This is a genomic window from Hafnia alvei, from assembly GCF_900095695.1.
In the GTDB taxonomy this organism is placed as follows: domain Bacteria; phylum Pseudomonadota; class Gammaproteobacteria; order Enterobacterales; family Enterobacteriaceae; genus Hafnia; species Hafnia alvei_B.
This window is the reverse complement of sequence record NZ_FMIQ01000037.1, coordinates 1-57,671: the sequence shown is the minus strand read 5'-3', so window position 1 is coordinate 57,671 and position 57,671 is coordinate 1. Positions and strand designations below refer to the sequence as shown.

The following is a 57,671-nucleotide window of genomic DNA, read 5'->3' as shown; positions in this document are numbered from 1 at the left end:
AACGACCAAATCCTGCTGTGCGCACGTAAAGAAGAAAAAATCTTACCATCGCCGGTCTTAAAGCAGGCGCTGCAGGCAAAGATTGAAAAGCTGGAAGGCGAGCAAGGCCGCAAGCTTAAGAAAACCGAAAAAGACTCGTTAAAAGACGAAGTGCTGCACACGTTACTGCCGCGCGCATTCAGCCGTTTCAGCCAGACTTGGCTGTGGATTGATATGGCGAATGGCCTGATCATGGTCGATGCCGCCAGTCCGAAAAAAGCAGAAGACACCTTAGCGCTGTTGCGTAAAAGCATTGGCTCGCTGCCGGTTGTGCCATTAACCATGGAAAGCCCTATTGAGCTGACGATGACCGAATGGGTGCGCTCCGGCGAAGTCCCTGCAGGCTTTGCCCTGCAAGACGAAGCCGAACTGAAAGCGATTCTGGAAGAAGGTGGCGTGATCCGCTGCAAAAAACAGGATCTGGTTTCTGACGAGATTGCCGTTCACATTGAAGCGGGCAAACTGGTCACCAAGCTGGCGTTGGACTGGCAGGAGCGCATTCAGTTAGTGCTGTCAGACGATGGTTCACTGAAGCGTTTGAAGTTCTCTGAAACGATTCGCGATCAGAACGAAGACATCGACCGCGACGATTATGCGCAGCGTTTCGATGCCGATTTCATTTTGATGACCAGCGAACTGGCTGCGTTAATCAAAAATATTATTGAAGCGCTCGGCGGCGAATCAGAGAAATAAGTAGAGCTAACAAAAACGGGCTGAAGTTAAACTCCAGCCCGTTTGTTTGAGACTAAGAAATCTTAGCTCAGGTATTTACACAGATACGAAGTCGGTTCCGCAACCTGCAAGTTAAACTCGCTATGCCCCGGAACAAAGAACGTCTCGCCTGATGAGAACACCTGCCAATCAGGCGCACCCGGAATTAACACACGCAATGCACCTGTAATCACCGTCATCTCTTCCGGCTTATCGGTTGAGAAGGTGTATTCCCCTGCGTCCATTACGCCAATGCTCTGACGCCCAATGCTGCCACTGTCAAAACCAATCGACTTCACTTTACCAGCAAAATACTCATTTACATTCAACATACTATGGCACCTGTATTGAGAAGGGGTTACTGCATCTTGTATGAAAAAAACAGTGCTGTCACTGACTTAGTTCACACTGTGAGAGAACCGCGCCGGTTATGGCTTCAAGCGCTCATTAACTGAACGTTTGCTTAGTAAGCGCTGGCATCGGTAATCACCCTAACCTGTTCCGCGCTCAAGCGAAGATTGGCCGCCACCGCTAACTCGTTTAGCTGTTTTAACGATGTGGCGCTCGCAATCGGCGAGGTTATTCCCGGCTGTGCGATTTGCCACGCTAACGCCACGGCCACCGGTGAGGCATTGACCTCATGGGCTACCTGCTCCAGCGCATCAAGGATCCCCAGCCCACGGCTATTGAGGTATTTCTCCACAATCCCGTTACCTCGTGCGCTTTTGTGGGCATCTTCAGCGCTACGGTATTTCCCCGAGAGGAACCCGCTGGCCAAGGCGTAGTAGTTAATCACGCCCAGACCTTCTTTTTGTACCAGCGGTGCCAGATCAACTTCGAAATCATGGCGGTCGTATAAATTGTATTCGGGTTGAATGGTTTCATAACGCGCCAAGCCTAATTGAGCGCTTACATCCAACGCTTTGGCCAAGCGCTCCGCGCTGTAGTTCGACGCCCCTATCGCGCGCACCTTGCCCTCTTTAATCAACGCATCAAAGGCATTCATCGTTTGCGCCAGCGGCGTGTTTTGGTCGTCATCATGCGCCTGATAAAGATCGATATAGTCGGTTTTCAAGCGGCGCAGAGAGGCTTCCACTGCCTCGCGGATATAACGTGCCGATAGCCCTTTCAGCTGTGGCCCCATCGGTTTACCCACCTTGGTAGCCAGAATAATTTGGTCACGCTTGCCGCTTTTTTGCAGCCAGTTGCCGATAATAGTTTCAGACTCACCGCCGAAATTTCCTGGCACCCACGCAGAGTAAACGTCGGCGGTATCAATGAAGTTCAGTTTGTGGTCTAGCAGTGCGTCAAGCAGGCTAAACGAGGTTGCCTGATCCACGGTCCAACCAAATACGTTCCCGCCAAAGGTAATGGTCGGAACTCGAATACCAGAACGTCCTAGCTCACGTAAATTCATTATTGGCTCCTGTGCTGAGATTTGAGAAAACAACGCTGATAACGAATACTATTAGCACTAATTATTCGCATAGGTGATAGACAATTTAGGCTAAATCCAGAAAGGTCTTACCCTATCTGACTTATCTTCCATATTTCCTTCATTTTTAGATAAAGCTAACGGCCTAGAATAGTAAACTGACACGAGTCACTAATTTGTTTGTGATTGGACCACTAAGTCCAATTTTTATATTCCCGCTGCGGCGGGGATATTTCTCTGGAGAATTCAGTCTGCAATGAGCGCTTTCAATAAACCGACCTCCCGTAAACGCCTTTGGTGGGCTATCGCCGTTCTTGTTGTGGCTGGCGTCATTGTTTGGCGTTATACCAGCAGCGGCACCGAAGCGCCCACTGTTGGCGCAGAACAGGCACAGAAAGGGAAAGCAGGTGGCAAAGCCGGCGGTCGTCGTGGCGGCAGCGGCATATTGGCTCCGGTTCAGGCGGCAGAAACACGCATATCTAACGTGCCTAACTATCTCACCGGTTTAGGGACAGTAACGGCTGCCAATACGGTCACCGTACGTAGCCGCGTCGATGGCCAACTGATGAAAATCCACTTCACCGAAGGCCAGCAGGTCAAGGCCGGTGATTTATTGGCAGAGATCGACCCACGCCCTTTCCAGGTTCAGCTGGCTCAAGCTCAAGGGCAACTGGCCAAAGATCAGGCTATTTTAGCCAATGCGCGCCGTGACCTAGCGCGTTATCAGCAGCTCAGCAAAACCAACATGGTTTCTCAGCAAGAGCTGGATACGCAGGCCTCTCTGGTGACTCAAACGCAGGGCAGCATCGTGGCCGATCAGGGTGCCGTTGACAGCGCCAAGCTTCAGTTGACCTATAGCCGTATCACCGCCCCCATTGATGGTCGCGTGGGGTTGAAGCTGGTTGATGAAGGCAACTATATCACTAGCGGTGATACCACCGGTTTAGTGGTGTTAACCCAAACGCATCCAATTGATGTGGTCTTCACGCTGCCAGAAGTGAATATCGCCAGCATTCAGCAGGCACAAAAAGAAAACGGCAAGTTAGAGGTGGAAGCGTGGGATCGCTCCAATCAGCACTTGCTGACCACGGGCACCTTGCTGAGCATGGATAACCAGATCGACACCAGCACCGGCACCATCAAAATTAAGGCGCGGTTTGATAACCAAGACGACACCTTATTCCCCAATCAGTTTGTTAACGTGCGTCTGAAAGTATCCACTCAAAGCGACGCCGTGGTGGCTCCTGCCGCTGCAGTTCAAATGGGGAACGAAGGCAACTTCGTATGGGTCGTGAATGATAAAAATCAGGTGAGTAAGCACGCCGTATCCGTGGGAACCCGTGATGCCTCTGACGTGGTTATTACCGGTGGACTCTCAGCGGGCGAGCGCGTGGTCACTGACGGTATCGATCAGTTAACCGAAGGTGCAACCGTCGAAGTGATTGCGCCTCATAGCGAAAATGCCGCACAAACTCAGGCACAAGCAGGCAAAGATGCTCCTGCTAAGCCAAACACGGATAAGCAGAACGCTGGTAAACAGGACAAGTCATAATGCAACACACGCCTGTCGGTTCTGAAGAGCCTAAAAACGAAACGCCCGCCGCCGGTGGGCCTTCTCGCCTGTTTATTCTGCGCCCGGTCGCCACCACGCTGCTAATGGTGGCTATTCTGCTGGCGGGGATCGTCGGTTATCGCTCACTGTCGGTTTCCGCGTTGCCAGAGGTGGATTACCCAACGATTCAGGTGGTAACGCTTTATCCGGGCGCCAGCCCAGACGTCACCACGTCTGCCATTACCGCACCGCTGGAACGTCAGTTCGGCCAAATGTCGGGCTTAAAACAGATGTCGTCGCAAAGCTCCGGCGGCGCGTCGGTGATTACCTTACAATTTCAGCTAACGCTGCCGCTCGATGTCGCGGAGCAAGAGGTTCAGGCCGCGATTAACGCCGCCACCAATCTGCTGCCGACCGACCTGCCCTATCCGCCGATTTACAGCAAAGTTAACCCTGCCGATCCGCCGATCATGACCATCGCCGTCACCTCCGATGCGGTGGCGATGACGCAGGTTGAAGATATGGTGGAAACCCGCATTTCGCAGAAAATCTCGCAGGTTAGCGGCGTGGGTCTGGTGACGATTTCAGGCGGTCAACGCCCTGCGGTGCGCGTGCGGTTAAACGCACCGGCGGTTGCAGCCTATGGTTTAGACAGCGAAACCATCCGTACCGCTATCGTTAACGCCAACGTTAACTCAGCGAAAGGGAGCTTTGACGGCCCAACGCGCTCGGTTACGCTGTCTGCCAACGACCAAATGAAGTCGGCTGAGGACTATCGCGATCTGATCGTGGCCTATTCCAACGGCGCTCCGGTTCGCTTAAGCGACGTGGCAACCATCGAACAGGCGGCAGAAAACACCAAGCTGGCCGCGTGGGCCAATACCAAACCGGCCATCATTTTAAACGTTCAGCGCCAGCCGGGTGCGAACGTGATTACCACTGCCGACAGCATCCAGTCATTGCTGCCACAGCTGACAGAAAGTCTGCCCAAATCAGTAAAAATGACGGTGCTGACTGACCGCACCGAAACCATTCGCGCCTCGGTCAGCGATGTGCAGACCGAGCTGCTATTAGCGATTGCCCTCGTGGTGATGGTGATTTACCTGTTCTTGCGCAATGTGCCAGCCACCATTATTCCCAGCGTGGCCGTGCCGCTGTCGCTGGTGGGTACGTTCGCCGTCATGTATTTCCTCGATTTTTCGATAAACAACCTCACCTTGATGGCCCTGACAATCGCCACCGGTTTCGTGGTCGATGACGCCATCGTGGTGATCGAAAACATCTCGCGCTATATCGAAAAAGGGGAAAAGCCGCTGGATGCCGCGTTGAAAGGCGCGGGCGAAATTGGTTTCACCATTATTTCTCTAACCTTCTCCCTGATTGCGGTGCTGATCCCACTGCTGTTTATGGGCGATATTATTGGCCGCCTGTTCCGCGAATTTGCGGTCACCTTGGCGGTGGCGATCCTGATTTCGGCGGTGGTGTCGTTAACCCTAACGCCAATGATGTGCGCGCGTATGCTCAGCCATGAATCGCTGCGCAAACAAAACCGCTTCTCGCGTGCCAGCGAGCGTTTCTTCGAACGCGTCATTGCCAAATATGGTGAATGGCTCAAAGTCGTATTGAATCACCCGATGCTCACGCTGAGCGTGGCGCTGAGCACGCTGGTGCTGACCGTTCTGCTGTATATTTTCATTCCTAAAGGTTTCTTCCCTATTCAGGATAACGGCCTGATCCAAGGCACCGTTCAGGCACCGCAGTCGGTTTCCTTTAGCGAAATGGCGCAGCGTCAGCAAACGCTGGCGGCTGAAATTCTTAAAGATCCTGACGTCGCGAGCCTGAGCTCGTTTATCGGCGTGGATGGCACCAACGCCACGCTGAACAGCGGACGATTGCAGATCAACCTGAAACCGCTGGATGAGCGTAAAGATCGCGTTCAGCAAATCATCCCGCGCCTGCAAAAAATGGCCGACAAGATCCCCGGTATTCAGCTTTATCTTCAGCCAGTTCAGGATCTGACCATTGATACGCAGGTCAGCCGTACGCAGTACCAGTTCACCTTACAGGCCATGTCGCTGGACGAGCTGAGCACGTGGGTACCGAAACTGGTAGGTGAACTGCAAAAATCACCGATGCTGAAAGACGTAAGCAGTGACTGGCAGGATCAGGGATTAGTGGCCTTTGTGAACGTTAACCGCGATACCGCCAGCCGCTTAGGCATTACCATGGCCGACGTGGATAACGCGCTGTATAACGCCTTCGGCCAACGGTTGATCTCCACGATTTATACCCAAGCCAACCAGTATCGCGTGGTGATGGAGCATAATCAGGATCACAGCAATGGTTTAGCCGCGTTTAACGATGTGTATCTCACCAGCAGCGACGGCAAAAATGTGCCGTTGAACTCTATTGCTACTATTGAGCAACGTTTTGGGCCGCTGTCGATCAACCATCTCGATCAGTTCCCATCCACCACGGTGTCGTTCAACGTTACCGACGGCTACTCGCTTGAGCAGGCGATGAAAACCATCACCAGCACCGAACAGCAGCTTAATATGCCCGTTGATATCACTACGAATTTCCAAGGTGCAACGCTCGCGTTTGAATCGGCGCTGGGCAGCACATTGTGGCTTATCGTGGCGGCGATTATCGCGATGTACATCGTTCTGGGCGTGCTGTATGAAAGCTTTATTCATCCGGTTACCATTCTGTCAACGCTGCCGACCGCCGGGGTGGGCGCATTATTGGCGCTGATTATGGCGGGCAGCGAGCTCGATGTGATTGCCATTATCGGCATCATTTTGCTGATTGGTATCGTGAAGAAAAACGCCATCATGATGATCGACTTCGCCCTTGCCGCCGAGCGTGAGCAAGGAATGGCGCCGTATGACGCCATTTATCAAGCCTGTTTGCTGCGTTTCCGCCCTATTCTGATGACCACGCTGGCGGCGTTGCTGGGTGCTCTGCCGCTGATGCTCAGCACCGGCGTTGGGGCCGAACTGCGCCAGCCGCTGGGAATTTGCATGGTCGGCGGTTTGGTCATGAGCCAAATTCTGACGCTGTTCACCACGCCGGTGATTTACCTGCTGTTTGATAAGGTTTCGCGCAACACGCATCCGGCTAAAGATCCGCAGGAGAACGTCCAGTGAAGTTCTCTCCGTCAAAAGGCTTCTTCGCCTTGTTCATCAACCGGCCAGTCGCCACCACGCTGCTGACGCTGGCTATTACGCTGTGCGGAATTTTGGGCTTTAGATTATTGCCCGTCGCACCGCTGCCGCAGGTAGATTATCCGGTCATTATGGTGAGCGCCTCTCTGCCGGGCGCCTCGCCTGAAACCATGGCGTCATCGGTGGCGACACCGTTGGAGCGCGCATTAGGGCGCATTGCCGGGATCAGCGAGATGACCTCATCCAGCTCGCTCGGCAGCACGCGTATCATTATTCAGTTTGATTTTAACCGCGATATCAACGGCGCCGCACGTGACGTGCAGGCCGCGATTAATGCGGCGCAAAGCCTGCTGCCGTCGGGTATGCCGAGCCGCCCAAGCTATCGCAAAGCTAACCCGTCTGATGCGCCGATCATGATCATGACGCTGACGTCAGACACCTATGATCAAGCGAAGCTTTATGACATCGCCTCCACTCAGCTGGCGCAAAAAATCGCGCAGGTAGACGGCGTGGGCGACGTTTCGGTTGGCGGGAGTTCCTTGCCTGCGGTGCGCGTCGAGCTCAATCCTGAAGCGCTGTTCAATCAGGGCGTTTCACTCGACAGCGTGCGAACCTCTATTGCCAACGCTAACGTACGTCGTCCTCAGGGAGCGGTTGACGCGCAAAACCAGCGTTGGCAGGTGCAAACCAACGATGAAATCAAAACCGCACAGGACTATCAGCCCTTAATCATTCATTACAACAACGGATCTGCGGTACGCCTCAGCGACGTTGCCAACGTTAAAGATTCGGTGGAAGACGTGCGCAATGCGGGTATGACCGACGCCAAACCCGCCATTTTGATCATGATCCGCCGCAGCGCCGATGCCAACATTATCGAAACCGTCGATCGTATTCGCGCAGAGATCCCAGAGTTCAAAGCGTTGATCCCGGCCTCAATCGATTTGCAGGTGGCTCAGGATCGCTCACCGACCATCCGTGCTTCGCTCGACGAAGTAGAGAGCTCGCTGTCTATCGCCGTCGGCTTGGTGATCATGGTGGTATTCCTGTTCTTGCGCTCTGGCCGAGCCACGCTGATCCCCGCCGTCGCCGTACCGGTTTCGCTCATCGGCACCTTCGCCGCCATGTACCTGTGCGATTTTAGCCTGAATAACCTTTCGCTGATGGCGCTGACGATCGCGACCGGATTTGTGGTCGATGACGCCATTGTGGTGCTGGAGAATATTTCACGCCACGTGGAAGCGGGCATGGAACCGAAAAAAGCCGCGCTGATTGGTGCGCGTGAAGTGGGTTTCACCGTGCTCTCCATGAGCCTATCGCTAGTGGCGGTGTTTATTCCGCTGCTGTTGATGAGCGGCTTGCCGGGGCGTTTGTTCCGAGAATTTTCGGTCACGCTCTCGGTGGCTATCGGCATATCGCTGGTGATTTCACTCACGCTCACGCCAATGATGTGCGCGCATCTGCTTAAAAAGCGCCCGTCACGCCATCAAGAACGGATCCGCGGTTTTGGTAAACTGCTGCTGAAAATGCAGCAAGGCTACGGCAAGAGTCTGGGCTGGGTATTAAATCATGCCCGCTGGGTGTTGCTGATCCTGATCGCCACCATCGGCCTGAATATCTGGCTGTATATCTCTATTCCGAAAACCTTCTTCCCTGAGCAGGACACGGGCCGTCTGATGGGCTTTATTCAAGCCGACCAAAGCATTTCGTTTCAGGCGATGCGGGGCAAGCTACAGGACTTCATGAAAATTGTGCGCAGCGATCCCGATGTGGATAACGTAACCGGATTCACCGGCGGCTCGAACGTTAACAGCGGCATGATGTTTATCTCGTTAAAACCGTTGGGTGAACGCAAAGACGATGCTCAGCACGTGATTGCGCGTCTGCGCGGCAAGCTGGCCAAAGAGCCGGGAGCGAATTTGTTCCTGATGGCCGTACAAGATATTCGCGTAGGCGGTCGTCAAGGCAACGCCAGCTACCAGTACACGTTGCTATCGGACGATCTTGCCGAACTGCGTAAGTGGGAGCCTAAAATTCGTGCAGCCTTTGCCAAGCTTCCTGAACTGGCCGATGTGAGCTCCGATCAGCAAGATAAAGGCTCGGAGCTGGCGCTGACCTATGACCGTGAAAGTATGGCGCGTTTGGGCATTAACGTGGCTGATGCTAACGCCTTGCTCAATAACGCCTTCGGTCAACGACAGATTTCAACCATCTATCAGCCGCTCAATCAATATCACGTGGTAATGGAAGTGGCGCCGGAGTATACGCAGGACGAAAGCTCACTAGACAAAATGTTTGTGATTAACAGCGACGGCAAAGCCATCCCACTTTCCTATTTTGCGAAATGGCAACCGGCCAATGCGCCGTTATCGGTCAATCATCAGGGCTTAACTGCGGCATCGACCATCTCCTTCAACTTACCGGAAGGAGGCGCGCTGTCAGATGCTTCTGCCGCCATTGAACGCACCATGACCGCGCTGGGCGTGCCGAATACGGTACGCGGCACCTTCGCGGGTACCGCGCAGGTTTTCCAAGACACCCAAAACTCGCAGATCATTTTGATTCTAGCCGCCATTGCCACGGTGTATATCGTGCTGGGTATATTGTATGAAAGCTACGTGCATCCGCTGACCATTCTGTCTACGCTGCCTTCGGCAGGTGTGGGCGCGCTGTTGGCGTTAGAAATGTTTGGCGCACCTTTTAGCCTGATTGCGCTGATCGGCATCATGCTACTGATAGGGATAGTGAAGAAGAACGCCATCATGATGGTCGATTTTGCCCTAGAGGCCGAGCGCAACGGCGGCATGAGCCCGCGCGATGCAATTTTCCAAGCCTGCCTGCTGCGTTTCCGCCCGATCATGATGACCACCATGGCGGCGCTGTTTGGCGCATTGCCTCTGGCGTTTAGCAGCGGCGACGGCGCAGAACTGCGTCAGCCTTTAGGTATCACGATTGCCGGTGGTTTGGTGATGAGCCAGTTGCTTACGCTCTACACCACGCCGGTGGTGTATCTCTATTTTGACCGACTACGTAGCCGCTTTAGCAAAGTAAAAACGCTAAAACCGCTGCCGAGATAGACCTTGTACAGCGGCACATTACCGGACAGCTGAGCGGAAAACGGCGGGCAAGCACGAGCGGCATGGACGCCGCGAGAATCGTAGGGAGTCGGGAACGACTCTACGATGGTGCGATTAAGCCCAGAGTTTGCAGCGAAGGAACCTGCGCAGCAGGCTGGTAGGTGGTGTGGTGCAGAGCCGGGTCACTAGGGGGCGGCGGCGAGCCCCCTAGTCCGGACGCTTGCTGGTTCACACAGTAAAACAACAATGTCTGTTAGCGTTCGGAATAACTCACTGAACCTAAATAATGACTTAACTTACCGGAGCTTTATCCATGCCTGAACAATCCGCCTCGGTCCGCTGGCAGCTATGGATTGTCGCTTTTGGCTTTTTCATGCAAACGCTGGATACCACCATCGTCAACACGGCGTTGCCCGCAATGGCCGCAAGCCTTGGGGAAAGCCCGCTGCGCATGCAGTCGGTGGTGGTGGCCTATGTACTCACCGTGGCGGTGATGTTACCCGCCAGCGGCTGGCTAGCCGACCGCGTGGGCGTGAAACGTGTTTTCTTCAGCGCAATTATTTTGTTTACGCTGGGCTCTCTGTTTTGTGCTCAGGCTGAAACCCTAAACCAACTGCTGATGGCTCGCGTGCTGCAAGGTATTGGCGGCGCCATGATGGTGCCGGTTGGGCGTTTAACCGTGATGAAAATTGTGCCACGTAGCCAATATATGGCGGCGATGACCTTCGTTACGCTCCCCGGCCAAATTGGCCCACTGGTTGGCCCTGCACTAGGCGGATTTCTAGTGCAATATGCCAGTTGGCACTGGATATTTTTAATCAACTTACCCGTGGGTATTATCGGCGCCATAGCAACGCTGTGGCTGATGCCCAATTACAGTATGCAAACGCGGCGTTTTGATATCAGGGGATTTGTCATGCTCGCCGTTGGGATGGCAACGCTGACGCTGGCGCTCGATGGTCATAAAGGGCTTGGGCTTGAGACCAACATGATTTACGGCCTGATATTGTCCGGCGGTATTGCTCTAGCCAGTTACTATTGGCACGCCAAACGCAGCGATGCCCCGCTGTTTAGCCTCGAACTGCTCAAAACCAAAACATTCTCTCTCGGGCTGAGCGGCAGTTTTCTCGGGCGGATCGGCAGCGGAATGCTGCCATTTATGACGCCGATTTTCCTGCAAATCGGTATGGGATTTTCGCCGTTTCACGCAGGGCTGATGATGATCCCGATGATTATCGGCAGTATGGGCATGAAGCGTATCGTGGTGCGGGTGGTGAATCAGTTTGGCTATCGTCGGGTATTGGTCGGAGCCACGTTGGCGTTAGCGGTGGTGAGTTTGGCGCTGCCGTTTACCGCAATGTATATCAGCCTCTGGGCTATTCCGCTGGTGCTGTTCTTTCAAGGCATGATTAACGCCATGCGTTTTTCATCAATGAATACGCTCACGCTGAAAGATTTACCCGATGAACTCGCCAGCAGCGGCAACAGTTTACTGTCGATGATCATGCAACTTTCTATGAGCTTGGGCGTAAGCGTAGCGGGTCTCCTGCTCGGCATGTTCTCACATCATCAAATCATCGCTAATAGCCTAGAGATCCATCAGGCATTTTTATTCACCTATGTCTGCATTGCCCTGATTATTGCCCTACCCGCGCTGGTATTTTTACGCGTCCCGGACGACACGTTGGAAAACAGCACTCTTGAGCGCACAGCGCGCCGCCGCAAGGAGGAACCATGAAGCTCGGTATCACAGGCAAGCTGTTTCTTGCCATTTTCTCCACCTGCATTCTGGTGTTGATCACCATGCACTGGGGCGTGCGTCTAAGCTTCGAGCGCGGCTTTATCGACTACATCAAACACGGCAATGAACAGCGAGTGCGGCTGCTGGCCTCTGAGTTAGAAGAGCGCTATGCGCAGGCCGGAAGCTGGCGCTTTCTTCGCCATAACGACCGTGTGATTTTTCAGATCATGCATAACATTGAGCAAAGCAACGAAGGCAACGATACGCTGCCTCCGCACGGCTGGCGTACGCCGTTTTGGGTGATTGATAGCAAAAATCGCAAAATGGTTGGGCCGCCTGGCGAGATACCCACCGAAGGCACACGCCAACCGGTGACGTATCAAGGAAGCACGGTGGGATGGGTGGTCACGACACCGCCGGAGCGGTTGACGCGGAATACCGATATCAACTTCGATTTACAGCAACGGCGCACCAGCTGGCTGATTGTGGCACTGGCGACGCTGCTGGCGGCGGGCGTTACCTGGGCGCTATCACGCAGTATGCTCGCCCCGGTTAAACGCTTAGTCGACGCCATGCATCGGCTCGCCGCCGGTAATTTTTCTACCCGCGTTGAAGTGGAATCACGTGACGAATTGGGCAAGCTGGCACAAGACTTCAACCAGCTTGCCATCACGCTGGAAAAAAATGAGCATATTCGCCGCGCGCTCATGGCCGACGTTTCCCATGAGCTACGCACGCCGCTGGCGGTGCTGCGGGGTGAATTAGAAGCGATGCAAGACGGCGTTCGTCAAATGACGCAGGATTCGTTGGCCTCGTTGCAGGCCGAAGTGAGCACGTTAACCAAACTGGTCAACGATCTGCATCAGCTCTCTATGTCTGACGCAGGCGCCCTCGCCTACCGCAAAGAGCACATTGACGTCATTCATCTAGTACAAATCGCCGCTAGCGCATTCCACGATCGCTTCGCAATGAAAAACATTGTGCTTTCGCTCGACCTGCCCGAAAAAGCCTGTGTGTTTGGCGATCCTGACCGCTTGTTACAGCTGTTCAATAATTTATTCGAAAATAGCCTGCGTTATACTGATGGCAACGGGCAACTCAAGGTACAAGGACAAATCCGCGATACCTATTTGCAGCTTTATTGGCACGACAGCGCCCCCGGCGTGACCGATGACCAACTCAAGAAAATATTTGAACGTTTTTATCGCGCAGAAGGCTCGCGCAACCGCGCCAGCGGCGGCTCCGGTTTAGGATTATCTATCTGCCAAAATATAGTAGAAGCACACGGCGGACAAATGACCGCAGAGCACTCACCGCTGGGAGGCTTAACCGTCAGCCTGCAGTTGCCGCTTGATACAGAGAGCTAAGAGGAAGGTAATGGGTATGAACAGTATTGCTGGAATCATGGACGTTGACCCCGCAGGACAACGCGTGTTGATCGTCGAAGATGAACCCAAGCTAGGACAACTGCTGATCGACTATCTAACCGCAGGCGGATATCAGCCCCACTTGCTAGCAGATGGAAATCAGGTATTGCCCTATGTCCATCAAACGCCACCGGATTTAATTCTGCTGGACTTAATGCTGCCCGGCACCGATGGTCTAACGCTGTGCCGCGAAATCCGTCGCTTCTCTGATGTGCCGATTGTGATGGTAACGGCGAAAATTGAAGAAATAGACCGCCTGCTGGGGCTGGAAATTGGCGCCGATGACTATATCTGCAAGCCCTACAGCCCGCGTGAAGTCGTGGCGCGCGTCAAAACCATTTTACGTCGCTGCGTACGCCAAAATGAAGCGAACGCCGAACCGGTTCTGATCATCGATGAAAACCGCTATCAGGCCAGTTTTAAAGATCAGCTGCTAGATTTAACGCCGGCTGAATTTCGGCTATTGAAAACGCTGGCGACACAGCCCGGCACCGTGCTTTCGCGCGAGCAACTGCTCAATCATCTATACGATGATTATCGCGTCGTCACCGACCGCACCGTCGATAGCCACATTAAAAACTTACGCCGTAAGTTGGAGCAGCTCGAAAACGGCGAGCCGTTTATTCGCTCGGTTTACGGCATCGGTTATCGCTGGGAAGGCGCACCGTGTAAAGTGCTGTAAAATCGCCATCACCGCTCCCGTGCCTGCCGCGGGAGCGCCCTTTCTTATCTTCCTCCAATCAGGTAAATGCCTGCAAATATCCAGCCATTGTCTATACTTATCCTGATTTATTCAGCGTAAACGGCATCCATCTCACTCTCATTGACGCAGTTAATCACTGCAAAACTTATCCGTCATTATTCACGTTGCGAGCGCGGCTAACGCTGACGCAGCTTAAAGTATGGCGGGGATAGATTTAGGAGATACCCATGGCAATCGGCTATTACGAAATCAAAAAAGCGAAGAACGGACAGTTCCACTTCAATCTAAAAGCCAGCAATGGAGAGATTATTCTTTCCAGCGAAATGTATGCCAGTAAGGCATCTGCTGACAACGGCATCGCATCGGTACAGTCAAACTCCCCCGATGAAGCGCAGTTTGAGATCAAAAACAGCAGCAGCGATCAGCCCTATTTCATTCTCAAAGCAAAGAATCATCAGGTGATCGGCACCAGTGAAATGTATAGCTCTGAGAGCGCCGCACGAAAAGGGATCCAGTCGGTGGTGAAAAACGGCGCAACGACGGATATCAGAGATTTGACGCACGGGTGATTATCTTGCGGGGGCAACCCAATGCCCCCACATTCATTGTGCTCCCTCGCCGAACCCTCTATAATGCCCGCCTTCACTGTACCTACAGGTACAGACTGACTTGTGATCAGACCTTTAAAGAGAAATACAAACCTATGTTTACTCCGGAATTACTCTCTCCGGCCGGTACGCTGAAAAACATGCGCTATGCGTTCGCCTATGGCGCTGATGCTGTTTATGCCGGTCAACCTCGTTACAGCCTGCGTGTTCGCAACAACGAATTCAACCATGAGAACCTCGCCCTCGGCATCAATGAAGCACATGCGCTGGGTAAAAAATTCTACGTGGTGGTGAATATCGCGCCGCACAATGCCAAATTGAAAACCTTCCTACGTGACCTCAAACCGGTTATCGAAATGGGGCCGGACGCGCTGATTATGTCCGATCCGGGATTGATTTCCATGGTGCGCGAAGCCTTCCCTGAGATGGCAATTCATCTTTCAGTACAGGCAAACGCGGTTAACTGGGCGACGGTAAAATTCTGGAAGCAAATGGGGCTGACCCGCGTGATCCTGTCGCGCGAGCTTTCTCTGGAAGAAATTGAAGAAATTCGCCAGCAGGTTCCTGATATGGAGCTTGAAATCTTTGTGCATGGCGCACTGTGCATGGCCTATTCTGGCCGCTGCCTGCTTTCCGGCTATATCAACAAGCGTGACCCTAATCAGGGCACCTGCACCAACGCCTGCCGTTGGGAATATAAAGTTCAGGAAGGCAAAGAAGATACCGTCGGCAATATCGTTCACGTTCATGAACCGATCCCTGTTACCGAAGTCCCCGCTGAGCCAACGCTGGGTATCGGCGCACCGACCGATAAAGTCTTTATGTTAGAAGAAGCGATGCGCCCGGGCGAATACATGAGCGCATTCGAAGACGAGCACGGCACCTACATCATGAACTCCAAGGACCTGCGTGCGATTCAGCACGTTGAGCGACTGACCCAAATGGGCGTTCATTCATTGAAAATTGAAGGTCGTACTAAGTCCTTCTACTACGTCGCTCGTACCGCTCAGGTATACCGCCGCGCGATTGATGACGCAGTGGCGGGTAAACCGCTCGACCCAACGTTGCTCACCACGCTGGAAGCATTAGCGCACCGTGGCTATACCGAAGGTTTCCTGCGTCGCCACGTGCACGAAGATCAACAGAACTACGACTATGGCTATTCTGTATCCGATCGCCAGCAGTTTGTTGGCGAACTGACAGGAGCACGCCGCGAGGGTTATGCCGAAGTCTTGGTGAAGAATAAGTTCTCATTAGGCGACAGCGTTGAAATGATGACGCCAAAAGGCAACGTGCAGTTCACGCTTGAAGCGATGCAAAACAAGAAAGGCGAGCCAACTCAAGTCGCGCCGGGAGACGGGCATATTGTCTATATCCCTGTTCCTGAAGATTTGGATCTTGAATTCGCGCTATTGATGCGTAATTTGGCAGGCACCGATACGCGCAATCCGCATACACCAGCGTAATTCGGCCCGCTAAACGCCTAGGCGTAGCTTATTTCTTATAAGCTGCGCTTTTTTTTATCTCTTTTTGTACTTAATATTCCGAATATAAGATTAAGATCACACTTAAACTTATCGTATATAGATATTATTGAGTGGCAAAAAGATATAACGAAAAAGCAATACTAGGAACCACCTCCTTGCCAGCCCAATCTCCCTTGGGCTGGTTTTCTTTTTTACTCAACGTTTTATAATCCCCTAAGTCAACTATTTAAATTCGTTAATCTTTCTATTCCTTATTTACTCACCACCGCACAGAAAAATACCTGCCCTTTTACAATCAATATGTTACATGATAGTTACTTTGGTAAATTAATTTATTTTTCAGATTATCGCATCCGATATCTAGATAATTTTAAATAACCTAGAAATCAGGAAATGGCTTATTAAGCTTTTAATTAATCATTTTACTTAATTAAAGTTAATTTTATATTTAATCAATTCATTTATTCCTTTCAACTGAAACCTTTCAGCGTCATTTATTACGTTATATTTCCCGATGAGAGCGGTTTCATTAATATTCATTGATGAATGCAATTCATACAGGTAAAACAGGATGAATATCTATGTTATAACAATGTAAGAATTAGTATTTTTACCCCTTCAGGAGAAAACACATGCATCAATTACACTCCGCGTTAGTTATCTTGAACGGCAAAGGCGCCGGCAATCAGGACGTACGTGAAGCGATTGACGGGTTGCGCACCGCGGGAAATACCCTGCATGTACGCGTGACGTGGGAACATGGTGACGCTAAACGCTATGTGGCGGAGGCCGTAGAGCTCGGCGTCGAAACGATTGTGGCCGGCGGCGGCGATGGCACCATTAACGAAGTGTCTGATGCGCTGAGCCAACACAGTGAATCCTCCCGCCCTGTCTTAGCCGTGTTACCGCTTGGCACAGCCAATGATTTTGCTACCGCCTGTTTAATTCCTGAAGAACCTCAGGCGGCGCTACAACTCGCTTTGCAAGGGCGCGCAGTAGCGATCGACTTTGCCCGCATCAACGATAAACGCGTTTTTATCAATATGGCGACCGGCGGATTCGGCACCAAAATCACTACCGAAACGCCTGAGAAATTAAAATCCATTCTCGGTGGGGCCTCTTATTTCCTACATGGGATTCTGCGAATGGATACGCTCAAGGCTGATTTTTGCCAGATTTCCGGCCCTGATTTCCATTGGGAAGGCAATGCGCTGGTGGTTGCCATCGGCAATGGCCGTCAAGCAGGTGGTGGGCAGCCGTTGTGCCCCGAGGCCTTAATCAATGATGGAAAACTGGATCTGCGCGTTTTAACCTCTGATGAGCTGCTGCCCGCGCTGCTAGAAAGCCTGCTCAAAGGCGAAAGCAATAAAAACGTCATTGAGGCCTCGTTGCCGTGGTTAGAAATTACCTCACCTCATGAAATGACGCTCAATCTGGACGGCGAGCCCTTGAGCGCCAAGCATTTTCGCATTGAAATCGAACCCGATGCCATCAGCCTGCGTCTGCCGCCAAACTGCCCACTGATTGGCTAATAAGGCCGTAAAAAGCCCTAATTTTCTCTAATTTTCACCCTGCCCTTCCCTATTTAGGAGGGGCACTCTCTACGCACCTTTCATTTTTCTTCCTCAGCTAAAACCGTGATCTCATCGGGCAAATTTCGATCATTATACTTGTATGGTAGTTATGTCAGGTTTATGTTTCCGTCATCATTAAGGTCACATTCCAAGCAGAGAAAAATCCGCGCTAAGGAAATTCAACGATGAAGATTGTTAAAGCTAAAGTATTTGTTACCTGTCCAGGACGTAATTTTGTCACGCTGAAAATCACCACCGACGACGGGCTAACCGGCATCGGAGACGCAACGCTTAACGGGCGTGAATTGCCGGTGGCTTCCTATTTACAAGATCACGTTTGCCCACAGCTGATCGGACGCGACGCGCATAGGATCGAAGATATTTGGCAGTTTTTCTATAAGGGCGCTTATTGGCGTCGCGGCCCCGTCACGATGTCAGCCATTTCTGCCGTTGATATGGCGTTATGGGATATCAAAGCCAAAGCCGCCAACATGCCGTTGTATCAACTGCTCGGCGGCGCATCCCGCGAAGGTGTGATGGTTTACTGCCACACCACCGGCCACTCGCTGGATGACGTGTTGGAAGATTACGCCAAACACAAAGAGCTGGGCTTTAAAGCTATTCGCGTGCAGTGCGGCGTACCAGGTATGAAAACCACCTATGGGATGTCCAAAGGCAAAGGTCTGGCCTATGAACCTGCCACCAAGGGCAATTGGCCAGAAGAGCAGCTATGGTCAACGGAAAAATATCTCGATTTTACCCCGAAGTTATTCGCCGCCGTCCGCGACCGTTTTGGCTTTGACGAACATCTGCTGCACGACATGCATCACCGCCTCACGCCGATCGAAGCCGCACGTTTTGGCAAGAGCATTGAAGACTACCGTCTGTTCTGGATGGAAGATCCAACGCCTGCGGAAAATCAGGAATGCTTCCGTTTGATCCGCCAGCACACGGTTACGCCCATCGCCGTGGGTGAAGTATTCAACAGCATCTGGGACTGTAAACAGCTGATTGAAGAACAGCTGATAGATTATATTCGCACCACCATTACCCATGCGGGCGGCATCACCGGTATGCGCCGTATTGCTGATTTTGCCGCGTTGTATCAGGTTCGCACCGGCTCTCACGGCCCTTCCGATCTCTCTCCAATTTGCATGGCTGCCGCGCTGCATTTTGATCTGTGGGTGCCTAATTTTGGCGTTCAGGAATACATGGGCTATTCCGAGCAAATGCTGGAAGTGTTCCCACACAGCTGGACCTTCGATAACGGCTACATGCATCCGGGTGACAAACCTGGGCTAGGTATCGAATTCGATGAAAAACTTGCGGCTAAATATCCGTATGAGCCTGCCTATTTGCCCGTTGCGCGCCTCGAAGATGGCACGTTGTGGAATTGGTAACTGAGAGGAATTTCCAATGAAAAGCATCGTTATTCAACAACCAGAAAAGCTGGTGATTGAGGATCGCCCGATCCCACAACCACCAACGGGTGAAGTCAGAGTTCGCGTGCGTCGCGCGGGGATCTGCGGCTCAGACGTGCATATTTTCCGTGGGCATAACCCTTTCGCCAAGTATCCACGCGTTATTGGTCATGAGTTCTTCGGCATCATCGATGCCGTGGGGGAAGGCGTAGACGCCAGCCGACGAGGAGAACGCGTGGTTATCGATCCCGTTGTCAGCTGCGGCCATTGCTACCCTTGCTCCATTGGCCGGCCAAATGTTTGCACCGAGTTGCAGGTTATCGGCGTACACCGCGACGGTGGGTTCAGTGAATATGCCTGTGCGCCTGCGCGCAATGCTTATGTCGTCCCCGATAGCATTCCTGAAGCAGAAGCGACCATGATTGAGCCCTTTACCATTGCCGCTAATATTTGTGCTCAGCTCAAACCACAGCCCAACGATGTGGCCTTGGTATACGGTGCGGGGCCAATGGGCCTAACCGTGATTCAAGCGTTACGCGGCGTGTATGGCGTATCTACCATTATTGTCGCCGACCGTATTTCTGAGCGTTTGCAAATGGCACAGACGAACGGTGCCGATCGCATCATCGACAATACCCATCTCGATTTAGCGGAAGTATTAAAGCAGGAGGGCATTCGCCCGACGCTTATCGTTGACGCAGCCTGCCACCCTTCAATATTGCCTCAGGCTATTGCGCTGGCCTCTCCCGCCGCACGCATTGGCATTATGGGATTCTCTTCCGATCCTTGCGTGCTCAACCAGCAAAGCATTACCAGTAAGGAAATCTCAATCTTCAGCTCGCGTCTCAACAGCGCGCGTTTTCCTCAGGTTATTGAATGGATGAAGGAAAAGAAAATCCATCCAGAAAAGCTGATCACCCATAGCTTTCCACTTGAGCGCGTTACCGATGCGCTCGTTCTGTTCGAACAAGATCAGAAAACCTGTTGCAAGGTGCTTTTAGATTTTAACGAATAGATTTTAGTGAATAGATTTTAGCGAATAATTTTTATCCAAAAGAATGGAATACACGTGTGTCTGCCACAAATGGGCAGACGCACACCCAACAACATAATGATAAAAGTACCGCGTGGGGTAGTTATGGCTAAGAATTTACGTTGGACTATCGTGTTTCTGCTGTTTTTAGTCTACATGATCAACTATTTAGATCGTGTTGCACTGTCAATTACGTTACCGATGATCGAGCAAGACTTATCGCTCAATGCTGAACAGTTCGGCATTATTTTTGGCAGTTTTTTCTTCGGTTACGCCATCTTCAATTTCATCGGCGGCCTCGCCGTCGACAAGTTTGGCCCGCTAGTCGTGCTCGGCGTTGCGGTGGGGCTTTGGTCAATTTTCTGCGGTTTTACCGCGCTGGCCTCCGGCTTTTATTCCATGCTGATCCTGCGCGTGTTGTTCGGTATGGCCGAAGGCCCTATTTGCTCCTCGGCCAACAAAATGATTAACGGCTGGTTTCCACGCAAGCAAGCGGCAACCGCTATGGGCTTACTGAGCGCCGGTTCTCCGCTCGGCGGCGCTGTTGCGGGGCCTATCGTGGGATATTTAGCCTTAGCTTTCGGTTGGCGTCCTGCGTTTATGATTATCTGCGCCATCGGCATTGTCTGGATGCTGATCTGGTTCTTTATCGCTTCAGATTCGCCGGAAAAAAACCGCCATGTCAGCCAGGAAGAACGTGCACTGATCGCTCAGCAAAAAAGTGAAGAGTTGAACACGGACAACAACCAGCAGCCGGGTCATTCGCTGATGTTTTACATGAAGCAGCCCATCATTCTGGCCACCGCGTTTGCTTTCTTTTGCTACAACTACATTCTGTTTTTCTTTCTCAGCTGGTTTCCGTCCTATCTGGTTCAGGCCCACGGTCTCAATATCAAAGAGATGAGCATCACCACGGTCATTCCTTGGATCGTTGGTTTTATTGGTCTAGCCTTGGGCGGCATTATCTCTGATTGGATATTCCGCCTCACCGGCAAGCTGCTGCTGTCGCGCAAAATTGTACTGGTGGTTTGTCTATTGGCCGCCGCAATCTGCGTCGCGCTGGCGGGCACGGTCAGCCAAGTGGTTCCTGCGGTGATCCTGATGTCGGTGTCTATTTTCTTCCTCTATGTCACCGGATCGATTTACTGGGCGATCATTCAAGACGTGGTGCATAAATCACGTATCGGTGGCGCCAGCGGTTTTATTCATCTGGTGGGTAGCGTGTCAGGAATTGTCGGGCCAATCGTGACCGGTTTTATTGTGCAAAACACCGGTAAATTCGACAGCGCCTTTATCTTGGCTGGCGGCGTGGCAGCGCTGGGCGCGCTGCTGGTGTTCTTCGTTATTCGTCCGGCAGCTTCTACGCCCGCGGTAATGAACCACGTTTAACCTTGCCGGAAAATGCGGCCAATTTATCTCTGTCAGACTTAATGGACATATTGATGAAAAACGACTTACTTCATGCGAACGCTATCGTTCCCAACTATTCTCGCGAACAGTTGAAAACCCGCATCGTTCATCTCGGGTTCGGGGCTTTTCAACGCGCTCATCAGGCCGTTTATGCCGACCAATTAGCCGCCGACCACCAGAGCGATTGGGGCTATGGCGAAGTTAACCTTATCGGCGGCGAGCAACAGATCCTCGATTTACGCCACCAGCAAAATCTCTTCAGCGTAGCGGAAATGTCGGCGCAAAACTGGCAGTGCCGCGTCGTGGGAATTGTGCGAGAGGCGTTGCATATTCAGCTTGATGGATTGGATCGGGTTATGGATATGCTTTGCCAGCCGGACGTAGCTATTGTCTCCCTAACGATTACGGAGAAAGGCTATTGTCACTATCCCGCCAGCGGCATGCTTAATCTTGAGCACCCGCTGATTGCGCACGATATTCAACATCCGCAGCAACCACAGTCGGCAGCGGGCGTTATCGTTGCGGCTCTGGCTCAACGGCGCGAGCTGGGCCTACCTGCATTCACGGTAATGTCATGCGATAACATGCCAGAGAATGGGCATGTTACCCACAACGTTATCTGCGGGTTGGCGGCGGCGCAGTCGCCGGAACTGGCTAAATGGATCGAGCAAAACGTCACCTTTCCTTCCACCATGGTCGATCGCATTGTTCCTGCCGTCACCGCTGAAACGCTCGATCAAATCGCACTGCAACTCGGCGTACGCGATCCCGCGGGCGTCGCCTGCGAACCCTTCAGGCAATGGGTTATTGAAGACAATTTTGTCGCCGGTCGCCCTGCTTGGGAACGCGTTGGTGCAGAACTGGTAAGCAACGTGTTGCCTTATGAAGAGATGAAGCTGCGCATGCTGAACGGCAGTCATTCGTTTTTAGCCTATTTAGGCTATCTAGCGGGCTATGCACACATTAATGACTGCATGCAGGATGAAAACTATCGCCATGCTGCACGGGCGCTGATGCTGAATGAACAAGCAGCCACGCTCAGCGTTCCCAACGTGGATTTGCAGGCATACGCCGATTCGCTTATCACTCGTTATTCAAACACGGCACTCAAACACCGCACGTGGCAAATTGCGATGGACGGCAGCCAAAAGCTTCCTCAGCGAATGCTCGACTCTGTACGCTGGCATCTCGCACGCGGCTCCCGCTTTGAACTTCTTGCGTTGGGCATCGCAGGCTGGATGCGCTATGTCGGCGGCATTGATGAACGCGGGCAGCATATCGAGATTAGCGATCCGCTGCGGGTTGATATTCAGCGCTGCGTACAAAACTCAGCGGAAGGATGTGAAAGAGTGTCAGCATTGCTTTCACTCGAGGCCATATTTGGCGCTGATTTACCTCAGGATCCCGCGTTTGTGCAGGCGATAAACGCCGCGTATGCCATGCTATTAGAACGGGGAGCAAAGAACAGCGTTGCCCACACGTTGAAATCAACGGCGTGTTAATTTCTTGGCCCGCTCTGGCGGGCCTTACTTAACGGTATTGCTCTCGGCCCATCGTCAGGATCACAAGATTTAGGCAAACTTATGCCTGAATGCTGTTAAAATGCGGATACTTTTATAAAAACTCAACGATCCCATACGTATGTCGATGTCTACACCTCAGCAGAATTACGACCTAAATGGCACTGTTCCAGTGAATCAGCAAATCTATCGCTATCTGCGTAAAGACATTGTTGAATGCACCATTCCTCCCGGTACGCTGCTTTCAGAGAAAGAGATCTCGACACGGTTTAACGTTTCACGCCAACCGGTACGCGAAGCATTTATTAAACTGGCGGAAAATGGATTAGTACAGATCCTGCCGCAGCGCGGAACCTTTGTGCAGAAAATATCGGTTAAGCGCGTGGCTGACGGGCGTTTTATTCGCTGCGCTATTGAATGCAGCATTGCACGGCGTGCCGCAGAACTGGCAACACCAAGCCAACTACTGCTGCTCGAACACAGTATTAGCCGTCAAAAACTGGCCGCTCAGCATCAACAAACCAGCGAGTTCTTAGCCTTGGACGATCGGTTCCACCAGTTACTGACCGATATTGCTGACTGCCCTCTAGCTTGGGAAACCATTGAGAACATCAAGGCAACGATGGACCGAGTGCGTTTTCTCACCTTAAGCAAAGTTTCACCGCCGGAAAGCCTGATCAGCCAGCACGAAAAAATCTATCAGGCGATCGCCAAAAGTGACGCCGACGCCGCAGAAGAGGCCGTACTTGCTCATCTACAGCAGATGATTCACACCATCACGCCGATTGAGCAGCAAAACAAAGACTGGTTCGAGTAACGTTTACACATTGCCGTCCTGTCAGGCTGACGGCGGCAAGTCTCACTTTTTCTCCCTTCATCTAGAGCGGGTGCAATAAAGCATGTATTGTACCGGCTGGCTGTAAGCAAACCGCTAATATCTTGTTAAGTAATTTCACTCATTGCTCTAGGTTATTTGCCTGAGCCAAGACGGGAGTTCACCATGACTGATATCGCTAAGTTGTTAGGTAAAGAAGCCGATTCACTGCTCCAACATCGCTGTACCACCCTACCCGCAGAACAGTTTTATCTCCCCGGAGCAGACTTTGTTGACCGCGTGATGATCGACAATAACCGCTCGCCGCGTGTGCTGACCGCCATGCAGAATCTGTACAATACCGGTCGTTTAGCCGGAACAGGCTATTTGTCGATTCTGCCAGTCGATCAGGGCGTTGAGCACTCAGCCGGTGCATCTTTCGCAGCAAACCCGCTCTACTTTGATCCTAAAAACATCGTTGAACTGGCGCTTGAAGCGGGCTGCAACTGCGTGGCTTCAACCTATGGCGTTCTGGCTTCCGTATCGCGCCGCTATGCGCATAAAATTCCGTTCCTCGTTAAGCTTAACCATAACGAAACCCTGAGCTACCCCACTCAATATGATCAAACGCTTTATGCCAGCGTCGAACAGGCCTTCAATATGGGCGCGCAGGCCGTGGGTGCCACGATTTACTTCGGTTCCATTGAGTCTCGCCGCCAGATAGAAGAGATTTCTGCCGCCTTTGAGCGTGCGCATGAGCTGGGGATGGTTACCGTGCTGTGGGCCTATCTGCGTAATCCAGCGTTCAAAAAAGATGGCGTCGACTATCATGCCAGCGTCGATTTAACCGGGCAGGCAAACCATCTGGCCGCCACTATTGGCGCTGATATCGTGAAGCAAAAAATGGCGGAGAATAATGGCGGCTATAAAGCGGTGAATTTCGGTTATACCGATGAACGCGTCTACAGCAAACTCACCACCGACAACCCGATTGATCTCGTTCGTTATCAACTCGCTAACTGTTATATGGGTCGTGCAGGGCTGATTAACTCCGGTGGTGCCGCCGGGGAAAACGATATGTCTGAGTCCGTGCGCACCGCGGTGATTAATAAAAGAGCCGGTGGTATGGGATTGATATTAGGCCGTAAAGCCTTTAAGAAATCGATGAAAGACGGCATTGCGTTAATCAACGCCGTACAGGATGTTTACTTAGATAAGAGCGTCACTATCGCCTAGCGGTAAAACGATGGGCTTTTACAAGCCCATCAACCTTCTTCTTTGACTTCACTTTTTAGAGATTCTGGTATCTCTTTCTTTAAACGCTCCAGCATCGCTGAAAATACCGGATTATGCGTGGAGGAGCGGTTATAAATCATATAAAACGTTACCCGCGGCATAGCAAAATCTGTTTTTAACACTTGTACATTAAAATTACCGGCGAAACGCTGCATTAAACCGATAGGGATCCCCCCAACAGTGTCGGTATTTTCCACTACGCTCATAATCGTTAGCATTGAGTTACTTGAGAAAACGGTATTTCGGCTACCCAGCGCGTCATTAATTGCGATCTTCCCTGCCACTATTTCAGGGTCATCAACGTTAAATGCGGTAAATTTTTCCTGCGCAGCCAATTCACGAGTCAGTACCCCGTTTAATCGCGGATGGTCCTTACGGCAAACAAATAAAAGCTCTGTTTCAGCACAGGGAACACACACCGTTGAAAAACTGGTGTAAGGGCTGGTGCTGAAAATAATATCCGCCTTGCGAAAACTCAGCAGCTCTTCGGTTTTAACCGATTCCGTGTAGCCACTATGATGGACAATTTCATAGTCAACGCCGTCATTGTGCAGGCCTTGCAGCACCGCAGGCAGCAATGCCATTCCCATAAACGGCGGTGAGTAAACGACAAACTTCTTCTTCAAGTCATTCTCGGATGAAACGCTAACCACGCGGCCAAGCTGCTCCATACTCTGCGTCAGCTGTTCATGCAAATTAGTCGCCACTGTGGTAGCCGAAATGCCCTTTCCTTCACGAATAAACAGCGGGTCGTTAAAATGACTGCGTAATTTCTGCAAGGACTGGCTAACGGCGGAAGGCGTCATTCCCATAGATGAGGCAGCCAAACTCACACTCGAATGGGTATACACCATTTCAAAAACAGTCAGTAAATTTAGGTCAAAAACTTTTATTTTGCCCAAAGCATTGCGTTCGGTATATCCGCTCATAGATAGTGCGCTCATGTTTATATAAAAAATATATGAAACAATATCGATTAATAATCACAATAGATCCATAAACCATCACTACATTACTTATTAAGTAATTATAATCAATAAAAATAAGCAGAAATGTCCAGATTCATTGGGCCATCACAATATTTTTAGAGCGCAAAAAAAAAACTCCGTATTCTTAATGACATACGGAGTTTTTTATCCGGTTTAATATTAATGTCGATTACGTACTAGCTGATAGCGACGGGTGAGATACTCAACCGGAACGCTCCAGATATGCACGAGACGACAGAACGGAAATAGCACGAATAGCGTCATTCCCAATACGATATGCAGCTTAAAGATCGGCGCAACACCGTCTAAATGCGTAGCCGCACCGGTATGGAATGTCACAATAGATTGTGCCCACGCCACCAGCTTCATCATTTCACTGCCGTCCATATGCTGGGCGGAGAAAGGAATGGTAAGAAGCCCTAAGCACACCTGAACCACCAACAGCGTCAGAATTAAAATATCGCCCACGCTTGAGGTTGCACGCACACGAGGGTTCATTAAACGCCGCTTAAGCAGCATAACGCCACCGATCAGCATCATCACGCCGCAGGCACCACCGGCAAACATCGCCATTTTTTGCTTAATTGGCACCGGCAGGAATGATTCATACATCCAGTGCGGCGTTAGCATTCCTAGGAAATGCCCAGCAAAAATACCTAAAATCCCAATGTGGAAAAGATTAGACGCCAGACGCATGCCTTTTTTATCCAGCATTTGGCTAGAGCCCGCACGCCAACTATATTGTCCATAGTCGTAACGGATCCAACTGCCAATCAGGAAAATTGCCCCCGCCAGATACGGATAGATATCGAAAAAGAACTGGTTGAGATAATTCATTAGCGTTCTCCTGCCACCGGCGTGGCGTCCAAACTGAGATACTGCGGCGCAACCGCACCTGCGAAACGACGGTGATGGGCATTCTGCTGTGCCGAAGCACAGCCTTCTTCACCCAGAAACTTCACCTGTTCCTCTTCCCACACCGCATCTAATGCCGCCGGCGTATCGTCACGCGTTTCCTGCGCAACTTTATCGCTCAGTTGTTCACTGGCGACGTGAGTGCCTGAAACTGCCAGCAGCAGATCAAACAGCACGGCATAGTGGCTTTGGCGATCTTTTAGACGTGCGCCCAATAACGCCAGAATCGGCACGATGTCCAACAATCCCTGACGCGCCGTTTCACTATCGCGGCTAGCAAGGAACTCAAGATACATCGGCAGGAAATCAGGCAGCTCGCGGCTGTCGATCTCTAAACCTGCGGCGTTATATTGTGCCATCAGATCGACCATCGCCTGACCGCGATCGCGGGATTCACCGTGTACGTGTTCAAACAACAGCAAAGACGTCGCCCGACCACGGTCAAACAGTTCACAGTATTGCGCCTGAACGTCCATCAGATCGTTTTGGGTAAAATCACTAATAAAGGTCAGCAACTGCACCGACTGCGCCAGCGTCAATTCACTGGCATCATCTAATGCCTCCACCAGCTCTTGCCGATTTTCCCACAATGCCTCATCGGGATAATCCAGCAGACGAGCGATAATACGCAGCGTCATCATCAGCTTTTCTCCCCATGAATATCGGCATCACGCGGCGTTTTCTGCGTCACGTCGATAGCATCAATGCGGCGACTGTTAAACAAGTTGAACTTGGTATCGCTGCCGTGGCAGCCATCGCCAAAGCTAAACCCGCAGCCTTTGCTTTCAGGGAACGCTTCACGCGCTTGTTCACGATGGCTGGATGGGATCACGAAGCGATCTTCGTAATTCGCGATGGCTAAATAGCGATACATTTCCTGCGCCTGAGCCTCGGTTAATCCCACCTGCTCCAACGCACTGGTGTCGATAACCCCGTCAACGGTTTCGGCACGTTTGAAGTGGCGCATGGCCAACATGCGTTTCAACGCCAGCAGCACCGGCGCGGTATCGCCCGCGGTCAGCAGATTAGCCAAGTATTGAACGGGGATACGCAGGCTTTCAACATCGGGCAATACACCGGTATGTGGCAAAGCACCGGCATCGGCCGCCGACTGAATTGGCGACAACGGCGGTACATACCACACCATTGGCAGCGTGCGATATTCAGGATGCAGCGGCAGAGCCAGCTTCCAGTCCATCGCCATTTTGTATACAGGCGATTTCTGCGCAGACTCAATCACGCCCTGCGGGATGCCGTCTTTCAAGGCCTGTTCAATCACCGCCGGATCGTTAGGATCCAAGAAGATATCCAGCTGGCGCTGATACAGATCTTGTTCATTTTCTGCCGATGCCGCATCGGCAATTTTATCTGCGTCATACAGCAATACGCCGAGGTAGCGGATACGCCCTACGCAGGTTTCAGAACAGATGGTTGGCTGCCCAGACTCGATGCGCGGATAGCAGAAAATGCACTTCTCAGATTTGCCGCTTTTCCAGTTGAAGTAGATTTTTTTGTACGGGCAACCGGTCAAACACATGCGCCAGCCGCGGCACTTGTCCTGATCGATCAGCACAATGCCATCTTCCGAACGCTTATAGATCGCGCCGCTTGGGCATGTTGCCACACACGCCGGATTCAGACAGTGCTCGCACAGGCGTGGCAAATACATCATGAAAGTATTTTCGAACTGGCCGTACATCTCTTTTTGCATGTTGGCGAAGTTCTGGTCTTTGGCGCGCTTGGAAAATTCGCCGCCCAGAATATCGTCCCAGTTCGGGCCGTTTTCGATCTTCTTCATACGCTGACCTGTGATCAGCGAGCGCGGGCGCGCGATCGGCTGATGCTTACTTTCCGGCGCGTTTTGCAGATGATGATAATCGTAGTCAAACGGTTCGTAGTAATCGTCTAATCCCGGAACATCAGGGTTAGCAAAGATTTTCGACAGCAGCCCCACGCGGTTGCCCATACGCGGTTCTAGCTTGCCGTTAATCTTGCGGATCCAGCCACCTTTCCATTGGGATTGGTCTTCCCAGTTGTGGGGATAGCCCACGCCAGGTTTGCTTTCTACGTTGTTAAACCACGCGTATTCGGTGCCTTCACGGCTGGTCCAGACGTTTTTACAGGTCACGGAACAGGTATGGCAGCCAATGCATTTATCGAGATTCAGCACCATGCCGACTTGAGAACGGATTTTCATTTGGCTTTCTCCTGCTGGCTACCCTGTGAGTAGTCATTACCTTCTTCGTCTAACCAGTCGATACGGTTCATCTTACGTACCACCACAAACTCATCACGGTTGGAACCTACGGTGCCGTAGTAGTTAAAGCCGTAGGCCAACTGGGCATAGCCACCAATCATGTGCGTCGGTTTAGGCGAAATACGCGTGACCGAGTTATGAATACCACCGCGTTGGCTGGTGATTTCTGAACCAGGAATATTCACGATACGTTCCTGCGCGTGATACATCATGGTCATACCCGCAGGGATACGCTGGCTCACCACCGCACGCGCGGTTAATGCGCCGTTGGCGTTGAAGGCTTCGATCCAGTCGTTATCTTCAATACCTAACTCTTTGGCGTCATCTTCGCTCAGCCAAACAATTGGGCCACCGCGGCCTAACGTCAGCATCAATAAGTTATCGCTGTAAGTTGAGTGAATGCCCCACTTCTGATGCGGAGTCAGGAAGTTCAGCGCTTTCTCTTTGTTGCCGTTAGGGGATTTCCCCATCACCGGTGCCGCCGCGCGGGTATCAATCGGTGGACGATAGACCAGCAAGCTTTCCCCGAAGGCACGCATCCATTCATGGTCTTGATAAAGCTGCTGACGGCCGCTCAGGGTGCGCCACGGGATCAGCTCATGCACGTTGGTGTAACAGGCGTTATAAGAGACATGTTCGTCTTCCAAGCCTGACCACGTTGGGCTAGAGATAATCTTGCGCGGCTGCGCCTGAATATCGCGGAAACGAATTTTTTCGTCTTCTTTGTTCAGCGCCAAATGGGTGTGGTCACGACCGGTAATATTGCTCAGCGCCTGCCATGCTTTCACCGCTACCTGTCCGTTAGTTTCAGGTGCCAATGACAGAATGACTTCTGCCGCATCAATCGCGGTTTCGATTTTCGGACGTCCAGCGGCTGCGCCGTCTGGCTGGGTATAGTTAAGCTGTTTGAGGAAATCGACCTCGGTCTGGGTATTCCAGCTAATGCCTTTGCCGCCGTTGCCCAAGGTGTCCATTAACGGCCCCAGAGACGTAAAGCGCGCATAGGTATTTGGATAGTCACGTTCAACCGCAATGATGTGCGGTGCGGTTTTACCCGGAATAAGATCGCATTCGCCTTTTTTCCAATCCTTCACGCCAAACGGCTGCGCCAATTCGGCAGCAGAGTCATGCTGGATAGGCAATGTCACGATGTCAGTTTCTTTACCTAAATGACCGTCACACATGCGTGAGAACGCATCGGCGATACCTTTATAGATTTCCCAATCGCTTTTGGATTCCCACGCGGGATCGACCGCGGCAGACAATGGATGAATAAACGGATGCATATCCGACGTATTCATATCGTCTTTTTCGTACCATGTGGCGGTTGGCAGCACGATATCGGAATAGAGGCAGGTACTCGACATACGGAAATCAAGCGTAACCACCAGATCCAATTTGCCTTCGCCCGGGTTGTCTTTCCACTCGACGTCTTCAGGTTTCACTCCGCCCTGCTGACCTAAATCCTGACCTTGAATACCGTGTTCGGTACCCAGCAGGTATTTCAGCATGTACTCATGGCCTTTACCGGAAGATCCCAGCAGGTTTGAACGCCATACGAACAGGTTACGTGGGAAGTTTTTCTCATCGTCCGGCTGCTCGGCGGCAAAGCGAATCGAACCTTCTTTCAGGCTTTTCACCGTGTAATCCACCGGAGACAGGCCTGCTGCACGGGCTTGTTCAGCGATATGCAGAGGGTTTGTCCCAAGCTGAGGCGCGGAAGGCAGCCATCCCATGCGTTCAGCGCGTACGTTCAAATCAATCAGGCTGGTGCTGAAGCGAGATTTATCCGCCATTGGCGACAGCAGTTCTTCGGTGCCAACGGTTTCATAGCGCCACTGGCTTGAATGGTTGTAGAAGAAAGAGGTGCTGTTCATGTGGCGCGGTGGGCGCTGCCAATCCAGACCAAATGCCAGCGGAGTCCAGCCCGTTTGCGGACGCAGTTTTTCCTGCCCCACGTAGTGAGCCCAGCCGCCGCCGCTTTGGCCGACGCAGCCGCAGAAGATCAGCATGTTGATCAGGCCGCGGTAGGTCATATCCATGTGATACCAGTGGTTGACACCGGCACCCACGATAATCATGGAGCGACCGTGGGTTTTCTCGGCGTTTTCCGCAAACTCACGCGCAATGCGCACGATATTTTCTTTGCTTACGCCGGTCACCAGTTCAGCCCAAGCTGGAGAATAGGCTTTCACGTCGTCATAGCTTTGCGCGCAGTTTTCATCGTTCAAGCCGCGCTCAATGCCGTAGTTTGCCAAGGTCAGATCGTAGACGCTGGTCACTAACGCCGTTGTACCATCGGCCAGCTGTAGGCGTTTAACCGGCAGCTTATGCAGCAGCACGTCTTTCAGCTCAACGCTGTTGAACGGATCGCTTTCGCCGGTTTTAATACCGCCGAAATACGGGAAGCCCACTTCGGCAATCTCGTCATAGTTATCGAGCAGGCTGAGCTGAAGTTTAACTTCTTCACCGCTCACGCCGTCACGCTGTTCGAGATTCCACTTGCCTTTCTCACCCCAGCGGTAGCCGATAGACCCCTGCGGCGCGGTAAGCTCGCCGTTTTGGTTAATCGCAACGGTTTTCCATTCAGGGTTATTCTCTTGGCCTAAACCATCCACCAAGTCAGAAGCACGCAGCATACGGCCTGCCGCATAATGCCCCTCTGCGCGCTGCTCTAGCAGCACCAGCATTGGCATGTCGGTGTAGGTGCGCACGTAGTCGGCAAAGTATTCGGTCTGGCGCTGAACGTGGAATTCATTGAGGATCACATGGCCCATCGCCAGCGCCATGGCGCTATCGGTACCCTGTTTCGGGTTCAGCCAGTGGTCGCACAGCTTGGCAATTTCCGCGTAGTCAGGCGTCACCGCCACGGTCTTCGTGCCTTTGTAACGCACTTCGGTGAAGAAGTGCGCATCCGGCGTACGCGTTTGCGGAACGTTAGAGCCCCAAGCGATGATATAAGAAGAGTTATACCAGTCAGCCGATTCAGGCACGTCGGTTTGCTCGCCCCACGTCATTGGCGACGCAGGCGGTAAATCGCAGTACCAGTCATAGAAGCTCAGGCATACGCCGCCGATCAGCGACAGATAGCGTGCGCCCGCCGCATAGGAAACCATCGACATCGCAGGGATCGGCGAGAAACCGATAATGCGGTCTGGGCCGTACTGCTTGGCGGTATAAACGTTGGATGCCGCAATCAGCTCGTTTACTTCTTTCCAGCTAGAACGAACAAAACCGCCGCGACCACGCGCCTGTTTGTATTCTTTAGATTTTTCGGTATCGCTAACGATAGAAGCCCATGCGTCTACCGGATCGCTATGCTGAGCTTTCGCTTCACGCCACAGCTTCATCAGACGCTTGCGCATCATCGGATATTTCACGCGGTTAGCGCTATACAGATACCAAGAGTAGCTCGCGCCGCGCGGGCAGCCGCGTGGTTCGTGGTTTGGCAAATCAGGGCGAGTACGAGGATAGTCAGTCTGCTGGGTTTCCCAAGTGACTAGCCCGTTCTTGACATAAATCTTCCAGCTACATGAACCGGTACAGTTTACCCCGTGGGTAGAGCGCACGATTTTGTCATGTTGCCAGCGGCTACGGTATCCGTCTTCCCAGTCACGGTTAACGTTCAGTTCTTGGCCGTGGCCATCAGCGAACGTTTCGCCTTTCTGTTTGAAATAACGGAACCGGTCAAGAAATTTGCTCATCCGGAGTTCTCCTGATACGGGGATTAAATCCCCTGTCATTATTGTGAAATATGCGTGATGCATTGCTCAGATTGCGGCCAGACTACCGAGCGTTACGCGCGCGGAACTTGATTGCGATCAAGGCAGAATGCGGGGCCTATTCCAGTATTAGCGCGAAATACCACCAAAGGATAAGATCCAGAAAAGCATCTAATTAAATGAAAAATAGAGATTAATTTTAAATCCGCATGTTTTATTGAGGATAATTTGCTAGGCAAGACTATTTGGGGGTAGGTAAGTCGTTGATGGCAATCAGGTCAGTGTTTTTGCTTAATACTTCAACGTCAAAATATAAGAAAAAAGAGTAACAACATGAAAATGGGATATTGTATTTACCGCTCAGACATATCAGCATCACGCCGAAAATATTCCCTTCTGGATTATTCTTTCAGCCAGAAGTCGCGTTTTACTCTTGAGATTGACACCTGATGAGTCATATAAAATATGTGATGTTCCCTGTTTTGGCAGCGCTTCCCTTATTCGCTAATGCCATTGAGCCAGACACCAGCTCTCCCATTCAGCATCAAAAATGCGGAAAAAACATTAACCTAACATTGAGAAACGTGGCCGATGGTCACGCCGTTATCGGTTTGATTAACCGTAAAACCAAGGCTTGGGATTATTTTTACTCTCATAATGGCTTTGTCAGCGATTACAAATATTCCCAATATGCTCCCGCTATCCATAACACTAAATCCGATAGCTATGAACTGGCTAAAGAAACAGCCAATAACAGCCCTGAAATTTATTGGGGCGTGGATAAAGCCGGTAATTATCGATTAACTCTTGGCAAACACAGCTATCGCTGCGGGCCGCTGATGGCGCCAGAAACCAACCCAGCGCGTGTAAATGACAATTTAAACGCGGCCTATGGGGAATAGTCACCCCGCTGTTCGCCCATAATAAAAAGCCCCCGCGAGAATTCAGCGGGGGCTTTTTTATTAGAACGAGCAAACTTATTAACGTGTTACCGACCGTTTAAAAGATCGAGATACACGGGTCTAGCACACCGCGGGGCGGTTACGGAACACATCCATGTGTTCCTCCCTAAAGGGCAACGCTTCCGCGTTGTTCAACTTTGCTCCAGGCAAAGTTGTCGGCGGCTTACGCCGCTACGACCCCATCGGTGTACTCCCCCTAAAAATAAGCTTAAGTATCTTACTTTAAACCTATTAGCGGGCTTTCTTTGTTGCCAGCGTTTTCAAATTACGGCCATAAACAAACCACGTAATCAGAATACAGACGACGTAAAACACCACAAAGATCTTCATTGCCCCAGCCGGAGAACCGGTCAGCGCCAACGATGTGCCAAAGGCTTTAGGAATAAAGAAGCCCCCTGCTGCACCAATAGCGGAGATAAAACCTAACGCCGCCGCAGTATCGGTGACGGCTTCGCGCTGTGCCTGATCGTCGCTACCGCCACGCGCTTTCACGCTGTCGATAGTGATCTTACGGAATACCACCGCAATCATCTGGAACGTTGAACCACTGCCTAAGCCTGCGGTTAAGAACAGCAGCATAAAGACGCTGTAGAAGGCAATAAACGAACCACCCACGCCGTGAGTTGGCAGCGTCAGGAACAACAGCGCGGCGAAAATCGCCATCAGCACAAAGTTGATCAGCGTAACCCGAATACCACCAAAGCGATCGGACAAAGCCCCGCCGACCGGACGAGCCAGCGCACCGAGGAACGGGCCAAAGAAGGCGTAATGCAGGATCACCACATCAGGGAACTGAGTTTTTGACAGCATGGCAAAACCTGCCGAAAAACCGATAAACGAGCCGAACGTAGAGAGATACAGCACGCTCAAGATCCACAGGTGCCCACGTTTAAGCACCGGTAGCTGTTGGCTGAGCGAGGCCTTCGACGCGGCTAAATCATTCATGCCAAACCAAGCAAACAGCGTGGCAATAATCAGGAACGGCACCCAGATCCACGCGGCATTTTCCAACCACAGGCTACTACCGTCTGGCTGGGTATGACCTGTACCCCCGAAGATACCGAAAATGCTGATGGAAATAGCAATCGGCGCAATCAGCTGCATCACGCTGACGCCTAAATTACCCAAGCCCCCGTTTAAGCCCAGCGCTCCACCCTGTTTGTTCTTAGGGAAGAAGAAGCTGATGTTAGCCATGCTGGAGGCAAAGTTAGCGCCGGCAAAACCACACAGCAGGGAAATCGTCACGAAAACGCTAAACGACGTCGTTGGGTCCTGCACCGCATATCCCAGCCATAGGCAAGGAATAATGAGGAAAATAGTGCTGATTGCGGTCCAGCGACGCCCACCAAACATAGGGATCACAAAGGAGTATGGCACACGCAAAATCGCGCCCGAAACAGAAGGCAGCGCGGTCAACATAAACAGCTGATCGGTGGTGAAGTTAAACCCGACCTTGTTGAGATTTACCGCCACCGCGCTGAACAGCATCCAGACGCAAAAAGCGAGTAATAAACAGGGAATTGAAATCCATAGATTACGCTGAGCTGTTTTTTGGCCGATTTGCTGCCAAAAATCAGGCTCTTCAGGGCGCCAATCCTGGATCACGCCCCCTTTCGATTGTGTATCTGGAGCGGATGCTTGTGTCATAAAAACCTCTGCCTTTATCCGGTTAGTAGCGGAGTTGTACGCATCACGCCCGTGGGCAAACTTGATACAAATCAAGCCGCTGTAAGGTAGCAATTTGGCGAAATCAGCCATAACTCCCTTAATGAGTAGTCTATAATGAGAAAAATATTTCCGAAGAATCATCCGGTTAAAGCTTTAATAATTGCGCCTTCGCTGTGTGAGTGGCACACGCAAATATTAAGGGTTACTTCCTTATGGGTATGGGGTTATAGGCTAGGATGATTTAAAAAGGCTTTTCAAAGGTATCTTTCCCTTTTCCCGCAGCCGGTAGATTTTCATGAAACATTTCTGTGCACGTTTTTCCATCGTCAGTCAGGTAGCCGTTTTGATGCTACTGCTTGGCGTATGTGGTATCGCAGGAATGAGCGTTTCCAGCTGGATGGCGCAGAGCATTCAAGGCAACGCGCACGCGATCAACACATCCGGGTCGCTGAGAATGCAGAGCTATCGTTTACTCTCGATGGTACCGCTGAATGCTAATGCGGATAGCAAGCGCTGCCTTAATGAATTAAATAGAGATTTAAACAGCCCGGTATTGCTTTCAGCCGTCAAGGAAGAGCATCTCAACACGCAGTTTTCCGCCCTGCAGCGTGCTTGGCAAGGCGATCTGCTTCCCGCGCTGCTGGCAGCACAGCACCCCGACGATGCTCGAGATAACGTGGCCAAATTCGTCGGCCACTTAGATGAACTGGTTTCCGCCATCGATCACCAAACCGAACAGCGTTTGACGATGGTTAGCGTAGTGCAAAAGATTTTTATTATTCTCACGCTGTTACTGCTGGTTGGCACCGTAGTCTATTTACGCCGTCGATTACTCCACCCTTGGCGTCAGTTAGTCAGTATGTCGCAGGCAATTGGGCAAGGAAATTTCAGCCAGCGTTTTCAGCAGACCGATCATCAGGATGAAATGGCTATTTTGGGTTCAACGCTGAATGCTATGTCATCCGAACTCTCGCTGATGTATGGCAAACTCGAACAGCTGGTAGAGCAAAAAACCACGGATTTACAAAAGAAAAATCAGGTTTTGTCGTATCTATATCGTGCCAGCCGCCAGCTCCATTCACGCGCGCCGTTATGTTCTCGCCTGCTGCCGGTGCTCACGGAGCTGCAAGAGCTCACGCCGCTGCATTCGCTGCAAATACGCTTATATGAAAATAACAGCGACGAGCAGTTTGATGAGCTTAACTGTGTGGAAACACAGCGTCCCAAGCACTGTCCTGATACGCATTGCGTTCAATGTTTAAATCATTCTGAGCATGTTCCAAATAAACCTAGCTCTACGGTCAGTTGGAGCTTGAACGATCAAAGCGGCCGCTATGGTTTGATTTTGGCCCAGCTGCCTGAGGGCGTAACGCTACAGCCCGAGCAAACGCAGCTGATGATGACGTTGTCCGAACAGATCACCAGCACCTTGGCGCTGGAACAACAGGCCGATCAACAGCAACAGCTGGCGGTGATGGAAGAACGTTCTGCCATTGCCCGTGAGCTGCACGACTCCATCGCCCAATCGCTCTCATGCTTAAAGATGAAAATCAGCTATTTACAGATGCAGTCCACGGCGTTACCTGACAATATTCAAACCCAGCTGCAAGAGATGCGCGAAGAGCTGAATGCCGCCTATCGTCAACTGCGCGAGCTGCTGACGACTTTTCGTCTGAAGCTTAGCGAGCCGGGGTTACTGGCTGCTTTACAGGTCACCATCGCCGAATTTAATCAACGCTTTGGTTTTGCTATCCATTTTGACTATCAGCTTCCAGCCAAATGTGTTCCATCACATCAGGCGATTCATTTAGTACAAATTGCCAGAGAAGCACTAAGCAACATACTTAAACACGCGCAGGCAACGCAGGTTGATATGACCATCACCCTACAAGATGATGAAATCGTTATGTCTATTTGTGACAACGGCCTGGGTATTAGCGCTTCCCCTGAGCGACAGAATCACTACGGTCTCGTGATTATGAGCGATAGAGCCCAGAGTCTGAACGGAGAATGCCGAATTTCACGCCGTGCGAGCGGTGGCACCGAAGTACGAGTCACATTCCCGCAGGAATTACGCTAATCCCACGGCATCTGGTTTAGAGGAGAAATTGATGAATTCCACATTAACTCAAGACGATCAATATACGATTCTGTTAATTGACGATCACCCGATGCTTCGCAGCGGCGTGAAACAACTGATTAGCCTTGAGCCACAGCTAAAGGTGATCGGCGAAGCCAGCAACGGTCAACAAGGTATTGAATTGGCGGAAGAGCTCGATCCTGATTTGATTTTGCTCGACCTCAATATGCCGGGCATGAACGGGCTGGAAACGCTGGATCAGCTTCGTACCCGCACACTATCAGGCCGCGTGGTGGTGTTTAGCGTTTCGAATCATGAAGATGACGTCATCAGTGCGTTAAAGCGCGGTGCCGATGGCTACCTGCTTAAAGACATGGAGCCAGAGGATCTGCTGCGTTCACTCCATCAGGCCGCTGCCGGACAAGTGGTTATCAGTGAAGCGCTCACGCCGGTATTAGCCGCCAGCCTGCGTGAAAGTCGCCCTTCTTCAGAGCGCGATGTGCAGCAATTAACCCCGCGCGAATGCGATATTTTGAAGCTGATTGCGCAAGGCTTACCGAACAAAATGATCGCCCGTAAATTAATGATTACCGAAAGTACGGTAAAAGTTCACGTGAAGCATTTGCTGAAAAAAATGAAGTTAAAATCGCGTGTAGAAGCCGCTGTATGGGTATTACAAGAAAAGGTCTTTTGATCAAAAAAGCCCGCGAGAAAATATCGACGGGCTTTTTATTACGGTACTGAAAACTACTTATTCTGATCGATCAGGAATTTCACTACATCTGCAAACTCAGAACGGTAACCATCAATGGTTTTACTCTGCATTCCGTCATTCTTAACCTGATATTGGCCATCAACATAGAATGATGGGGTACCACGAACATCGAAGGCCTCTACGGCACTTTGTTGTTTTGCAGTGATTGATTTCACCATAAAGCTATGTAGTGCGCCGTCATATTCTTCGGCTGGTATACCCGCCTGAATAAATACCTGACGAATATCCTCTTTGTTCTTTATCGATTGCTCTTTCTGCACAGCATCGAAGAGAGGCTTCTCTACTTTGTTTTCAACTCCCAGTGCAATGGCTACAGACCATGCTTCTGTCAGCGCTTCCCCCATCGAACCCATGGCGCCTACGTGATATTTCACCACTTTATCGTTCTGAGGTAAGCGTTCGTTAACGGCTTCACTGACTTTATAAACACTTGCAAACTGGCTGCATGGCGGGCAATAAAAGGAGAAAAACTCAACTACGGCAGGGGCGTTGGGTACCTTATTTTTCAGTTTTACGTACTGTTCGCCTTCCTGATAGTCTGCCGCGTGTGATGCAAAAGAAAATAAAGAGAATGTGCTGAATAGCGCCAGCAAAAGATATTTTTTCATATTTGTGAACATTACCGTCATTAGAGAGTTAAACAATGGCCAAAATGTTAGCATCAACGGTTATAAAACCCTGCTGGCTTTACGGTTTATTACACAGTCAATGACATAGAAAGACAAACACGATTATTAATTGCTCGCTGATAGTTTCGAAAGAAAATACTTTATATGCAACACATCATAAACGTGATCTACTGATGTATTCCCCAAGCGATAAACAGACCTTGGGGAATACCAACCGAAAATGCGTTAAAAAATTAATTCCAATCAGGCGTGCTTTCAATTTGCTTGGTGAGCATCGCTTTCATCTGACTATCTGGCTTACCCAGCCACTGGTATTTTGCGTGTTTGCTTGGATGGTCAAGCGCGTCAGGGGTATCCGCTATTTCCACACGAACTCCCCAAACCTGTTTTTTATCATTGCTAAACGCCACGTACATAAAATTATTCGCGCAGTCATGCGGCTTACAAATATTGCCAACCTGATATTTTTTACCTTGCCACGTTACCCATTCTGGCGGCGTTGAGGTACCAGAGCCTTTACGTGCCCATACCGGCAAGTTTTTCTGCCCTTTCACCATCTTCTGCCATGTTTGCTGATAGCCTGATTGTTGTACCAGCTCCGAGGTTGAGACCGGTTTCGAAGCCGCTAAGCTGGCGGTGCTCAAACTCATAACAGCCCCTAACAGCGCCGCTCGTAGTATTTTTTTATCAGTCATCATCAACATCCTTTGCAGTCAAATATCTATAACAAATCGAATAACAAGAAAACATACATGTATTTTATATGACCGCGCCATACCGTAAAAGTTGATCCATACCACGAAAGTTAGGACAAAAAAGCGGGAAATCCTCGTTGGTATGACAACTTAAGGTAAGCTATCAACCATAAGAATCGACCAGAGAAAACCAGCATGTTCACACTCCCTTCGTTGCCACCGCTAGAAAAAAGCCTGCACAGCGCAGAACTTGCGCACCCATTAAATAAGCTAGAAGAAGATAAGATCTCACAGATGGTGGCCGATCTGGATTTGAACGGTTCGATCAAAGAGCATTACTTAACCGGCTGGATGGGGCTATGTCCGCTGGTGATGATCCGTAATTATCAGGACAAACGCGGCACCTCAAACGGTTTTATGCTGACGCGTCCGGGTCATTTTCGTTTTAGCGTGCAGGCTATTACCTTTCGTATTCCCAAGTTTCTGCTGTGGGCAACGTTTCGCCGCAAACCGCGAACAATGTCACTGATTGCCCACCAGCAATTAGGTGAAAACGGCGGTGGCCTGATGCAATACCGCAATATTCTTGATAGTGAAATGAAAGAGACGGTCAATCAGCAATGGCGAGATATTAATGATTACCTCGGAGCCGCCTGCTATCAGGTTGAAAACGACTATCCGCTGTGGCAAATACTTGAGAAAACGGTAACGGAAGAGAAAGCTAACAGCTTGGCGGCCACATTGGCCTCTAATGGTAAAAAGCTGCAAAAAGATGATGAGTTTAGCGGACTATGGCAAGGCGAGCTCTTTATTGCCACCCGCCCTGCGGGTGAAACGTCACCAGCCACATCGGTCATTATAAGCTGGCAAGACGGCGCTGATATTGGCAGCTATCTTTATGGCTGGTTGAATAACGAACAAGGTGAAAAGCAGCTCGCGTTAGCTATCCGCCCTGGAAAAAATGAGCAGTTTTTCACGCTCAACCGCTTTGATGCCGAGCACGTCCAACGCGCAGCCGCATTGTTTAAATTGGTGACATCTGAATAGTAAAAAACGGGGGCAATTAACTGCCCCCGCGTTTTATTGGCCGCTTACGGCACGATACACGTTACACCTTCACTGACATCGGCATGGTTAGAGACCATACGTCCTGACGATATATACATGTAAAAATAAGCATTTTCAGCCGCAACTCCCAGAGAAGACGACCACAAAACAACGCCCTTGTGTGGAGCATCACTCATGCTGCTTCCCCACTCCTGCCACAGCGATCCACTCGGAATTCCACGCGCCCCCTCTTTTGTAGACAACTCATCGTCTGTCGGCAATCGGTAGCCTTGATTCTCACACCAGGCTTTTGCGTCATACCAGCTCAGTGATTTTTCAGTATTGAAGATAAAGAATAGCTGCGGATTAAAGATTATTGATGCTTTAACCTCATTGTGTCGCGCCGTTATCCTGAATCCCCCTTTCGCCTTGATAGTAACCAGCCCTGTATCGCTCACGGTCGCAATAGCTGGATTACTGGTCGTCCATTCATCAATTTGGTCGGCCACGTTATCAGTGACAATTTGTATTTGCGCCCCTGCATATGCTGTCTGAAATTTGGCATCGGCGGGAACAGTATATTTTGCCGTTTGATTATTCGGCGCAACAATATAATTAATGATATTGAGTATATGCGGGTTAACCGGGCCAGTAGGAATATTGTCGTTGTCGTCATAAGAACTAATATCGGCAATGGAGACCTTAGCGTTTTCCCGTGGAACACCGGTGAGAGTGGTCGGGGTAATATTAACGCCGATAGTGCAACCCTTATCTGCAGGACGAATAACATATTCATTTATAGCGGTTGCCAACACATGTTTATTGCTACTCGCATCAGTACAAATCCACTCAACGGTGGGGAGTGTAATTTCCTGATCGCCCTCAGCGTCAGTCACTTTCCACGTTAACTCTATTTTATCAGCAATATCTAACTCTTCGCCCTCATCCACATTGTTATATTCACGGCTAAAATCCACTCTGTCTGGCTCGTTCTTACCATTATAAATAACTGGCGCCGTACCATTAATAACCCCAGTACCCCCCGTTAGGTCAGTAGCATAAGCTATCCCTAACGACCCCAAAGAGGTCAATAAAATAAATGCCACTACACGATTGTTGAGACACATTTTCTTCATGACTTCATCCTGCAATGAGAATTGGGTGCCGAAGCACCCAACTCTTATTATTTATGCAGATTACTTACGCTTGCTCGATTTCAGCACAGATTTAACTTTCGCGGTGTAATCGACTTTCAGGCTGTAGCCCTGAACACCATCAGCGCCTGCCGTTGCGAACACATTTTTCGCATTAGCATTCGTGGCTGGGATGACCAGATCTTTGTTATCCGTGCCGTTTACAGCATAACCGCCTGCGGTACCGGTGGTTGCACTGGTGCCATCGAAGAACCATTTGTAGCTATAGTTAGCCGATGCGTCGAGTTCGCCAGCGTCTTGCTTACCGTTGTTGTTGACGTCATACCAAACTTTGAACTGATAAGTATGGCCGACCAACAGTTTGCTATCTGCTTTGCCGATCAGGTTAACCGTTGGTTCTGCGCTATCAACAATCGCGGTACCGATTGTGCCGCCCACGATTGGGCCATCAGGGATATTGTCGCTGTTATCGTATTTACTGATATCGTTGATAACAATCGTTTGACCGGTGGTTGGCACCCCCGTTGACGTTTGCTCAACGATTTCTGCCCCCAGATAAAGCCCGGCGTCTGCGTTCTGGATGGTGTAATCAGCTTTGCCATCGTTACCGCTCAGCATCACTTTGTTAGCCCCAACGCCGTCGGTCGTGGTGAACCATTTAATAGAGGCCGTACTGCTGTCGGTATCCCCTTCCAAGTCTTCTAGCACATAGCTCAGCGTGATTTTATCGCCTGGTGACATGGCATCAACGGAACCGCTGTGGTGATCGTTACCAAAAGCAACGCTGTGATTAGCACCTGCAGCGCTCGCTTTCAGCACGGGAACAGTACCGTTCAGCGTGCCCGCAGAGTCCGTCATAACGGCCATCGCAAACGGGCTACAGCTGGCGAAAACAAAGGTTGCAAGCAGTGTTTTATTAAGTTTTTTCATATCAAGAATGACTCATTAAGTTAATATTAATTATTATCTGAATAGTCTGAGCTTATTATTTCGCACGCAGCTTATTCATGATTTGTTGTCCCGATGGTGTAAGTTGATAGTCAACTTTCAATTCATATCCCTGCACGCCATCCGCACCCGCATTGGCTAATACTTGACTCGCCTCTGCATTCGTTTTTGGAATTAAAATAGTATTATTCTCAGTAGCGCTTACCGCATAACCGCCTTTCGTTCCATTTGGGGAAATACCATCAAACATCCATTTATAATCAACCAGTGAAATTAGGGGGGTCGGATCGCTATCGGAAACAGTTTCCCGATCTGTTGCATCCCATTGCCCGTTATTATTGCTGTCATAGGCAATTTTAAATTGATATTTATGACCTAATTGAAGCAGGTTTCCCTTTGTCGCCGTTAAATTAACGGTTGGATTTTCACTATCAACAATGGCGCTATAAATCATTGTGCTTGCAGAGCTAAAATCGACCAGCACGGCATTTGTTTTCTGGGTGCCGTCATCATGTTTGGATGCAATAACGGAAAACACCCCATTCATCGTACTGCCTAATATCGCTTGAGAACCCGATGGAGGCTCTTTAAAGAACAGACATTCCCCCCCTGATTTGCAGTCACTTTTCGAGGCGTGAATAGCAATTTCTTGAGAGTGAGACTTATCTTCCATTTTATAGGCATGGAAGGTCAGGTTCAGATTCTTGGCATCCAACGGCGTTGTTTCACCGGCTAGCCCAGTCACTTTTGCACCACTGGCGTGCAAGTTTGCGAAATTATTGCCATTCGCTAAAAGCTTAATCGCTTTTTTCTGCTCGCCGCTGTCATCAATAACTAATTGGTAATCAATCGGGGCTTCCGCCACGATGATATTGACGGTGTTCGACTGTTTTGTATGTCCTTTATCATCGACTAAAGTAACGGCAAGGCGGTATTTATTCGCGCTAGGATCGGTTGAATCTACCCATGCAGGAAAGGTCAGCGTCCAGTGGTTATTTTGCCCGTTGCTGATGCTTTCAGCCGTTAGCGCCGGCAACCCGAGCGTACTTTCTGGGTTGAAATTGCTCACTGGCACCCATTTAGCACTTTTAATTTTCAGGTGCGAAGTGACTGTGGCATTCGCTGTCCAATGGCAGCCTTCATAAGCCTCGGCGCTGTCGGGATCGTCTGAAAGAATACAGGCCGCCGCAGTGCCCGTTGGTTTGAGATAAAGCCCCACGTCCAGATCGTTTTTCTCACGGTACTCCAGCACGATGTCATTGTTACGATCGACAAAATCCATGCGGCTACCTGCAAGACTGCGCATCTTCGCAACTTCATCGCCATCAAGCTGTTTTGATAACGAGACGCCAATGCGGTAATCCAGATTTATATTCGCCGTCACCTCTCTTTGAGCCGAATCCCCTTTTTTGTATCCTGCCTGCACGGTAATCAGCGGAACCGGCGTATAGTCGATACCGACCGTTACAGCCGAGGGGTCTTCCTGCAAGCTATCCTTGCCGAATAACGCCACCTGATCGCCATAGTATTGCTCGTATACCACGGACGAACCCAACTGTGGATAAGCGGGGAGATAGGCCTGTAATCGAATATCCCAGCCGCGTGCAGGACGTTCCTGATAATCATCAAAATCAGGGGAATCTTTCCATGAGGAGAGCGGCATATAATAATTGCTGCTCAGTTTTAAAAAATTAGTCCAGGCTTCTCCGCCTAATCCTGCTCGATGATGGCCACGGGTTATATCGCGGTCATAAAAAAGATTAGAACCTAGCATCCAGTCTTCATTTAAATTATGGCGAATGCCTGTCCCCATATTTGCAACAGTACGTCCATCTTTGTTATGAACTGAAAATTGACTAAACCAGAGATCGCTTTCCCCTTCATACCATGGAATTAAATAATCAAGCGAAGAACCCTCAAGGCTTCCCCGATCGTTAATACTTAAATTTGTTGCAACATGACCATAGGGTGAAAGCAGCGACTCAATTTTTGACTGCGCTGTCGCCGTAGCTAGATTTTTTCCATACTGTAATGCTTCTGACTTCATGCCTTCCGGTGTTAGATTCTGAAAATGACTCTGAGCTTCATTGACTAAAACTTCAGAAGTTTTCCTCTCAAGAGGGCTATCTTTTTCATTTGAAACTTTCGTTGAAGAAGCATTATTTTGGTTCGATACTGTATCGCTACTAATGCCTAGATCGGGTAGCGTATTATTATTAGATGAATAACTAACACCTGCAAATAGAATACTTAGCGATGGCGCTATCAATAAATATAAAATTATCTTTTTCATATGCACCGAGAGCTATTATTAACAGGGAGTTGTTTTTATATAATGAGAAATTTAAAAATCCCTTACCGAACCGCGAATGACCCAAATTATGAGCGAGTCGTCTAAACATTAAAACGTCCAAAAATGGATAAAACATTAACTTGACCAAGAAAAACAACCCTGTAAAACGCCATTAAAAACGATAAAAACAAGCCAATTCAAAAAGATAAATAATATTAATTTTTTATATGTAGCATGACTTAATTATGAATATCTATATAATAACACCTCCACGAATTGAATATGGACCTGTTCTTATTCTATATATAAGAAATAAATTTAATTATAACAGTAGGGCTTAATAATAAAAAAATAGCATTTCATCAAGCAGGAACCGCTTAGTAGTTACGAGGGAAGCTATTAAGGATTTTGATCAGCTTGCCATGCTGAATATCGATATAACCACCGAAACGCAGATCCGCCAGCACTTTCATTACACCACTACGTGCGAGATTTGAACGCTGTAAAATATAATCCGCAACGCTTAACTTGGCGCGTTCACTATCTGAATAATGCGATAAGTCTTGGAGAAAGAGACAAACAGTTTCATAGGTAGAGCTGTTTATCAGCATAGATTCATGGTGTAACTGACGATCGTTGAGGTAGCCCTGATAGTAAAAAACATCGCGCCACAGCGACTGCTGCTCAATGATCGTCATGGCGGCTTGCAACGGCAACGTACTGACTTCAACGTCTGCCGGAAACTTTAAGTGATAATATTGAGATCGATAAGCAGAGCCTTGCAGCCCAAGAATTGATGGCGCAAAAGCCGTTTCCACAAGGCGATTATCTGACTCACGCCATATATCGACCCGCCCTTTTGTCACCAAATAAACCTCATACTCCGCGTGTTTATCTTTTAAACGAGCCTCGATGTTCTTGCCATCGCGTAGATAAGGTTTGGAGATACTGATAAAAGCAGTCATCAAACGATGAGTGCTTTCCAGAGGCTTTTCTATGACGCTACGATTATTGAGATGACCCATAAAAATGCCAAGTTTATTGTTAGTTTAGTCAGTATATCCTAAATCATTCAGGGCGCAGAAAAGTCCCCTATTGGCGCCCCCTATTGGCAATAGTTGGCTTTTCTCCCTTACGCATAACATGCCACCTTTTCTTTCGACGATGGCAATCCCACGTTTACCTACCACCACTGATGGAAATGGTGTACCGGCCCAATGCCGTGGCCAACTTCTAAGGAATCAGCGGCCTCTAAGGCTTTTTGCAGATAATTTTTCGCGGCAAACACCGTTTCACTCCAGCTCTGATATCGCGGACGCAACGCTGCAAGCGCCGCGGATAGCGTGCAGCCCGTGCCGTGGGTATGGCGGGTATTCACCCGTGGAGCGGTAAATCGCTGTTCGCCTTGGCGACTAAATAGCCAGTCCGGGCTTTCGCTATCGCTCAGGTGCCCGCCTTTCATCAATACTGCTTGGCAGCCCATGTCTAACAGGGCATAGCCTTGGCGACGCATCTCATCTTCATTGGTCGCCATTGGGCAGGCTAAAAGCGCTGCTGCTTCGGGCAAGTTTGGGGTAATCAGCGCGACTTTGGGGAGTAATAAATCGCGCACGGCCTGCACCGCTTCAGGGGCTAACAGCGGATCACCGCTTTTCGCCACCATCACCGTATCCAACACCACAAAGGGGATAGGATACAGGTCTAACGCCTGCGCGACCTGAGCAACGATATCGGCATTGGCCAGCATGCCAATTTTCGCACTGTCGATGCGTACATCGGTGAGTACCGACGCCAACTGCGCCCCCACAAACTTCGGTTCAATCTCATACACAGACTGCACACCGCACGTGTTCTGCGCCACCAGCGCCGTAATCACGCTGGTGCCGTAGGCGCCCAAAGCTGAGAAGGTTTTGAGATCGGCCTGAATGCCTGCGCCGCCGCTCGGATCGGTTCCTGCAATCGTTAATGCATTAATACGTTTCATGAGCGCTCTCCAGAGCGAATAAAATCCTGCGGGGTTAAGTGATATAACGCGTCGATAAAAGCGGGAACAAAACTACCGGGGCCATGAGATACGGCGACCGCGCGTTCACCGGCCAGCGACATCGTTTGACAGGCGGTGGCCACAGCCAGCAAAAGATCGGTCTGCCGAACGCTAAACGCCGCCACCACGGCGGACAATGCACAGCCGGTTCCTACCACGCGGGTCATCAGCGCATCACCGCCGGTGACGCCGTACACACGCCTACCGTCGGTGACATAGTCCGTTGCACCTGTCACGGCAACCACGGCTCCGGTTTGCAACGCCAGAGCCTGAGCGGCCGGTAATGCCACCGCAGAATCATCGGTGCTATCAACGCCGCGACCGCCCGCTTCCATCCCGCCCAATGCCAAGATCTCTGAGGCATTGCCACGGATAACGCTGGGTTTCCGCGCTAAAAGCTGACGTGCAAATTCGGTGCGATAAGCCAATCCACCAACGGCAACCGGATCAAGCACCCACGGTTTTTGATGATGATTGGCAGACTCAATGGCGGCTAGCATCGACTGCGCTCTTTGCGCATGCAGAGTACCAATGTTGATTAACAGCGCGTCAGCCAATGAAGAGAATTGCGCAGCCTCTTGCGGCTCAACCACCATGGCAGGCGATGCACCCAGCGCCAACAGCACGTTCGCGGTAAACGTTTGTACCACTTCGTTGGTGAGACAATGGACAAGTGGGGCGTGATGGCGAAACTGCGCAAAAGCAGCGGCGGCGCTTTCACCGGGTAATTCAATGTGGGGAAATTCGGTAAGGTGCGGATTCGACGCGATGGACATATTCCTCCCAACCGGCGGTCAAGAAGACGATGCGCTCATGCACCGAGACTTCCCTACGCTGGCATAATCCAGATCAGGTAATACGGGTAAGTTCTCAGCCCTTTCATTTTCATGTGGGCACCCCGAGTCAAGGCATTCATTATTGTGAACACGGTGCGCCACGTCAAGGTCAACGGGCGCTCCAGCTCATGTTACTTCTGATGTTCTGCGCAGTCGCAGCCCCAGTTTTTCAACTTGGAGGTTTTACCGATGCCCGGATTAAGCGTGTTAGTCGGGTCATTTTGTTGATAGAAGGCTTTCAGCTGTGGCTTAGCCTTGTACAGATGGCCAACGTTATGCTCCGCAGGATATTCCGCGCCGCGCGTATCCAGCAGCGCCAGCATTTTCTCCTTCAGCGCATGCACATCGACGCCTTTTCTAACAATGTAATCCTGGTGGAAAACGTAGCACATGAAATGCCCATAATAGAGGCGGTGTACCAGCGCATCGTCAAATTCCGGCGGCAAACGCTCAAACCAATCATGATCGTTTCGGCGCAGCGCAATATCGAGCGCAAGGATGTCTTCAACCTCTTTGCTATGTACCGCGTTATAGCGGATTGCAGCACCTGCGGCGGCAAATCGGTGTAAGAATGCTTTGGCGCCTTCTTCTGCCGTGCAGACAAAAAACTCTCCTTCTGCCTGTGCAAAATAAGATTCTAGCCACGCGCGCGCTTCCTCAATACCTTCGCCCGACATTTTCAGCATCAGATGATGCTCAAAGCGGTTGCGATACTCTTTCAAACGTTTGGGCAAATGCGATGGCAGCAGGTGACTCAGCGTTTGCATGGTGCGATCGACCAAATGACTCGGCAGGAAAGGCACTTTGCCAAAGATGGCATCCATACGCCCTTTCAAGGTAAAGAACATCGGCATTTTATCGGTGCCAAGTTTGTCGATCATCACGAAGGTATCTTTGCCATACACTTCAGCGATATCAAAAATATCGCGATGCATGTACTCACCTGCCACCGGTAGATTTTTGAAATTCGCCAGCATATGCCGACGCAGCTCGGTCAACACCTGCGGCTGGTTGGTGCCAATATAGAAGACCTGCGATGAGGATTGCGCTGGGAAAGTATCTAAGCGCACGGCAAATACCGCAAGCTTACCCGCACAGCCGGAGGCTTCGAACAAACGGCGCTCATCGGCGTTAAATCGCGACGGCGTATCGGCTTCAACGTCGCGAATTCGCTCGGCATAATCGTGATCGGACGCTTGGCGTTCGCTATGCTCAACGTCTTGCGGGCCATACTTCTGGTTTTCTAAACGCGTCAGGATCTCTTCTGGCGTATTGCCTAACGCAATGCCCAAATGGTTCACCAGCTCAACCTGCCCAAGCTCGTTAACGCGGCCATACAGCGCCATTTCGGTGTACGCAGGGCCGCGATGTACCAGAGATCCACCAGAGTTATTACACACCCCGCCCACAACCGATGCGCCAATACAGGAAGAGCCAATCACCGAATGCGGCTCACGCCCTAGTGGTTTTAGGATCCGTTCTAGATGCCACAACGTGCTGCCCGGCAAAGCCACGACCTGCTTGCCTTCGTCCAGCAGCTGAATTTTATCCAAGCGCTGAGTGCTAATAATAATGATTTCACGATCGTAGTCGTTACCGCTCGGCGTAGAGCCTTCGGTCAGTCCGGTGTTGGCAGCCTGCATTAGCACAATTTTATCGGCCTCAACGCTGGCCTTAAATACCTTCCACTGTTCGAGCAAACTGCCCGGGAAGACCACCGCCAACGCATCACCTTGTCCTGAACGAAAGCCTTTGCGATAGCGTTCCGTTTTACGCGCGTCGGTAAGAATATGAGATTTACCCACGATATCCGTGAGTTGTTGAATTAACGCACGCGAGCCGGAAGCCTGACTCGCACCAAGAGGTTGTTCCTGCATAGCCATAGTCCTTTTATTCGTATGATGAATCCTTTCGAGGATACCGCTTTTTGCTTTAATGTGAAAAAAATTATACTGAATAGTTAAATAAATAATTTCCTGAGCAAAAAAAACCTGACGCTAAGGTCAGGCTTTTTATCTCAACAAAGGCTACTCATGTAATCCACATTCGCGTTTTAGCCCAAAGAATCGCGTTTCTTCTTCCGCCATGCCCGGCTCCCATTTGCGCGTCGTGTGGGTATCGCCAACGGAGAGATAGCCTTGCTCCCACAGCGGGTGGTAGCTAAGCCCATGCTGCTGTAAATATTGATAAATCTGTTGGTTATCCCAATCGATTATCGGCAGTATTTTAAACACGCCACGCTGAATCGCGAGCACCGGCAAATGTGCACGGCTGCCTGATTGTTCACGGCGCAGGCCTGCAAACCACGTTTGCGCGCCAAGCTCACGCAGTGCACGGTTCATCGGTTCAACTTTGTTAATATCGTTGTAGCGCTCAATGCCCTCAACGCCCTGCTCCCACAGTTTGCCATAGCGGGCCTCCTGCCACGCAGCCGACTGTTCTGCGCGGTAAACCTTCAGATTCAAATTCAGCTTTTCATGCAGGGTATCGATAAACTGGTAGGTTTCAGGGAACAAATAACCGGTATCCGTTAAGATCACCGGAATATCCGGCAGCTCACGGGTGACCAAGTGCAGCGATACCGCGGCCTGAATGCCAAAACTCGAAGAAAGGGCAAACTCGGCGGGTAAATGCTCTAGCGCCCAACGCACCCTTTCCTGCGCGCTCAGTTTTTCTAGCTGAGTATTAATTTCAGCTAATGCCATGACCTGTTCGACTTTGGGTAATACCGCTAACGCATGAAGATCTAATTTGGACATAAGTAAAGTCCTCCGCACAAAGGCGTTGCAACATATCGAATTGAGATACATTCCGTCCGCCAAAAACCACCAATAAACCCTGCAACAACGCGATTGGCGTCCGTGCAAGGGGGCTCATTGCCGCCCCCTTGCATCCCGGCTCGGCACCGTTATTCAGCCCGCGTTGCGGGTTCCCTCAGTCAAATACTCCGGGTTTTAACGCACCGTCGCAGAGGCGCTCCCTGCGCCCTACGACTCTCGCCACATCCCTGTGGCTCGTGCTAACCCTCCGATTTTCCTTCGGCTGAATAACAACGTGCCGCTAAAGACAGAGCTCAATCATCTAGTCATAAAAATCTCTTGCCGGATCAAGCACCGGGCGCACAATCCCTGCGCGAATGGTGAAATCACCAAAGCCTTCATTGGCTTCACGTTCTTTCGCCCAGCGGGCGACTAGTTCGTCAATCACGCCAAGGATTTCAGCATCGGTGATATTTTCACGATACATTCTCGGGATCCGCGTTCCGGCACGATTCCCGCCTAAATGCAGGTTGTAACGGCCCATCGCTTTTCCGACCAGACCAATTTCCGCCAACAGCGCACGCCCACAGCCGTTCGGACAGCCAGTGACACGTAGAACAATATGTTCATCGCCAACGCCGTGGCTTTGCATGATTTCTTCAACCTGAGTAACGAACTGTGGCAGGAAGCGCTCGGCTTCCGCCATCGCCAGCGGACAGGTTGGGTAAGATACGCAGGCCATGGAGTTTTTGCGCTGCTCGCTGACGCCGTCGTCGATCAGGCCATGTTCACGCGCAATCTGTTCGATACGGGCTTTGTCTTTTTCAGCCACGCCCGCCACGATCAGGTTCTGATTCGCCGTCAGACGGAAATCGCCCTGATGAATCTTGGCGATCTCCGCCATGCCGGTTTTCAACGGTCGATTTGGATAATCCAGAATGCGTCCATTTTCAATAAACAGCGTCAAATGCCATTTATTATCAATGCCCTTCACCCAGCCAATGCGATCGCCGCGTCCGGTAAACTCATAAGGACGTACCGGTTCGAACGTCACTCCCGCACGCTTTTCCACTTCGGCTTTAAAGTTTTCTACGCCGACGCGCTCCAAGGTGTACTTGGTTTTTGCATTCTTACGATTGGTGCGGTTTCCCCAGTCGCGCTGCGTCGTCACCACGCCTTCAGCCACGGCCAAGGTGTGTTCTACGGGAATAAAGCCAAGCTCGCTGGCCGTGCGGGCATAGGTCGCTTTATCACCATGAGCAATAGACAGTCCACCGCCGACCAACACGTTGAAGCCGATCAGCTTGCCGTTTTCAGCAATCGCCACAAAGTTGAGATCGTTGGCATGCAGATCCACATCGTTCTGTGGCGGGATCACTACCGTAGTTTTAAATTTACGCGGTAAATAGGTGGCACCGAGAATCGGCTCTTCATCGGTGGTTTCGACTTTTTCCTGATCCAGCCACACTTCTGCATAGGCGCGAGTGCGCGGCAGCAGGTGCTCAGACAGTTTTTTCGCCCATTCATAGGCCTCTTGATGCAGCTCCGACTCCACGGGATTCGACGTGCACAGCACGTTACGGTTAACGTCATTGGCGGTCGCCAACGCATCCAAACCCAAACGATTAAGCAACTGATGCACCGTCTTGACGTTTTGCTTCAAGATACCGTGAAACTGGAACGTTTGGCGGTTGGTAATACGAATGCTGCCGTACAGCGTGCTTTCATCGGCAAACTTGTCGATACCCAGCCATTGCTGTGGCGTCATCACGCCGCCCGGTAAACGGCAGCGCAGCATCATGGCATGACGCGGCTCTAACTTTTGCTCGGCGCGCTCTGCGCGAATATCGCGGTCGTCCTGCTGGTACATACCGTGAAAACGGATCAGCAGAAAGTTGTCGCCGTTAAAGCCACCGGTCAAACCATCGTTTAAATCTTCGGCAATGGTGCCGCGCAGAAAATTGCTCTCGCGCTTCAGGCGCTCAGCGTCGGCCAACGGTGCATCAACCACTAATGGCCCCGGGTGTTTGCTGCTAAAGGCGTAATTATCTTGCATCGATTTGCTCATTATTAGTAAACGTCCCGCTGATAGCGGCGCTCAACGCGCAGCTCACTTAAAAATTCATCGGCCTGCTCGGCATCCATTCCACCGTGTTCAGCCAATAGCTCCAGTAACGCCTGTTCAACGTCTTTCGCCATGCGGTTGGCGTCTCCGCAGACGTAAATATGTGCGCCCTGTTCGATCCAGCGCCAAACCTCGGCCCCTTGCTCACGCAGCTTGTCCTGTACATAGACTTTGTGTTTTTGATCGCGTGACCAAGCCAAATCGATACGGGATAGAACGCCGTCTTTAACGAAGCGCTGCCATTCCACCTGATAGAGAAAATCTTCGGTAAAGTGAGGGTTGCCAAAGAAAAGCCAGTTAAGGCCTTCTGCCCCTTCGGCCGCACGTTGTTGAATAAATGCACGGAACGGTGCAATGCCGGTGCCAGGGCCAATCATAATGACTGGCGTTTGCGGATTCGCAGGCAGACGGAAATTGTCGTTATGCTCAATGAACACGCGCAGCTCGCCATCTTCTTCCAGACGATCGGCTAAGTAGCCCGAAGCACCGCCGGTGCGGGCGCGGCCATCAACCTCATAACGCACCACGCCAACGGTAATATGCACTTCGCTGCCCACTTCTTCTTGGGAGGATGCGATGGAATAAAGACGCGGCGTTAACGGGCGTAACAGCGCCACTAACTGCTCAGCGTCTAAATCTGCTGGTGCTTGGCGGATCATATCCGGCAACGGCGTGGTTTGTGCGTATTGTTGCAGCTGATGCTTATCGGCTAATAGCTCAATCAAACGCTCATCGCGCGAAAGTGCCGCGTATTTTTCCACGATAACGGTGGTGTTTTGCGTTAGCTCCAAGCGCTCTGCCAGCGCCTCTCGCAGCGTCATCGTTTGATCGTCGATGGTGACCGTCTCATCGCCGGTGCGCCAAATCAGGCCAATAATTTCCTCAACCAAGTCAGGATCGTTGTGATACCACACGCCCAGCGCGTCGCCCGGCTGGTAGCTCAGACCTGATTCGCCGAGATCGATTTCGATATGACGCACGTCTTTATCAGAGTTGCGTCCGGTAATTTTTTGCTTCACCGCCAAAGAGGCCGTGAGCGGGGATTCTTTGCTGTATGGGCTGCTGACTATCTGCGCCACGCTTCCCGCCACGCTAACCTGAACCTGCGCCGCCGTTGCCTGTGGCACGCGCTGTTGCAAAACGTCTACGATCTGCTTACGCCATGCCTCTGCCGCGGATTTGAAATCAACATCGGCGTCGGCGCGGTCGAATAACCGCTCACCGCCCAGTTCTGCTAAACGGGCATCAAAATCTTTTCCGGTCTGGCAAAAGTTTTCATAAGACGTATCGCCGAGGCCAAACACCGCAAACGCCGTTCCGGCCATCTGAGGGGCTTTTTTGGAGAACAAATATTTGTGCAACGCCACGGCTTCTTCCGGCGGCTCGCCTTCCCCTTGGGTTGAAGCAACAACCAGCAGCAGCTTTTCCTGCGCGATCTGTTTGAATTTATAGTCACCCGCGTTAACCAGCGTCACACCCAGACCGGCTGCGGTCAGATCGTCGCGCAGCTGCTCTGCCACCCGTCGTGCATTGCCCGTTTGCGAGGCAGAAATCACGGTAATTGAAGCCGCTGCAGCCGGTGCTGGCGTCACGGCTACCGTGCCCGGCTGTTGGTTAACCATTCCCCAGAAATAACCGGAGAGCCACGCCAGCTGGTGTGGTGAAAACTCACCAATCGCCGACTGGAGCTTTGCCAATTGCTCCGGCGTGAGTGGAAGCATGGAAGTAGGAGGAGCCTGAGTCGTCATTGCTAAGTGTTCCTTGCACAGTGATCCCTTTGGTACTTCAAGCAGCCTCAGACTTAGCTTTAAGAACCGTGGGTGTGGCGAATTGATGTAGCGCTTTTTGTAAGGTTACCTAGCTGGATAATAACAATTAAATAAGTGATGGAAATAACAAATAACCATTTGAACTAACCACTAATTCAGGTAGGTGATAGAAGCTAGAGTGCTTTAGATTAAAACCTATAAAATCAATGAATAACAGTTAGTTATTACATAACTATTTCCATCAACTTTGCTATTGGTTTTATTCTTCACACCGAAAGGAGTCTTAATAGATAAGTTCGAAGAGTTGATAACCTGACAAAAAAATAACGGCGCAGAAATAAAACGGGCCGCCTTTTGGACATTGAAGAATAAATTTTCTGCTTATACTCAAACAATCGCGGTAAAACTACCGCCAACGGGCGCTTTCCGGTAGTATGCGCAGGTTTTTTAGGTTACGAGGCGTCATCATGACAACCACCCTGTTTAAAGATTTTCAGTTTGAGGCTGCGCACCATCTGCCACACGTTCCAGAAGGACATAAGTGTGGTCGTCTGCACGGTCATTCGTTTTTAGTACGCATTGAAATTACCGGCGAAGTGGACGCTTATACCGGCTGGGTGATGGATTTTGCCGAGCTGAAAGCGGCGTTCAAACCCATTCTGGATCGCCTCGACCACTATTATCTGAATGATATTCCTGGTCTTGAGAACCCAACCAGCGAAGTGTTAGCCCAGTGGATTTGGCAACAGCTGAAACCTGAGCTGCCATTGCTAAGCGCCGTATTAGTGAAAGAAACCTGCACCGCAGGCTGCACCTATCGCGGCTGATAGTGAGCATGGTGTGACCGGTATGGCACCGGTCACATAAATCTCTCACACATATTGCTCACGCAAATAGCGCTTGTGATTGATTAGCGTTTTGAAAGCAAGAGCCCCAGAATCAACCCCGCCGTTGCCCCAATTCCCACGCTGTGCCACGGTTTATTGCGCACATAGCCATTCACATCGCAGCAGGCATTTTTTACTCGTTCCGTCACTGGACACGGGGTATCACCGCTGATGCGCGCTTTCACCTCACGCAGCGTATCTTGTGCGCTACGACGCAGCGAAGCGATTTCATCCTGAGTTTTATCTGCCCCCTCCTGCAGCACCCCTTCCAGCGCATCCGCCAACAATGAAACCTCTTCTTCGATGGTTCGTTCAACTTTATCGGTTTTTCTAAACATAGTGTTCCCTCTTTGTTGTATCAAAATCATGTTCAAAGGATTGGCGAAAAATGATTAGCAAATTTAATGTCAGCTAACATACCCAAAATAATTGGAGTTGCATCAAGGCGGCAAAGGAGCGAGTCCCGATGAGCTTACTCCAGTAAGTGATTACTCGGCCCATCCATGGGCCTCACCACTAGGGCCGCAGTAAACTGCGTTTAAATCTGCTCCAGGCAGATTTATCAGGTGAGCGAGAGCAGCCAACACAGATGCAGCTTCAAGTATGACGGGTATAAGCATAGTTGAAACTCAGCGATAAGGGCTCGGAGTGTTCTGGAAAGCGCTGTTTAAAAAATCCGCTCGACAGAATCTTCGGCTTCGCCTATTTTCGTTAATAGCCTGTAAACAGGCAGCGTCGCTCGGACGGTCCGGGCGCTAACGTCATCTTGAGGTATCTATGACAGACTCACGCACTCCGCGTCGTTTTACTCGTATTGATCGTCTTCCCCCTTATGTATTTAACATTACCGCTGAGCTGAAAATGGCTGCGCGCCGGCGCGGCGAAGACATTATCGATCTCAGCATGGGGAACCCAGACGGCCCAACGCCGCCGCACATCGTTGAAAAAATGTGTACGGTTGCACAGCGTGAAGATACCCACGGCTACTCCACGTCACGCGGTATTCCACGTTTACGCCGCGCGATCTCGCACTGGTATCAAGATCGCTATCAGGTCGATATCGATCCCGATAGTGAAGCCATTGTTACCATCGGATCAAAAGAGGGGCTGGCGCATTTGATGCTGGCCACGCTCGATCATGGCGATACCGTTTTAGTACCGAATCCTAGCTACCCCATTCATATTTACGGCGCGGTCATTGCGGGTGCGCAGGTGCGGTCGGTGCCGCTGGTTTCAGGCATCGACTTTTTCAACGAACTAGAACGCGCCATTCGCGAAAGTATTCCCAAGCCTAAAATGATGATTCTGGGCTTTCCTTCAAACCCTACCGCCCAGTGCGTTGAATTAGATTTCTTTGAGCGCGTCATCAAGCTGGCCAAAGAACACGATATTTTAGTGGTACACGATTTGGCCTATGCCGACATTGTGTATGACGGCTGGAAAGCACCCTCGATTATGCAAATCCCCGGCGCCAAAGACGTTGCCGTCGAGTTTTTCACCCTGTCAAAAAGCTACAACATGGCTGGCTGGCGCATCGGTTTTATGGTCGGCAATCCTGAGCTGGTTAACGCACTGGCGCGCATCAAGAGCTACCACGACTACGGTACTTTTACTCCGTTGCAGGTGGCGGCGATTGCCGCTCTCGAAGGCGATCAGCAATGCGTGCGAGATATTGCCGAGCAATACCGTCAACGTCGCAACGTGCTGGTCAAAGGCCTGCATGAGGCCGGTTGGATGGTAGAAAACCCTAAAGCATCGATGTATGTTTGGGCAAAAATCCCCGATGCCTATGCGCACCTTGGATCGCTAGAATTTGCCAAAAAGCTGTTGGCCGATGCCAAAGTCTCCGTTTCTCCGGGGATTGGTTTTGGTGACTACGGCGATACCCACGTTCGTTTCGCGCTGATCGAAAACCAAGATCGTATTCGTCAGGCGGTACGCGGGATTAAAAGCATGTTTCGAAAAGATGGGCTGATTGCGGGTAAGTCATAACCCTCCCGTGATATTGGGGTAATGACCCCACACTAACCCTCCCCTTTGCAGGGAGGGAACTGTGCGGTGATGTTGGTAAGAATCTCGATCGGCTCCTCCCCCTGCGAACA

43 protein-coding genes and 1 riboswitch (1 of these 44 running past the window's edge) are annotated in these 57,671 nt (G+C 50.8%); of the genes, 22 read left to right on the top strand and 21 right to left on the bottom strand.

Going from position 1 to position 57,671, the window contains the following annotated elements; translation table 11 throughout:
- Positions 1–732, top strand: the 3' portion of a protein-coding gene (gene rdgC, locus BN1044_RS10625; RefSeq protein ID WP_025799807.1) for a recombination-associated protein RdgC. Its footprint begins 180 nt before the window's first position; the window shows 732 of its 912 coding nt (coding positions 181–912); its start codon lies beyond the left edge, outside the window; its stop codon occupies positions 730–732.
- Between the two features lie 62 nt (positions 733–794).
- Here the strand turns inward: rdgC and ppnP are convergent, their stop codons facing one another.
- A complete protein-coding gene (gene ppnP / locus BN1044_RS10620) occupies positions 795–1,082 on the bottom strand; it encodes a pyrimidine/purine nucleoside phosphorylase (RefSeq protein WP_004091927.1) in 288 nt (95 codons plus the stop codon).
- 131 nt (positions 1,083–1,213) lie between these two features.
- Positions 1,214–2,167 carry an aldo/keto reductase gene (locus BN1044_RS10615; RefSeq protein ID WP_072308639.1) on the bottom strand — a complete coding sequence of 318 codons (954 nt, stop codon included), beginning with the start codon at positions 2,165–2,167 and terminating at the stop codon, positions 1,214–1,216.
- A 274-nt stretch (positions 2,168–2,441) separates the two neighbouring features.
- On the opposite strand from BN1044_RS10615, the gene BN1044_RS10610 reads away from it, so the two are divergent.
- The 15 genes from BN1044_RS10610 (at position 2,442) to fbaB (ending at position 24,955) form a co-directional block, all read left to right on the top strand.
- Complete coding sequence (locus BN1044_RS10610; protein ID WP_072308638.1) at positions 2,442–3,737, top strand: MdtA/MuxA family multidrug efflux RND transporter periplasmic adaptor subunit; 1,296 nt, start codon at positions 2,442–2,444, stop codon at positions 3,735–3,737.
- A complete protein-coding gene (locus BN1044_RS10605; RefSeq protein WP_072308637.1) occupies positions 3,737–6,886 on the top strand; it encodes an MdtB/MuxB family multidrug efflux RND transporter permease subunit in 3,150 nt (1,049 codons plus the stop codon). Before BN1044_RS10610 ends, BN1044_RS10605 begins: the two co-directional genes overlap by 1 nt.
- Positions 6,883–9,981, top strand: a complete 3,099-nt coding sequence (gene mdtC / locus BN1044_RS10600; protein ID WP_072308636.1) for a multidrug efflux RND transporter permease subunit MdtC — start codon at positions 6,883–6,885, stop codon at positions 9,979–9,981. Before BN1044_RS10605 ends, mdtC begins: the two co-directional genes overlap by 4 nt.
- A 313-nt stretch (positions 9,982–10,294) precedes the next feature.
- On the top strand, positions 10,295–11,719 hold the full coding sequence (locus tag BN1044_RS10595; RefSeq protein ID WP_072308635.1) for an MFS transporter: 1,425 nt from the start codon (positions 10,295–10,297) through the stop codon (positions 11,717–11,719).
- Entirely contained in the window at positions 11,716–13,089 is a 1,374-nt protein-coding gene (gene baeS / locus BN1044_RS10590) for an envelope stress sensor histidine kinase BaeS (protein ID WP_072308634.1), read from the top strand. The genes BN1044_RS10595 and baeS overlap by 4 nt, the downstream gene beginning before the upstream one ends.
- A 37-nt stretch (positions 13,090–13,126) precedes the next feature.
- Entirely contained in the window at positions 13,127–13,831 is a 705-nt protein-coding gene (gene baeR, locus BN1044_RS10585) for an envelope stress response regulator BaeR (protein WP_038502970.1), read from the top strand.
- A 248-nt stretch (positions 13,832–14,079) separates the two neighbouring features.
- On the top strand, positions 14,080–14,421 hold the full coding sequence (locus BN1044_RS10580) for a YegP family protein (protein WP_072308633.1): 342 nt from the start codon (positions 14,080–14,082) through the stop codon (positions 14,419–14,421).
- A gap of 134 nt (positions 14,422–14,555) precedes the next feature.
- The gene (gene trhP, locus BN1044_RS10575; protein ID WP_072308632.1) at positions 14,556–15,926 is read left to right on the top strand and encodes a prephenate-dependent tRNA uridine(34) hydroxylase TrhP; all 1,371 of its coding nucleotides are present in this window, start codon (positions 14,556–14,558) and stop codon (positions 15,924–15,926) included.
- Between the two features lie 653 nt (positions 15,927–16,579).
- Positions 16,580–17,479: a lipid kinase YegS gene (gene yegS, locus BN1044_RS10570; protein WP_046457200.1), complete on the top strand. Its 900-nt coding sequence runs from the start codon at positions 16,580–16,582 to the stop codon at positions 17,477–17,479.
- 227 nt (positions 17,480–17,706) lie between these two features.
- A complete protein-coding gene (rspA, locus tag BN1044_RS10565; protein ID WP_072308631.1) occupies positions 17,707–18,921 on the top strand; it encodes a starvation-sensing protein RspA in 1,215 nt (404 codons plus the stop codon).
- 16 nt (positions 18,922–18,937) lie between these two features.
- Complete coding sequence (locus BN1044_RS10560) at positions 18,938–19,957, top strand: Zn-dependent oxidoreductase (RefSeq protein ID WP_072308630.1); 1,020 nt, start codon at positions 18,938–18,940, stop codon at positions 19,955–19,957.
- Positions 19,958–20,080: 123 nt separating this feature from the next.
- Entirely contained in the window at positions 20,081–21,364 is a 1,284-nt protein-coding gene (locus BN1044_RS10555) for an MFS transporter (RefSeq protein WP_072308629.1), read from the top strand.
- Positions 21,365–21,417: 53 nt separating this feature from the next.
- Positions 21,418–22,887 carry a mannitol dehydrogenase family protein gene (locus tag BN1044_RS10550; protein WP_072308628.1) on the top strand — a complete coding sequence of 490 codons (1,470 nt, stop codon included), beginning with the start codon at positions 21,418–21,420 and terminating at the stop codon, positions 22,885–22,887.
- Between the two features lie 139 nt (positions 22,888–23,026).
- Complete coding sequence (locus BN1044_RS10545; protein WP_072308627.1) at positions 23,027–23,722, top strand: GntR family transcriptional regulator; 696 nt, start codon at positions 23,027–23,029, stop codon at positions 23,720–23,722.
- A gap of 183 nt (positions 23,723–23,905) precedes the next feature.
- Positions 23,906–24,955, top strand: coding sequence for a class I fructose-bisphosphate aldolase (gene fbaB / locus BN1044_RS10540; RefSeq protein ID WP_072308626.1), 1,050 nt, complete (start codon positions 23,906–23,908; stop codon positions 24,953–24,955).
- Positions 24,956–24,984: 29 nt separating this feature from the next.
- Here the strand turns inward: fbaB and BN1044_RS10535 are convergent, their stop codons facing one another.
- From BN1044_RS10535 to BN1044_RS10515, 5 genes are all read right to left on the bottom strand, one after another.
- Positions 24,985–25,944, bottom strand: a complete 960-nt coding sequence (locus BN1044_RS10535; RefSeq protein WP_072308625.1) for a LysR substrate-binding domain-containing protein — start codon at positions 25,942–25,944, stop codon at positions 24,985–24,987.
- 219 nt (positions 25,945–26,163) lie between these two features.
- A complete protein-coding gene (narI, locus tag BN1044_RS10530; RefSeq protein ID WP_072308624.1) occupies positions 26,164–26,841 on the bottom strand; it encodes a respiratory nitrate reductase subunit gamma in 678 nt (225 codons plus the stop codon).
- The gene (gene narJ, locus BN1044_RS10525; protein ID WP_063586649.1) at positions 26,841–27,560 is read right to left on the bottom strand and encodes a nitrate reductase molybdenum cofactor assembly chaperone; all 720 of its coding nucleotides are present in this window, start codon (positions 27,558–27,560) and stop codon (positions 26,841–26,843) included. Before narJ ends, narI begins: the two co-directional genes overlap by 1 nt.
- Positions 27,560–29,116, bottom strand: a complete 1,557-nt coding sequence (gene narH / locus BN1044_RS10520; RefSeq protein WP_025799842.1) for a nitrate reductase subunit beta — start codon at positions 29,114–29,116, stop codon at positions 27,560–27,562. The genes narJ and narH overlap by 1 nt, the downstream gene beginning before the upstream one ends.
- Entirely contained in the window at positions 29,113–32,880 is a 3,768-nt protein-coding gene (locus tag BN1044_RS10515) for a nitrate reductase subunit alpha (RefSeq protein ID WP_072308623.1), read from the bottom strand. Before BN1044_RS10515 ends, narH begins: the two co-directional genes overlap by 4 nt.
- Positions 32,881–33,347: 467 nt before the next feature.
- Between BN1044_RS10515 and BN1044_RS10510 the strand changes: the two genes are divergently transcribed.
- Positions 33,348–33,800: a hypothetical protein gene (locus tag BN1044_RS10510; RefSeq protein ID WP_072308622.1), complete on the top strand. Its 453-nt coding sequence runs from the start codon at positions 33,348–33,350 to the stop codon at positions 33,798–33,800.
- A gap of 291 nt (positions 33,801–34,091) precedes the next feature.
- Here BN1044_RS10510 and BN1044_RS10505 read toward each other — a convergent pair whose 3' ends face one another.
- Positions 34,092–35,507: a NarK family nitrate/nitrite MFS transporter gene (locus tag BN1044_RS10505; protein ID WP_072308654.1), complete on the bottom strand. Its 1,416-nt coding sequence runs from the start codon at positions 35,505–35,507 to the stop codon at positions 34,092–34,094.
- Between the two features lie 316 nt (positions 35,508–35,823).
- Between BN1044_RS10505 and narX the strand changes: the two genes are divergently transcribed.
- Together narX and narL are read left to right on the top strand one after the other, a co-directional pair.
- Positions 35,824–37,608 (top strand): nitrate/nitrite two-component system sensor histidine kinase NarX, encoded by a 1,785-nt coding sequence (narX, locus tag BN1044_RS10500; protein ID WP_072308621.1) that lies wholly within the window; start codon positions 35,824–35,826, stop codon positions 37,606–37,608.
- Positions 37,609–37,639: 31 nt separating this feature from the next.
- Positions 37,640–38,302 (top strand): two-component system response regulator NarL, encoded by a 663-nt coding sequence (narL, locus tag BN1044_RS10495; RefSeq protein ID WP_072308620.1) that lies wholly within the window; start codon positions 37,640–37,642, stop codon positions 38,300–38,302.
- A gap of 53 nt (positions 38,303–38,355) precedes the next feature.
- Here narL and BN1044_RS10490 read toward each other — a convergent pair whose 3' ends face one another.
- Both BN1044_RS10490 and BN1044_RS10485 read right to left on the bottom strand, forming a co-directional pair.
- Positions 38,356–38,991 (bottom strand): DsbA family protein, encoded by a 636-nt coding sequence (locus BN1044_RS10490; protein WP_072308619.1) that lies wholly within the window; start codon positions 38,989–38,991, stop codon positions 38,356–38,358.
- Positions 38,992–39,245: 254 nt separating this feature from the next.
- On the bottom strand, positions 39,246–39,707 hold the full coding sequence (locus BN1044_RS10485) for an inhibitor of vertebrate lysozyme family protein (RefSeq protein ID WP_072308618.1): 462 nt from the start codon (positions 39,705–39,707) through the stop codon (positions 39,246–39,248).
- A 195-nt stretch (positions 39,708–39,902) separates the two neighbouring features.
- Between BN1044_RS10485 and BN1044_RS10480 the strand changes: the two genes are divergently transcribed.
- Entirely contained in the window at positions 39,903–40,754 is an 852-nt protein-coding gene (locus BN1044_RS10480) for a hypothetical protein (protein WP_072308617.1), read from the top strand.
- A 44-nt stretch (positions 40,755–40,798) separates the two neighbouring features.
- On the opposite strand, the gene BN1044_RS10475 is transcribed toward BN1044_RS10480, so the two are convergent.
- The 10 genes from BN1044_RS10475 to cysJ form a co-directional block, all read right to left on the bottom strand.
- Positions 40,799–41,890, bottom strand: a complete 1,092-nt coding sequence (locus BN1044_RS10475) for an Ig-like domain-containing protein (RefSeq protein WP_072308616.1) — start codon at positions 41,888–41,890, stop codon at positions 40,799–40,801.
- Positions 41,891–41,950: 60 nt separating this feature from the next.
- Positions 41,951–42,838 carry a SinI family autotransporter-associated protein gene (locus BN1044_RS10470; protein WP_072308615.1) on the bottom strand — a complete coding sequence of 296 codons (888 nt, stop codon included), beginning with the start codon at positions 42,836–42,838 and terminating at the stop codon, positions 41,951–41,953.
- A gap of 55 nt (positions 42,839–42,893) precedes the next feature.
- On the bottom strand, positions 42,894–45,149 hold the full coding sequence (locus tag BN1044_RS10465; protein ID WP_072308614.1) for an inverse autotransporter beta domain-containing protein: 2,256 nt from the start codon (positions 45,147–45,149) through the stop codon (positions 42,894–42,896).
- 377 nt (positions 45,150–45,526) lie between these two features.
- Complete coding sequence (locus BN1044_RS10460; RefSeq protein WP_072308613.1) at positions 45,527–46,174, bottom strand: helix-turn-helix domain-containing protein; 648 nt, start codon at positions 46,172–46,174, stop codon at positions 45,527–45,529.
- 158 nt (positions 46,175–46,332) lie between these two features.
- Positions 46,333–47,133: a bifunctional hydroxymethylpyrimidine kinase/phosphomethylpyrimidine kinase gene (gene thiD, locus BN1044_RS10455; protein ID WP_072308612.1), complete on the bottom strand. Its 801-nt coding sequence runs from the start codon at positions 47,131–47,133 to the stop codon at positions 46,333–46,335.
- A complete protein-coding gene (gene thiM, locus BN1044_RS10450; RefSeq protein ID WP_072308611.1) occupies positions 47,130–47,969 on the bottom strand; it encodes a hydroxyethylthiazole kinase in 840 nt (279 codons plus the stop codon). Before thiM ends, thiD begins: the two co-directional genes overlap by 4 nt.
- 33 nt (positions 47,970–48,002) lie before the next feature.
- A riboswitch (TPP riboswitch) is annotated at positions 48,003–48,104 on the bottom strand.
- A gap of 56 nt (positions 48,105–48,160) precedes the next feature.
- A complete protein-coding gene (dld, locus tag BN1044_RS10445; protein WP_432612979.1) occupies positions 48,161–49,912 on the bottom strand; it encodes a D-lactate dehydrogenase in 1,752 nt (583 codons plus the stop codon).
- Between the two features lie 144 nt (positions 49,913–50,056).
- Positions 50,057–50,788 (bottom strand): phosphoadenosine phosphosulfate reductase, encoded by a 732-nt coding sequence (gene cysH, locus BN1044_RS10440; RefSeq protein ID WP_072308609.1) that lies wholly within the window; start codon positions 50,786–50,788, stop codon positions 50,057–50,059.
- 322 nt (positions 50,789–51,110) lie between these two features.
- On the bottom strand, positions 51,111–52,844 hold the full coding sequence (gene cysI / locus BN1044_RS10435; RefSeq protein ID WP_072308608.1) for an assimilatory sulfite reductase (NADPH) hemoprotein subunit: 1,734 nt from the start codon (positions 52,842–52,844) through the stop codon (positions 51,111–51,113).
- 14 nt (positions 52,845–52,858) lie between these two features.
- Entirely contained in the window at positions 52,859–54,661 is a 1,803-nt protein-coding gene (gene cysJ, locus BN1044_RS10430) for an NADPH-dependent assimilatory sulfite reductase flavoprotein subunit (RefSeq protein WP_072308607.1), read from the bottom strand.
- A gap of 488 nt (positions 54,662–55,149) precedes the next feature.
- Here cysJ and queD point away from each other — a divergent pair, with 488 nt between their 5' ends.
- On the top strand, positions 55,150–55,509 hold the full coding sequence (queD, locus tag BN1044_RS10425) for a 6-carboxytetrahydropterin synthase QueD (protein WP_008814216.1): 360 nt from the start codon (positions 55,150–55,152) through the stop codon (positions 55,507–55,509).
- A gap of 83 nt (positions 55,510–55,592) precedes the next feature.
- Here queD and BN1044_RS10420 read toward each other — a convergent pair whose 3' ends face one another.
- Positions 55,593–55,907 carry an ElaB/YgaM/YqjD family protein gene (locus BN1044_RS10420; RefSeq protein ID WP_072308606.1) on the bottom strand — a complete coding sequence of 105 codons (315 nt, stop codon included), beginning with the start codon at positions 55,905–55,907 and terminating at the stop codon, positions 55,593–55,595.
- Positions 55,908–56,346: 439 nt separating this feature from the next.
- Between BN1044_RS10420 and alaC the strand changes: the two genes are divergently transcribed.
- The gene (gene alaC / locus BN1044_RS10415) at positions 56,347–57,561 is read left to right on the top strand and encodes an alanine transaminase (protein ID WP_040047251.1); all 1,215 of its coding nucleotides are present in this window, start codon (positions 56,347–56,349) and stop codon (positions 57,559–57,561) included.
- Positions 57,562–57,671: the final 110 nt, after the last annotated feature.

Bases quoted from the DNA above. Each gene is read 5' to 3' on its own strand.
- ppnP (WP_004091927.1), bottom strand. From the start codon at position 1,082: ATGTTGAATGTAAATGAGTATTTTGCTGGTAAAGTGAAGTCGATTGGT.
- BN1044_RS10615 (WP_072308639.1), bottom strand. From the start codon at position 2,167: ATGAATTTACGTGAGCTAGGACGTTCTGGTATTCGAGTTCCGACCATT.
- BN1044_RS10610 (WP_072308638.1), top strand. From the start codon at position 2,442: ATGAGCGCTTTCAATAAACCGACCTCCCGTAAACGCCTTTGGTGGGCT.
- BN1044_RS10605 (WP_072308637.1), top strand. From the start codon at position 3,737: ATGCAACACACGCCTGTCGGTTCTGAAGAGCCTAAAAACGAAACGCCC.
- BN1044_RS10595 (WP_072308635.1), top strand. From the start codon at position 10,295: ATGCCTGAACAATCCGCCTCGGTCCGCTGGCAGCTATGGATTGTCGCT.
- baeS (WP_072308634.1), top strand. From the start codon at position 11,716: ATGAAGCTCGGTATCACAGGCAAGCTGTTTCTTGCCATTTTCTCCACC.
- baeR (WP_038502970.1), top strand. From the start codon at position 13,127: ATGGACGTTGACCCCGCAGGACAACGCGTGTTGATCGTCGAAGATGAA.
- BN1044_RS10580 (WP_072308633.1), top strand. From the start codon at position 14,080: ATGGCAATCGGCTATTACGAAATCAAAAAAGCGAAGAACGGACAGTTC.
- trhP (WP_072308632.1), top strand. From the start codon at position 14,556: ATGTTTACTCCGGAATTACTCTCTCCGGCCGGTACGCTGAAAAACATG.
- yegS (WP_046457200.1), top strand. From the start codon at position 16,580: ATGCATCAATTACACTCCGCGTTAGTTATCTTGAACGGCAAAGGCGCC.
- rspA (WP_072308631.1), top strand. From the start codon at position 17,707: ATGAAGATTGTTAAAGCTAAAGTATTTGTTACCTGTCCAGGACGTAAT.
- BN1044_RS10560 (WP_072308630.1), top strand. From the start codon at position 18,938: ATGAAAAGCATCGTTATTCAACAACCAGAAAAGCTGGTGATTGAGGAT.
- BN1044_RS10555 (WP_072308629.1), top strand. From the start codon at position 20,081: ATGGCTAAGAATTTACGTTGGACTATCGTGTTTCTGCTGTTTTTAGTC.
- BN1044_RS10550 (WP_072308628.1), top strand. From the start codon at position 21,418: ATGAAAAACGACTTACTTCATGCGAACGCTATCGTTCCCAACTATTCT.
- BN1044_RS10545 (WP_072308627.1), top strand. From the start codon at position 23,027: ATGTCGATGTCTACACCTCAGCAGAATTACGACCTAAATGGCACTGTT.
- fbaB (WP_072308626.1), top strand. From the start codon at position 23,906: ATGACTGATATCGCTAAGTTGTTAGGTAAAGAAGCCGATTCACTGCTC.
- BN1044_RS10535 (WP_072308625.1), bottom strand. From the start codon at position 25,944: ATGAGCGGATATACCGAACGCAATGCTTTGGGCAAAATAAAAGTTTTT.
- narI (WP_072308624.1), bottom strand. From the start codon at position 26,841: ATGAATTATCTCAACCAGTTCTTTTTCGATATCTATCCGTATCTGGCG.
- narJ (WP_063586649.1), bottom strand. From the start codon at position 27,560: ATGATGACGCTGCGTATTATCGCTCGTCTGCTGGATTATCCCGATGAG.
- narH (WP_025799842.1), bottom strand. From the start codon at position 29,116: ATGAAAATCCGTTCTCAAGTCGGCATGGTGCTGAATCTCGATAAATGC.
- BN1044_RS10515 (WP_072308623.1), bottom strand. From the start codon at position 32,880: ATGAGCAAATTTCTTGACCGGTTCCGTTATTTCAAACAGAAAGGCGAA.
- BN1044_RS10510 (WP_072308622.1), top strand. From the start codon at position 33,348: ATGAGTCATATAAAATATGTGATGTTCCCTGTTTTGGCAGCGCTTCCC.
- BN1044_RS10505 (WP_072308654.1), bottom strand. From the start codon at position 35,507: ATGACACAAGCATCCGCTCCAGATACACAATCGAAAGGGGGCGTGATC.
- narX (WP_072308621.1), top strand. From the start codon at position 35,824: ATGAAACATTTCTGTGCACGTTTTTCCATCGTCAGTCAGGTAGCCGTT.
- narL (WP_072308620.1), top strand. From the start codon at position 37,640: ATGAATTCCACATTAACTCAAGACGATCAATATACGATTCTGTTAATT.
- BN1044_RS10490 (WP_072308619.1), bottom strand. From the start codon at position 38,991: ATGAAAAAATATCTTTTGCTGGCGCTATTCAGCACATTCTCTTTATTT.
- BN1044_RS10485 (WP_072308618.1), bottom strand. From the start codon at position 39,707: ATGACTGATAAAAAAATACTACGAGCGGCGCTGTTAGGGGCTGTTATG.
- BN1044_RS10480 (WP_072308617.1), top strand. From the start codon at position 39,903: ATGTTCACACTCCCTTCGTTGCCACCGCTAGAAAAAAGCCTGCACAGC.
- BN1044_RS10475 (WP_072308616.1), bottom strand. From the start codon at position 41,890: ATGAAGAAAATGTGTCTCAACAATCGTGTAGTGGCATTTATTTTATTG.
- BN1044_RS10470 (WP_072308615.1), bottom strand. From the start codon at position 42,838: ATGAAAAAACTTAATAAAACACTGCTTGCAACCTTTGTTTTCGCCAGC.
- BN1044_RS10465 (WP_072308614.1), bottom strand. From the start codon at position 45,149: ATGAAAAAGATAATTTTATATTTATTGATAGCGCCATCGCTAAGTATT.
- BN1044_RS10460 (WP_072308613.1), bottom strand. From the start codon at position 46,174: ATGGGTCATCTCAATAATCGTAGCGTCATAGAAAAGCCTCTGGAAAGC.
- thiD (WP_072308612.1), bottom strand. From the start codon at position 47,133: ATGAAACGTATTAATGCATTAACGATTGCAGGAACCGATCCGAGCGGC.
- thiM (WP_072308611.1), bottom strand. From the start codon at position 47,969: ATGTCCATCGCGTCGAATCCGCACCTTACCGAATTTCCCCACATTGAA.
- dld (WP_432612979.1), bottom strand. From the start codon at position 49,912: ATGGCTATGCAGGAACAACCTCTTGGTGCGAGTCAGGCTTCCGGCTCG.
- cysH (WP_072308609.1), bottom strand. From the start codon at position 50,788: ATGTCCAAATTAGATCTTCATGCGTTAGCGGTATTACCCAAAGTCGAA.
- cysI (WP_072308608.1), bottom strand. From the start codon at position 52,844: ATGCAAGATAATTACGCCTTTAGCAGCAAACACCCGGGGCCATTAGTG.
- cysJ (WP_072308607.1), bottom strand. From the start codon at position 54,661: ATGACGACTCAGGCTCCTCCTACTTCCATGCTTCCACTCACGCCGGAG.
- queD (WP_008814216.1), top strand. From the start codon at position 55,150: ATGACAACCACCCTGTTTAAAGATTTTCAGTTTGAGGCTGCGCACCAT.
- BN1044_RS10420 (WP_072308606.1), bottom strand. From the start codon at position 55,907: ATGTTTAGAAAAACCGATAAAGTTGAACGAACCATCGAAGAAGAGGTT.
- alaC (WP_040047251.1), top strand. From the start codon at position 56,347: ATGACAGACTCACGCACTCCGCGTCGTTTTACTCGTATTGATCGTCTT.